Origin of the sequence: Neptunomonas sp. (genome assembly GCF_041601355.1) — a bacterium.
Classification (GTDB): Bacteria; Pseudomonadota; Gammaproteobacteria; order Pseudomonadales; family Balneatricaceae; genus Neptunomonas.
The window spans coordinates 1-57,671 of record NZ_JBFIIH010000008.1; the positions used below are offsets into that span (position 1 = coordinate 1).

Sequence of the window (57,671 nt, forward strand, 5' to 3'; positions counted from 1 at the left end):
GTGCTTGTCTGCTCGCTCCGGGCTTTTTTGATGCCTGTGTTGATACTTGTCTTAATACCAGCAGTGTCGCAATCAGCTGAAAAGAACAGCGTTGGGTTGGAGCAGATGCGCCTGGCGTCTGCTGTTGGGGCACGATGCTCTGGGTTTTATGATGGTGTGTACGCATTACTGCATAATATGGAGAAGGAGGGGGATGAGGCATCCTTAACAGTCATCAACAGTAATTGGCCTGGTCTGAATAAACGGTATGTATTTCGTCAGTCGACATCTGCGATGTTGCTGACAGATATTTTTATCAGACAGATGAACCAGACGTTTGAGCCGAAGCAGTTATTTTCACTGCAGAGCTTTGCAGAGGATTATGTGAATAGTCGAAAAGCGGCAATGGCGTGGACGAATCAGTCGGTTATGATCGATATCCAGAAGCAGCAGCGTGAGCAGTGTGAGCATATACTTCAGATTACCAAACGAAACGGTACTTTGAGGGATGATATGATTAACAATGCTATGCAGAAAAGATCCGTGGCGTTAGGTGTGGATCTTAAAATGATGGAGTAAAAACTGCAGCTAGCGGTTATTATTAGCTGCAGTTATGTATTACGCTAGGCTAAGTGCTTTGTTTCCTGGCGGCGTGCGTGCGATGCGCCAACTCGACAACCATAAACACCTACTTCGCCTTTCCAGCGCATCCACTCTGCAAATTGACCGATAGCACCAAACATTTGTGCGATTGACGAAGCCTGCTTTTCTTCAGGGTTGTCAAATGCGCCCATTGCCTGAAGTTCAGCTTGAATGCGGCGATCGTCATTAGTGATGCCCGTAAATGTCTTGCTCATTAGTTAGCTCCAATAGTCGAAAAACTCAGACTAAAGTTTACGCCCGTATTGTGCGATGCACAATAAAATACTGACAGTTACCTGAGGGCCTCGGCTAGTAAGGCGTGAATGCCTTCAATATCTTTTTCTGAAAGTTTATCTTCAGGTAGTGTAGATTCCAGGCCTTGGGTTAGGCGCTCGTAGAACTGCTGCGGATTTTCTTCCGTATCCGCTATAGCAAGGCTGACGTGACCGAGCAGGTAGCTAGAGTAAAAGCGGCGATCATCGTCACCTGTCAGTTCTTGTTCCAGAAGCCAGTTATATAATGTGTCAGCATTAGTTTTGGACATGTCAGAATGTTTCCATTGATTTCAATTGTAAGGCATAGACTTTGCCATCGCTTTCGATCTGTTTAAGTTTGACAATCATATAATCGAGCGCCGGGGCGTACCAGATATAGGTTTCGCGAGAGGCGTCAGGTCCCCGGTCCATCTCTACTTTGATGGTGTCATACTCGCCTATGGGTGATTGTATTTTTTCATGGCCTATAATGTTGAAGTCGTAATCTTTCATCTGGCCACCATCTGCTATCTTATAGCGCAGAGGGCCTTTCTTATCTGCTTTCAGGTCCATACGCATCTGTAGCTGATAGCTAAGTTTGTCTTGGGTCGATTCAGAAATGTCCATCTTCCATGGTTTGTCATCAACATAATTGTGGACACTCATGGCGGGCCAGTCAAAAGCAAGCCTGACCTCTTTCTTTTTTCCTAATACCAGCTTTTTGTAGTGGTAGTTTTGCGGAACTACCTGAGATTGGTTAAATGTGACAGTGCTTCTTTCCTCTAGGGAGGCAATCATCGCACTGGCGTAAGTACGAAACAGCCATTGTCCGTCAGTGGTGTTGGTAAGTGAGCGTTCCACCTCTCCCTTTAGTGCGATTCCCGCATCCCACTCGGACGTATAAATAGCTTTAAAAGGGGTGATTGGCGGCGTATCGCCGGCGTGGGCTGTTAAGGATAAAAGCAGGGCAGATGTTGCAATACCCTGACACATTAGTCCCTGGAAAAATGATGGCATAGTTGATTTCCTTTAAAGCAGGTTTAAGCCTCGTACCCTAATCTGAAGCCGCAGGCGGGCAAAAGTTCATCATTCAGATAGATGCCACTTGCTTCAAACCGAACCCGGTCAGCACAGATCCATTCGATGGCAAGTGGATAGGCGATATGCTCGCGCGCGTGCACTCTGTTTTGTAAGCTGAGTTCATTATCATTGTCGATAATCGGGACGATAGCTTGTACAAGGAGAGGCCCTCCATCCAGTTCTTCGGTAACAAAATGTACCGTGCATCCGTGTTCACAGTCACCTGCAGCAAGCGCGCGTTGGTGTGTGTGCAGGCCTTTGTATTTAGGGAGTAACGAAGGGTGGATATTCAACATACGGCCAGAATAATGCTCTACAAATGCAGACGAAAGGATGCGCATAAAACCGGCAAGTACTACCAGGTCGGCTTGCTGAGAGTCGATTGTACGACGCATCTCTTCATCAAATTCCTCGCGCGAAGCATAGGCTTTGTGATCAATATGGCAGGTTGGAATGCCGGCATTGGCTGCTCGTACCAGTCCGTATGCATCCGCTTTGTTGCTTATAACCTGAACGATCTGGCCGTGTATGCGGCCAGATTCGATTGCATCGATAATCGCTTGCAGGTTAGAGCCACTTCCCGAAATCAGTACTACAATCCGTTTCAGGGACATTGCTTTACTCCGCGGCGATCAGCTCAACTTGCTCTTCGCCATTTTCTGCTGCGTCGATATGGCCAATAATCGAGGCATTTTCGCCGCTGGCTTGTAGCAGCGATAGTGCTGTATCTGCATGATCAGCAGGGACGCAGATAACCATGCCTACACCGCAGTTGAAAGTGCGGTACATTTCGCGGGATTCAACGTTGCCGGCAGATTGCAGCCACTGAAATACGCCGGGAAGGGTCCAGGAGTTGGTATCGATGACTGCTTTTGCATTCGCTGGCAGGACGCGAGGAATGTTTTCCAGTAAGCCGCCACCTGTGATGTGAGAGAGTGCATTAACCTGGCCGTTTTTGATCAGGTTGAGAACCGATTTCACATAGATGCGGGTAGGTTCAAGCAGTGCGTCTCTGAGCTTGCGTCCTTCAATATCCTGCTCCATGTCCGCAGCGGACACTTCGATGATTTTACGAATCAGCGAGTAGCCGTTTGAGTGTGGGCCGGAAGAGGCCAGGCCAATCAGTTTGTCGCCAACGCTGACTTTGCTGCCGTCAATGATTTCAGATTTCTCAACGATGCCGACGCAGAAACCGGCGAGATCGTAATCGTCGCCTTCATACATACCCGGCATTTCAGCCGTTTCGCCGCCCACCAGTGCTGCACCCGATAACTCGCAGCCCTTGCCGATACCTTCGACAACATCAGCAGCCATATCAATGTTAAGTTTGCCGGTCGCGTAATAGTCAAGAAAGAAGAGGGGCTCAGCACCCGCGACTACCAGATCATTGACGCACATGGCGACTAAATCAATACCAATGGTGTCGTGTTTCTGCAACTCCATTGCAAGACGAAGCTTTGTGCCGACGCCGTCTGTACCAGAAACCAGCACAGGTTGTTTGTATCCTGCCGGGATTTCGCACAGTGCGCCAAAACCGCCCAGACCGCCCATAACCTCAGGGCGTGCTGTGCGTTTGGCAATGCTTTTAATTCGATCAACTAATGCGTTACCCGCATCAATATCAACGCCAGCGTCTTTGTAACTCAGGGATGTTTGGTCAGAACCAGTAGACATGCAATGCAACCTTCCAAGCAGGATGAAATAACAGGTGAAAAAATATGCGCAGCATTCTAACAGGTTGCGCGAGTGGCGGCTATTGTATGTTAATGTTTTCAGTTTGATTTACCCACCGGCTGTGTTTTTGCTTGTGTTATCGGGTGTCTTATCGGGTGTCTTATCGGGTGTATTATTGAGAGTGCTTAACGTTAAATATCTGATGAACTTGTTTATTGTCGTCTGCTCAGTGCTGAGCGCAACGCACTTAAGGGCTGAGTCTGTTGAACATCTTTACCAAAGTGAGCAGTTAGTTGCCAAAAGCTTTGCGCTGCCTGGCCCTGATCTGATTAAATCGGGAATGAAGCAGGTAATGATAAAGGTTAGCGGATCGCCGGAGGCTGCTGCTGTCGTTGATGAGTTATCCTCAGGGGTATCGCGCTACCTACGTGAGTTTCATCTTGAATCTACTCGTGAGGTTGTCACGGATACTCAAAGAAATGACTATCTTGCCCAACGTTTAGTGTTGCAGTTCGAGCCGGAGGCTATTAATTCGCTGTTATTAGGGCATGGAATCAAGCCGTTAGGTAAGTACCGGCCTAAATTGCTGATTTGGCTGCTCGCCGATGTCGATAACGAAACCTTTATCGGTTATAAAAAAGTAATATTGGAACATGCCGCTGCTCTTGCGTTTCCTGCCGATGTTGTATTTGATCAGGGCCGGAAGTCGAAAAAAGGCAATGAAAGGCTCTCGGATCGTATCCGTTACCGCTCACAAGCCTATGGAAAAGCTTGGGTTGTTATTGTATCGATCGATTCAGATAATCGCTTTGTATGGCGTTTGCCTGATCTTGATAAGTCGCCATGGCACTCCGTTAAAGGAAGGTTTGTTGATGAGCTGCCGTCCGTTTTTCAATTGTGGATTGAGTCTTCGGGAATTAAGGTGGTAGCTGAGGGCGCAATCAACCTGAATACTCTGCAGATAACCGTGACAAGTATTAAAAATGTGGCAGACTATGCGGCAATTATGGAGTATGTCCTGTCATTGTCTTCCATTTATCATGTGGAAGTCGTTTCTATGAGTCATGAAGTATTAACTCTATCCTTGCAAAGCCCATTAAAGGTTGCTGCGCTCACGCAGGTCTTGAGCCTGGATAGCAGAATGATGTTGATGCGGCTTTTACAGGATGGGGATGCTATATCTCTACGCTGGCGCTGGATTGGAACACGAGGAAAGTAGCTTTAATGGAAAATGTTATTACTTCGCAGCGTTTGTTTATGCTGCTGATAATTATTGTTGTTGGTGTGTTGCTGTATTTATTAGGGCCTATATTATCACCCTTTCTGGTGGGGGCTCTGTTGGCTTATTTAACAGATCCGCTCGCCGACCGGCTTGAAGTGGCGGGGGTGTCACGAACCTCGGCGGTCGTGATTGTATTCGTTATTCTGACAACTATTGTTACCTTGCTGGTGTTGCTGTTCATACCTAAGCTGAGTCATCAGATTCAAGTAATGATTAAGCAGGTGCCAGCGGTTATTGCTTTGTTTGAGGAAAAGGCTGTCCCTGCCATCCAGGCGTACCTGGGCGATGGCGTTTCCTTCGGTGATTTGCAGTCGTTTAAAAATCTTATCGCCAGTCACTGGGAAAAAACCGGGGACATTATGGCGCAGGTTGCGTCCGGGCTTACGCGCTCAGGCTTAGCGGTAGTCGGGTGGATTGCTAACCTGTTATTGATACCTGTTGTGACATTTTATCTTTTACGGGACTGGGATGTCATGATGGAAAAAATTGCGCATCTGTTGCCGCGTAATGTTGAGCCTATCGTGTCGCGCTGGGCAAAAGAAAGTGATGAAGTCCTGGGCGCTTTTATCAAAGGGCAGTTGCTGGTTATGTTGGCGCTTGGTTGTGTGTATGCCGTTGGATTGTGGTTGGTGGGTCTGGATTTAGCTTTGTTGATAGGAATGTTAGCCGGACTGGCTAGTATTGTTCCTTATATGGGGTTTATTGTTGGGATCTTTGCTGCAGGGGTCGCTGCATATCTTCAGTTTCACGATCCGATAATCCTGATGTGGGTGGCGGCCGTATTTGGTGCGGGCCAGGCTTTGGAAGGTATGGTGTTAACACCATTAATGGTTGGCGATAAAATTGGTTTGCATCCAGTTGCAGTGATTTTTGCTATTATGGCAGGCGGGCAGCTATTTGGCTTTGTTGGCGTGTTAATTGCGCTTCCGGTGGCGGCTGTAATTATGGTATTTTTGCGCCACGTTCATGATGGTTATAAAAACAGTCATTTATATGGTCCTCAGGCGTTGGCAGAGCAAATTGAAGATGAATTACCGCAAGCACAGGATATAGACGTTAATGAAAAGCGCTAATGCGCCACAACAGCTTCCGCTTGGTGTTTCCCTCAGGGATGATGCAAGATTTGAGAATTACCAAATAGGCAGTAATGGTCTTGTTTGTGCGATGCTTCGTCAGGCAGCGGTAAGGGAGGGAGAGTCTTTCCTGTATATTTGGGGGGCGCAAGGTTCCGGATGCTCTCATCTGTTACAGGCGGCGTGTCATGCAGCAGAGCCACGTAAGCTAACGGCGGTCTATCTGCCATTAAATGAGCTGCTAAATTTAAGCCCGGTAATTCTTGAAGGTATGGAGCATCTCGATCTGATATGCGTCGACAACGTGGAGGCGGTTTCCGGAAAGCCTGAATGGGAAGAGGCGTTGTTTCATTTGTATAACCGAATTCGCCAAGAACAGAATACGCTGATTGTGGCAGCAAACTCAGCGCCGAGACAGCTTGAAATTCAGCTACCCGATCTTGTTTCTCGTTTAAGCTGGGGTGCTGTTTTTAACGTAGCGGCGCTGAATGATGATGATAAAGTACAGGCGATACAACTACGTGCAAAAATTCGCGGTATAGATCTGGCTGAAGATGTTGCTAAATATCTGGTACATCATGCCAGCCGCAGTATGAATGATTTGTGCCTTATGCTTGATCGTTTGGATAAGGCGTCCCTGATGGCCAAAAGAAAAGTTACCATTCCTTTTATTAAACAGGAAATGGGCTGGTAGCCCTGTTCATTAACAGGGCGTAAATAGCGTTCCTAATCATCCGGTTACATTTTTTTAATTATAAGTCTCGTTAAGTAATGTGCTTATGAAGCGCCAGGAATAAATAATATGTCTACAGATGATCAAAGAACCGACCGTGATTTTTCCGCACGTGATGAAGAAGAGCAGCAAGCTTTTCTGGATCAAACATGGTGTGATAATTGTCAAGCAGCGGATTTAGGGATGCATACACCGCTTGAGTATCTGCTTGATGGAACTATTTTTGTAGAAGGCACTTGTAACAAGTGTGGTGAGCAGGTCTTTACCGAATTAACGGAAGACGAGCTCTGATATAGTCGTATTGACAGAAGGTTGAATAGTGTCTTCATTTGATAATCGCTTTGGCGGGGCGCGCCGTCTTTATGGTGTCGAAGGCGTAGATCGTTTTCGAGAGTCTCATGTATGCGTGATCGGCATTGGCGGTGTGGGTTCATGGGTGGCAGAGGCATTGGCGCGGTCAGGCATAGGCGAAATTACGCTGATTGATCAGGACGATATCTGTGAAACTAATATTAACCGACAGATTCATGCACTGGATGGCACTATCGGGCAATCTAAAATTGCAGTGATGGCCGAACGCATTCGTTTGATCAATCCGGAGTGTCTTGTGCATGAAGAGCATGCGTTCGTTAATCGAGAGAACATTCCTGAATTGATCCGGGACTGTTTTGATTATGTGGTTGACGCTATCGATAGTGTTAAGGATAAAGCAGCGCTTATTGGATTTTGCAAGCGTTTTAAAATCCCTATAGTGACGGTGGGGGGCGCTGGTGGGCAGTTGGATCCGACATGTGTAAGCGTGATCGACCTCTCTAAAACCTATAATGATCCTTTGGCAGCTAAGGTGCGTTCTGTATTAAGACGCCATTATGGGTTTAATAAAAACGCTAAAAAGTTTGGTATTGAGTGTGTCTACTCCACGGAGCAGCTCCGCTACCCACAACCTGATGGGTCGGTTTGTGCCCGGAAAATAATCGCTGATGGCCAGACCAGGCTGGATTGTGATGCTGGCTTTGGTGCAGCTAGTGTTGTGACGGCAACATTCGGCATGGTTGCAGCGTCGCGGGTGTTGAATAAAATAATGTCCAGAGTTGATGTTGGCTCGGTTTAAACAACTTAACATTGGCTGAATCTGTAGCTATAATGCTACATAAGTCAGTAAATTAAATTCAGCGATTCACTCATGGATAGAGGTGTCGTCAAATGTTGGAGTTACAAGGAAGTGGTTTTGCTCATGTTGATTCTTATCAGCGAACTAAGTGGGGATACTTTGTATGTTAGTGTTGAACCACTGTTATCAAATGCCAATTTTCGCAGATGAAGGTATACAGAAAGGTTTATCGAGCAAAACAAAGACTGTTAGCTTGTTAAATCCTCAAAGCAAAATAAATGACGTTGTTACAGAAGCCGAATTGCGTTTGCTGGCTGAGTGGTCTGTGCCAGATCTGGTGCAGGTGCTTAATTTCCCTGAAGCAAGTATTGATCTTCATGCTGATGACTATGTCATTTTTCATGAGCGTGCCGGGCGTGTTATCGAGGCCTTGTTGGGGAGTATCAAAACTGATCTTATTACGGTGCGATTGGGTGTTGGTGGCGTTGTTACTGACTTGAATGTGACTTTTGAACTCAATGAAGCCTTTCTGACAAACTTGTGGCGTCATGAGCGTCCGATCAGTCACTGGATTAGAAAAGAGAGTGATGATCTGATGGAGGTGGCTATATTAGGGCGCTCTTATGCTTTAGCCGCTGCATCACTTGATGTGCAGCATATGAGTGGTATGGATCGTTTGGAAGCTATTGAAAACCAGTGCTACGATGCTTACCTGCGTCAGATTTATCTGCGTGCATTTAACCTGTACGGGATTTTTCCATTAGCTCATGAAGAGCTGGGTATTCGGGGGATTGATCCCTGGATGCAGGTGGCAGCCGCTAAAGGCATTGTTCCTGCCCGTTGCACTGGCCGTCAATTGGAGCTTTTTGCGCGCAGGCAGTTCAGGGATTTTAAAATTCCTTTCGAAGTGTACTCGATTTTAAAGCACCTGCCTCATCGCCTGAGTATTCCTGCGAGAATGAAGGTCACAGACTGGGCTGCGTTATTACAAAATGAGTTATCTGCTTCCTGGTTGCGCGGCGAGACAGGCCAGTGGCTCGAAAAAGCATTGGACTCTATTACCGATTCTGAAAATTCTGATGCCCAGGGCTATATGCTGGGCGCTTAGCGCTCTGGTTAATAGCTCTCTAGTCGGTCACTTTGCCGCGCATTGCTTTGGTTTTTCCGCGCTTATTCTTACTATCGAGTCTTCTGGTTTTAGACCCTTTTGTTGGTTTAGTCGGCCTACGTATTTTTTGTGGTGTTGTCACGCTTTTGATCAGTTCGAGTAGTCTCTCTAAAGCCGCTTCCTTGTTCTTCTCCTGAGTACGGAACTGCTGGGCTTTAATGACAATAATGCCTTCTTTGTTGATTCTCTGGTCGTTCAGATTGAGTAACTGTTGTTTGTAATAGTCGGGTAAAGAGGAGGCAGTCACATCAAAGCGTAGATGGATAGCGCTGGATACTTTATTGACGTTTTGCCCTCCCGCGCCTTGGGCACGAATGGGTATCATTTCAATTTCTTCATCTTGAATCATGATGTGGGTGGATATTTGTAGCACTGAATAATTAGCCTTATGATTGGATTAATTCTGTCAGATTAGCTAAGCCTGATTTAAATATATCAGGTTTGAGCACTCAGAAAAGCTGGTATGTGCATCCCTGAGTGGGGCGTTGCTTAGCTATTAATTGAAGTCGGCCATTTAGTTGCAGTCGCCCAGACGCTTACCCTTCCATGCCGTATTCATCTCCATCATTAATCCTTGCATAGACATCGCTATCGTTGCTTTTCCTTTTAATTGGGTCTCATTTGCCTGCATCTCACCGTAGCCTGTCATGGGATTGCCTTGCACATTACAGCTCATTTTCCATTTTATATGTTGCCCGGAAGCATTTACATCGGTTGCTGTGCAGTTGCCACGGGTTTGTTTAGCAAAGCGATCTGCGCTGATGGTGTCTTCGTTGATGCACTCGATATTGGTATTGATGATAGGTTGGGGCAACATCGGCATTGTTGCCTGACTGGTAATTTCCCATTTTCCGCCATTAAAGGGAATGCTGTCTGTCGCAAAGGTGTTAACGGATATCGTAGCGATTGATGCGCTGATTAAAACAGCGCAAAGCATCGGTGTTTTCATGTGAAATCTCTTCGCAAGTAATAAAGTACTATAACAGGCGTATCATCTCAGTTGCAGAGATCAGGGTCTAGAGTTAAGGGTTAGAGAGAAGGGTCTGATAGAAATTTATTCATGGGCCGTATGCGCGTCAATCAGCGACAGTTAATCAGGATTTACGTATAATCCCTCGTCGTTTTAGTTTAATTGGGAGAATCATTATGTCTCACACTGTGGTGTGTGCCCTGTATAAGTTTGTTGCTCTGGATGATTATCAGGAGCTGCGTGCGCCCTTGTATGATGTGATGAAGAGCAATGCTGTGCGTGGGACACTGTTATTGGCCCGGGAAGGTATCAATGGCACGGTTTCCGGTACGCGAGAAGCGATTGATGCATTGCTTGCCTGGTTGAAGTCTGATGCGCGTTTGGCAGATATTGATCACAAGGAATCGTTACATGAGCGCCAGCCGTTTAAGCGCACTAAAGTGAAGCTTAAGAAAGAGATTGTAACGCTTGGCGTGGAAGGGATTGACCCTAAAAGAGTGGTGGGCACTTATGTAGAGCCTAAGGACTGGAATGCATTAATTAGTGATCCTGATGTAGTGCTGGTGGATACACGTAATGATTATGAGGTGCAAGTAGGTACTTTTCAGCATGCTGTCAACCCGCAGACAGAAAGCTTTCGGGAGTTTCCTGAGTATGTAAAGCAGCATATGAATCCGGCTAAACAGAAAAAAGTAGCAATGTTTTGTACGGGTGGGATTCGTTGTGAGAAATCAACGGCGTACCTGAAAGAGCAAGGGTTTGATGAGGTATACCATCTTAAAGGCGGAATTCTGAAGTATCTGGAAGAAGTTCCGCAGGAAGCATCGTTGTGGGAAGGTGAGTGTTTTGTTTTTGATGACCGGGTTACGGTGAATCATCAGCTTGAAAAAGGTCAGTACGATCAGTGCAACGCATGTCGTATGCCGATTACCGAAGCAGACAAAAATAGCGAGCAGTACGTTTCAGGCGTTAGCTGTCCTTATTGCTTTGGTAAGCACACCGATGAGCAAATGCAGCGGTTTGCACAGCGAGAAAAACAGATGCAGCTAGCCATGGAGCGTGGTGAGGAGCATATAGGTGAAGCGGCTGTTTTGACCATGCAGGAGCGCCGTGAAGCGAAGCGCCTGGAGCGTCAGCGCCAGTTAGACGAACAGCAGCAAAAGCAGCAAAAGCAAAAGTAACGCAGGAGTTCTGATGCAGGTATATCGTTTATTAGGTACGTTAAATACTCAATTACAACGACAGTTGTTGGTCGGGGCGCTCCTGTCCTGTGGGTGGGAGCTAACGTTTTCTGATGAAGATGACGATGCGCTCAAGCATAAGAATATTCAGCTAAATATTGAAGGTGAGGGCTGCATATTGCTGGATGCCAGTTTTAAAGGGAAACCCGAAGATATTTCATCTCTTTTGGACTGCCTGGATATGCATCCTATCCATTATTCATTAGACCTGTTCGGTGATTCTGCTCGCCTTGTCAGGCGCTTTATTAAGTAATATGCGTGCTGCAGATGTGCTATCAGTCATGCGCAAGTGCCTCTTAACGAATATATATTTAGGTTATTTCACAATTCAGATAATAAGTCGCTTCAGCTGTGCTATAACTTTTAACAAGTAATTACTGTTAGGGAGAGTGACATGACGGACTCTGAAGGACGGCATTTGCGTCGTTTTGAGTGTCTATTAGCGGCTATAGATCAGATAGTCGTGCGTTTTAGCAGTACCGGAGACATAAAAAAAGTGAGTGCCGGCAGTGCCGGTTGGCTGAAGCCCGAAGCAATGATTTCAAGAACCTTTACTGCATTATTCCCTGATGAAGTTGCCGGCCATATTGCTGCCATGACGAAAAAAGCATTGGAAAGCGGGGAGCCGCAAAAGCTAACACTGTCGATGCAACCAGAGCATGCTTTCCACTGGCGTGAACTTGGATTAACCACTGCCCAAACCTGGGATACAACCTTGGTTGCTGTCGATGAAACTGAGCTGATGTGGGTTGCGCGTGATGTGTCAGTTTCCAGGCGTAATCAACAAAAGTTATTTAATCAGGCGCAACGTGATCCATTAACCGGTGCATATAACCGCCGCTCATTACTGACTATTCTTGACCACTCGATTGCTCAGGCACTGCGATATGATGGGGTATGTTCATTTTTGTTGATCGATATTGATAACTTCAGGCAGATCAATGATCAATACGATTGGGATACCGGAGATAAAGTATTACAGCAGTTTGTAAAAGCGATGCATGGCTTTCAGCGTACCGCAGATTTTTTTGCCCGTTTTTCTGATGACCGCTTTGTGATGTTTTTACCGGAAACTAACCGGGAACAGGCGTTGCTGGCGGCAGAGCGTGTGCGTAAATTGGCGGCTGAGCAGCAGGTTTTATGTGGTTCAGATGACGCTGAAGACGGCCTGAGTTTTACTGTCTGTATTGGAGCCGCTACATTGCGTGATGCCAAAGATACACCTGAAAGTATCTTGAAGCGAGCAGAAGAGAACCTGTTTGTCGCTAAACAAAGTGGTGCCAACCGGGTGGAAGGTGAGCCCTGATGTTAATAAGCAGCTAAAAACCTATCAGCTTATCAAGTGCGTATTAAAATAAGTTATCAAACGATACTTTCTGGCGTTCTTCTACGGCGCCAGATTGCCCCTCCTGAAAAGATCAGTAACGAGATCCATATCAGCGAAAATGTCACAAAATCACCTTTATCAAAAGGTTCGCCTAAAATGAGCACGGCGCTTAATAGCTGAAGTGTCGGCGCAAGATAAGTAATAACGCCAAGTAATGTCAGGCTTAACCTATGAGCCGCTGCCGAAAAAGCCAGTAAAGGTAATGCGGTAAGAACACCTGCAAGTATAAGGAGCAGGCCGTCCAAAGTCATGCTGAAGTGCTGCTCACCCTGTATCAATAACCAGACCCAATAAACCGTAGCAAAGGGGAGTAAAAGTATGGTTTCCAGCATCAGGCCGGTGACGGTATCCACTTGTGTTTGTTTACGTATCAGTCCGTAAAGGCCAAAGCTGATCGCCAAAGATAGTGAAATCCATGGGAACTCACCAATCCCTATGATTTTGTAGCCAACACCGCATGTCGCCAGAAAAATTGCTACTTTTTGATAAACGGCCAGTGATTCTTTAAAGACAATAACGCCTAAACAGATCGCAATCAGCGGACTGATAAAGTAGCCGAGGCTGGCTTCTACTGCACGATTAACACTAACCGCCCAGATATACAGGCACCAATTGGCTCCAATAAGTAGAGATGAGCAAAATAAGGCTAATACCAGACGTCGGTTTAGCAGTGCGGATTTTGCGCGGGCCCAGTGGCGGGTCAGTGTCAGGATGATAGCGACAAAAATAAATGACCAGATAATGCGGTGGAGTAGGACTTCAGTAGCAGGGATGTGTTTTAACAGACTGAAAAACACGGCAAAGCTGCCCCATATGGAGTAGGAGAACAGGGCAAGTAGTAAGCCGCGATTAGACTCTGTCACAATTGGCATTCCTGAAATTAAAAAAGAATTTTAACAGTAGTATCTGATACAGCAAGGAAACACATTGTTGTATTAAAAGAGTGTATGAGAAAGGCATCCGTATAGCTGATATGGGCCGAATTGTAGTTGAAAATTCCTCTGAGTTAATGAGGTATGGATGCGCGCCCCGTTTTTTACAAACGAGGCGCGTTTATCACATAGAAATGATATCAGGATGACGCTTCAGGCAATTAATCATTGCATGCATCTCTTCTTCTGTTCCGATAGTAATACGCAAGTGGTTGTCAATGCCCGGGCGGCTAAAATGCCTGACCAGAATCTGATGAGTTCGTAAAAATCCCATTAGCTCAGCCCCTTCAATATAGCGATGTGAGGCAAACACAAAGTTGGTTTTTGATGGGATGATCTTAAAGCCCAGCGTTAATAGCTGCTCGTTTGTCCATTCCCGTGTTTTAATGATCTGCTGTGTGGTTTGCGTAAAATACGCAACGTCTTTAATGGCGGCAGTGGCAGTCACTTGGGCGAGCATATCCAGAGGGTATGAGTTGAAGCTATTTTTGACACGCTCTAAACCATCGATGAGTTCAGCGCTACCGATAGCAAAACCGACCCGCATTCCGGCTAAAGAGCGAGATTTAGACAGTGTTTGGATGACTAATAGGTTTGAGTATTGTTCTACCAGTTTGATGGCTGTTTCTGCACCAAAATCCACATATGCTTCATCCACGACGACAACGGATTCAGTGTTACGTTGCAGCAGGACGTCTATTTGATCCAGTGTTAATGCTCTGCCTGTCGGGGCGTTTGGGTTGGCGAAAATAATACCGCCATTCGCTTCTGAGTAGTCATCCAGCGCAATACAGAAGTCGTCTTGTAAAGGGATGTGCTTGACGTCGATGCCGTACAGGTTGGCGTACACATCATAAAAACTGTAAGAGATGTCGGGCATCAATAGGGGGTCAGGTTGGCGAAAGAAAGCCATAAAAGTATGCGCTAATACTTCGTCAGAACCATTGCCTACAAATACTTGTTCGGTTTTAACATTGAAATGATCAGCCAGTGATTGCTTAAGCGCTGACGAGTCAGGATCAGGATAAAGTCGTAGTCGGTCAGTATCAAACTGATGGATCGCTTCAATCACCATTGGAGAGGGTGGAAACGGATTTTCATTGGTATTCAGTTTAATAATATTGCTCCCCTTTGGCTGTTCACCCGGTACATAAGGGGTCAGACTCTGGATCGCTTCACTCCAGTATTTGCTCATGGCAATCACTCATTTTTAATGCTGGGAAGCCATTTTGGCAGCCCGTTAAACAGGAGAGCGGAGCATAGCAAAAAAGCAGCAAAGTGAACATTGATCCGTTAGGCGTTATTATATTTGCTGTTTTCAGTTTTGTTTCAGTTTCAGTCTTTACAGTAAGCAATATCAGATGTGTTAAACATGTAAACAAAAACAAGAAAGATCTTTTAACCAGGAGCAATAACAATGAAAAAATCAAGTCTGACTACAGCACTACTAATCGGCGCATCAGCTGCAATGCTAAGCACGGGTGCCGTCGCCGGTCCTAACAGTCAACTGACAGTTTCTGAAACAGCATCTGCTGAAGTTCAGGCTACAGTTCAAGGCTGGTTAGCGGGCGATGAAATCCGTGGTCGTAAAGACAAATGTTATGGTATCGCGTTAGCCGGTGAGAACGATTGCAAAGCGGGTGCGGGCACGAGTTGTGAAGGTACATCCACAACCGACTTTCAAGCTAACGCCTGGACATTTGCACCCAAAGGTACATGTGAGTTCATTGTGACGCCAAATGGAACAGGTTCACTTGAAGGTTAATCAATTGCCTCAGCAAACTGTCGTTGCTGGAGATCATCTGGGTGCCGGCCTTGGTTTAAAGGCCGAGCACCTTGACGATATTTTGGCGTTAGCTGGGTCCTCTATGGGAGGCGCTACTTCTATAGGTGATGATCTTTGGTTTGAGGTGCATACCGAAAACTATTTTGTTGCTGGTGGGCCTCGTTTACGTTATCTCAGAGCTGTTCGTCAACACTACGATCTCAGTTTTCATGGTGTCGGAGGGTCTCTGGGTTCTGATCATCAAAGCATGCCTGCGCATATTAAGCAGGTGAGGGCGTTGATTGATGAGTTTCAGCCTGCACTGGTGTCCGAACATGCTGTTTGGTCCAGATCAGGCGGTCAATACTTTGCCGACCTAATGCCGTTACCTCGTACGCATGATGCGCTTCAGTCTTTGATTGATGGCATCGACTGTTATCAGTCAGGCATTGGTCGATCTATTTTAATTGAGAATCCCAGTAATTATCTGGATTTTACCAGTGAGATGGATGAACCTGAGTTTCTGGTTGAAGCGGCAAGGCGCACCGGTTGTGGCTTACTTATCGACATTAATAACTTGTACATCAGTAGTAAAAATACCGGTATTGATGCATTTGCCTACCTATCACAGATTCCTGCCGAGCTGGTTGGTGAGCTACATATCGCAGGACATGATTCTGATCCTGAATTAGGGCAGTCTCTCTTAATTGACAGCCATGCTGCCGCCGTCGATCTTTCGGTATGGGCATTACTTGAGCAGGCATTGGATCTATTTGGTCATCGGCCAGTGTTAGTTGAACGTGACGCTAATATACCACCGTTTGCAGAACTGCTAAGCGAGCGTCAAACTGCGCAACGTTATTTAGACCAGGTGCAGGTAAAAAATTAAATCTGAGCTTCTAAGACGGAGCCTACATGACTGAGCCTGCAAGACTGACCTTATAAGAGGAGCTTCGCTAATGAGTGTGCATCATTATATCGATGCATTTACCCGCTATTTACGTAGCGGTGATGCCAGTGCTATGGGGCGCTTTTGCGAAAATTCAGATCATATAAAGCGCCTGGCTGTGTATCGCAACGGTTTTTACAAAGGCTGCGTTGATGCACTAGCGGCTAATTTCCCCGTGTGCCAAAAATTGCTGGGAAGTGAGAGCTTCAGAAACTTCGCGCGACTCTATGTTGATTACTTTCCACCACAACAAGGTACCTTGGTGGGATATGGGCGGAGCTTTCCTGATTTTCTTGCTGACTACATGACAGAGATGCCGGATACAGCCGAACTGTCGTTACGGTCGTTTAAAGCCAAGGCCTCGAGCTCGCTCAATCTGCCCGATATTGCACGCTTGGATTATGCGTGGTTAACAAGTCTGATGAGTGCTGATGCAGAAAAAACGTTAACGGCAGAGAATGTCACAAGGTTGATGGAGCAAGGTAACGACCTTGAAAAAGTTCGGGTGAAGTTAAATGCCAGTGTGTTGTTGCTTCGCGTGGGCAGCGGATCCTTGTCTGAATGGATTTCACTAAAAATACCTAACAATGAAAGGACTCAGGAAACTGAATCCTCGGCTGCTGGTTTCGTTATGTTCTGGCGTGCTCGGGGCGCAGTACAGGCCCGCGCTTTGTCGAAAGCAGAGGTTGCACTTATGCAGGCTCTGCAGGGCGAGGAGGAGGGCAAAGGTAGGCCACTGGGTGAAGCTTTTGATGCCGCATTAGCGGTGGACGAAAACTTTGAAGTCAGCGATGTTTTCTCTGCATGCTTACAAAATGAATTATTAGACGTTGAAATGCTTGAGTTCCGACAATAAGAAAATAAGGAATAAATATGAATATGCTAGCAAAGTTACGACAATTTTATGTGCAGATTGGCCAGCAGTTGTCGCGGTTTTTAGAACCCCTGGCGCTATTTTTTCTTCGTTTTATGGTGGCCAAAGTCTTTCTTGATTCGGGATTAACTAAGTGGGATGGTTTTTTAAAGTTTAATGTCGAAAAATACGACCTGTTTATGTATGAGTTTTTCTGTCCTGATCCAGTCAGGCCCGGCGCATTGCAGCTTTGCAACCCGGAAACACTTGAGTATGTCGAAGGCTCCTTCGTTGTAAAAATGATCGAATGGCTTGCGGTGTCAGCCGGTGTTGTCGAGGTCTTGCTTCCCATATTACTGATTATCGGTTTGTTTTCTCGCTTCGCTGCGTTAGGGCTTATTGCTATGACTCTGTTTATTCAGTTGGCTGTATTCCCAACATGGGATCATTGGATAAATCCTGCCTCATGGTGGGCGGTTTCCTTATTGGTTATTGTTGCTCGTGGTCCGGGAATCTTGTCGCTCGACAGGTTGCTGGGTTTGGATGCAAAACCCGCGGCCGTTAAATAGCAGATCTAAATGAAAAGAGCACCTGCTATCGGGTGCTCTTGAATGGTTATTTCACATGGGCTTCCATTTCATCGCCAATTCTTTTTCTCATATCCGTGAGGCGCAACGCTGAATCCCTGAGGCGAATGTCGTGCTCGGTAACGGGGATCCATTCAGGGATGTCGGTGGGTTTGCCTGCATCATCGACAGTGGCAATGATGACGATGCAGTGAGTGGTCAGGTGGCGTTCTGGGTTTTTAGGATCACCTGCACGTACATCAATCCCGATGTGAATTGAGGAACGCCGTGTATAGATAACTTTTGCAGCAACTTCAACAATATTGCCTACAAGAATCGGTTTAACAAAGCGGATACCGCCGGCATAAGCGGTGATACAGTAATTGCCACTCCAGCCTGCTGCGCATGCATACGCGGCAAGATCGATCCACTTCATCACGGCACCGCCGTGAACTTAGCCGCCGAAGTTTACATCAGCTGGCTCGGATAAAAATCTTAGCGTTGTTTGTCTGTCTTGGCCTGCCATTAAAACCTCTGAGTTATGCTTTATTGAAAGTATGCTTAGTATGTAGACTAAGGGAGTGTCTGAGAAATGCGTGTTATGAAAAACTAATCAGGGTTAACGAGATGGCTGTTATTAATGAGAAGTTGAAAATAGTCGCGCCCTCGTATCAGCCAAATCCATTGCTGCGTGAGTATCTTTAAATGGTCTTCTTAGCGTTGCCCTGACTGCCCATATTACTGGCCTTAATGTTATCTGTTAAGACGAAGCTGTAGTTCGCTTAGTTTATTATAAGTAGTCTCTAAGCTATTGTTATTTTGTCTATTTAGTATCGATTTTTTCAAGAATAATTATGTCAGTATCTCCTTTAAATACTGTGATATCAGACGGCCTGTGGACGTGGCCGAATAGCTGAAAAATCACTGATCCTGGTTCTGATATTGGGCTGTCCAGGTTACTGATGACACAATTTGGACTCGTGCATACTCTTCAGATACACTGCGACGATAACAATAATAAACATGATGCCTTCAAAGAAAGAAAAGTATGAGTTCTTTTGTGGTCGTCAAATAGGTCAAGGAGTTTCTCCGGTATGACTAGCGAAATCTTACGTGCCTGACATCAGCGGCGCGCTATTAGTCCCCATCCATCTCGACGCTCTCTTTGTCGAGAATGAAGAAGTCGTCCTGCACAGCATGGCAGATTTTTCTAAATTACCTTTTTTTGATGGTCAGCATAATCAAAATTCAGACGTGGCTTATCTCAGCGAAGAAATTGTCTCTAAGCCATTCCGTGATAAAGATTTAAGACTCGGTAAGGGTGCGCATCTGCATTGGGCATTACCTGATGCACTCACTCAAGGCGTTAGCACAAAAGACGGCATAACCTTTCCCGCCGCCCCTGATCGCTGGTTAGTGACACGAACGGATGCGAATGGCAAACAGCAATGGATCGTTGAAAGTGATTATATTTATCCGCTAGATACTGAAATGGAAATAGGCATTTTAGCTAGGCTAAATCAAGTCACCGATCCCGCCAAACGTAAAAGCAGAGAAAAATCTCTCAGAGCCGCATTCGCTAAAGAGCTTGCACAAAAAGTAAATTTCCCAATACCGCCACGGGTAGATTCGGTAAATAAACAGCCTTACCGCTATCTTGGTAGGCATTGGCCAATTAAAGATGGCTTGCCTCCGAGTGACCAAAAGACCGAATACTTAAACGCTCTGGCACACGAGAAAGGCAAAAAAAACGCGTGGCATAAAGTGGTGGAATCGGGCCTCACCGCTATGGGTTACGGCGAACCTGCATTCGCAGCTTTTTACCCTAATTGTCGCAGTGTCTTTGGCTTTTATGATGCGGATATCTCCTTTGAAGACTTTAAAACGTCAACGTACGATGTGATTGGATGGTTTGACCAGCCTGAAACGCGAGACTGCCTGCAAAACGAGGCGGTTAAGCATACCCGTTTGGCGATTGGAGATCGTTTGCGCAATGAATTGTCCTCCAGCGGGTTCAGCGAAGCACAGATCACTAAAAAAATTAATGCGATGGATGTTGAAATCCAAAATGAAGCGATTGAGAATCATTTTGGTTGGAAAATCACGCAAAAGTGGGATGATAGTGAAAAACTATGGCAAGACTTGCCTGCTGCCGAGTTAGTCCCTTTACGTAGCCTGTACCATGCTCAATTGAAGCCTGTAGAAGGAATAAGCCCAAATTTAAACGACGATAGTCTATTAGGAGCGGTCGATGTAGCCATCGGAAACACCGCCAGCGAGGCTTTATCGGCCTATCTTGGAGATAAAATAGCCGCTGATAAATCCCTGATCGAAGAACAACTAGAGGCTTTAGATTTAGGTCAGCGATTTCAACATCGCCAACTTGATTTAGGGCCGAAGTTCCTTGAGGCGCGCCATAATAAGGGGTTTTGTGCAGAACGTTCAGGCATTCTTTGGACAGTGCGCCTGGAGCGCGATCCAGCATACGAAGAAAGCAGTGAAACTATTCACGCAACTACTGAAGTCACACCGCCGATTTATATTGCCCACTTGTTGAATGACCTGAACGAGTTTCAAGCGAAATACGACCGTGCAGAGCATGACATGGATGCATTGCGTTGTGAGATATACCATGATTGGACGTTATATATGCGCGCATTACGTCCGCCTGAAGGTATGTCTGAGGGGTATTCTGATCCAATAGAAATTGCTAAGTTTATTGATCGTGCGGGTTTGACCATGCTTAAACGGCTGCAAGCAGCAAATGGGCGTTTTAATCTTGATGCCCAGCAGCGCGCTGAAATAGATGCACGTAGTTCTCCTATCACATCTAAACCTGCGACTGATTATACCGATTCAAATGCGATCGCTGCGAAAATTGCTGAGAAGATTACTGATATCAACAAAGCTTTTGATATAGCAAACGATATGACTCAATTGTTACAAAAATTTGAGTTAAAAATTAGTCATCTTGATGCTGACATTCGAAAAGAAACGAATCAATATTTTTTAAAATTTCTTGAAGAGTTTAATGCTCTGCCTACCGCACCTTTTAAAGAACTTAGTGCATCGTTTTCCCGAATCAAAGTACGTGCAGACAGCCTGTCAACTATAGCGCAGCTTGAACAGTTTCAGATAAAGCTAGGGCAGCTTTACTGGTTGCTTTTCCCAAGCGAGCATTATGAGGGCGACGAAGGAGGTGATGAGCCACTACAATCTCTGGCCAACCCTGAAAAGGTGAAAATGCGCTATGTATTACGAGAAATCGACGCACCGCGTTATTATCGCCCAACCGATCCTGTCGTTTTATTAGCAGGCGAAAAACTCAAACCCACAGAGCGTCATGGTACCGACGGTAAGGATGACGCCGACGGAAAGCACGCCTGTAGAGTGATCACGAATATCACAAAATCATCATTGATCTCTGATATTGATATCCCTCCGATTACGCAGTGGATTGAAACGACAAGTGACGAACGAGAGCTTTCAAAGGCGTTATTGGAAAAATTGGGTGTGATTAGAGAAGCTGTTTTAAAGGTATTTGATGAGCCTGTTACCGCGGCAAATAGTGAAGAAGACGGTTGTGGTGGTGGCCGGTATTATCCAGAAGAGGATGATCAAATAGGCTTGCGGCGTTGGCGTAAGCAGCCCTGGCACCCATTCATGATGGAATGGCAGGTTGAGATGGCTCCGGTTAGTGCTGGCAGTAATCGTGATGCGTTTCGGGAAGATTATGCTAATGATTTTATACGGCGTAACTTTAATTTACCTGAAAATTCGGTTGATCTATGTAATAACAGTAACACTGATCTTGAACTTAACAGTGCGGATACGGGCTTTTATAGTGGCAGCTGCATTCTGATTGACCAGGCGCCCGACATTCTTCAATATAAATTAGATAAGTATCTGGAAGCCAATAAAAACCCTCTGCCTCACTCTAAACCTCAATCTAAGCCGTTCAAAGAGGATCAAGCTATTAGGCCACAGTCGCTGGCCAAACAGAAAACGCTCGATACTTTGAATCAAGTGAAGGCATTTCTGGAGGCGCGGCCGAAAACATTGTCACAATCGTTAGACGGTTTTCATCAAGGGCTGTTGCAGCGCCATCAGATTTTGCAATTACCTATCACTGACCCCATCGGTTTTAAAGACTTACAACTGTTAACCGATTCAGTTCGTTTGGCGACTCAAGGTAGACATACCAGCTCACCGATGCGCGGGTATGATTTTACTCCGATCCGTTCTGGACAATTAAAACTTCGACAACTACGGCTGATTGACACCTTCGGTAGGGTCAAACGCATTATCGATGCAGACAATCAAACAAAAATTGTACGCAGTGAAACCTTAAGCCTTAAAGATTCAAACGAAGGTATTCATCTGGCGCCACGTTTGGTTCAAGCCGCGCGCTTGAACTTCCGGTGGTTATCCGCAGAGCATGCTTCGGGTAGCAATATGGATGAAGCCGAAACTAACGCGCATCCTGCTTACACGCCAGTATGTGGTTGGTTGATGGCAAATCATGAAGACAATATTCTTGAGGTGTTTAACAACCAGGGTATAGCGCTGGGGGCCATTCGTCAGGAAGGTGATCATGTCGTTTGGCAAAAAGCACCTGGCAGTACTTTACCGCATTGGGAGATAGAAAACCCTGAATCAAGCTTAAACCCCCATTTGCGAAAATGGTTGAATACGATGGTAAATCAGTTGGGTAAACAAGCCAGCTACTTCAAGCATTTTATGGATACTTTGAGTAGTGCCTTGGAAACCATTGCGCCAGAAGATTTCTCGCACCATCAAAGCAAGGCGTTGTTGATAGGTCGGCCAATGGCTATTGTGCGGACGATGGTTGATCTTGAGTTAAAGGGGCGACCAGCAGTCAATCAATCGGACAGTGCGTTTAAGCGAGACATGCAACGCTCGGTTGGACCACAGCAGGGCGATCAGGAAACTATAAAACAAAGACGCGCGCAGTTTCGCCTCGTTAAATCGGAGCAGGCTGAATTTCTACGTGGTTTAGAAACACGTAATCCTAAGGCTATCCGGCATGCATTTATAACGCGACAATTTAGCTTGCCGTATGATAATGAACTCATACAAATAAAACTCAAATCGAGTGAGCGCGATCAACGGCGTTGGCAAATTATATTCCCGACTAAGCATTATCAAGTGCGGGAAAATAATGGTGTGCTGGATGTTTTTCTTGAAACCGATCGAAGCAGTGATGACTTTACTCATGTCCGTTTTCCGATTCGCATTGGTGAATATCAACAGCTCAATGACGGCTTAATAGGCTACTTCATCGAAGAGCCTGATGGCACGGGTTATCATTATCAGGATAATTGCTTTTACGCCCCTCAGGCCGCTTCGCGTCAACCATTACCGTTTACATGTCCCGCTGAAAAAATTGATGATTGGGTGGAGCTATTAAATCAGCGTACTTTACCCGAGGGCATTCTTGAGCAGCTGCCTATTTCGATTCCCGCAGCAGTAACCATAGATAAAACCGGTTATCGCTGGCGTATAGACAGCGATCAGCATGTTTTCAATTTACTCCGTGATAGTGATGGTATGGCTTTATTCGAAGTGCTGGATAGCAAGTCTGAACATATAAAAGTGCATTGGAAGGACCCGGTCAATTTATATCAGTCGGTAGATGATGCGCCACACAAGCTAACGATGTTGATTGATCCGCAAGGCTCCGTGCATGCGGTATCGGGTATTTTACCCACTAAAGCGATCAATATTCCCGTTGATCAATATGTTGAAGCGATCAATAAGCTTGAAATTACTTTCCCGGTCAAACCCGTTGTGAGTGAGCTGGGTAAGGTTCAAATTCCGCTCACCGCTGTGCAAGGTTATCAATGGACATGGCTAAGCAAAAGCGGTGAGCGTTGGACAGAAACAGACCAAATAGATCGAATCGATACGCGCGCCCATTTTAGTCGGCAACAGAGCCTCATCGAAGGCTTTCTGAAACTACAAAAGACGGACAAGTAATATGCAAGAAGCAATCCGGAATATCCAACTCAATCTGAGTTTGACTGAGGTCAATCAAATCTTAACCGCTCTGGGCGAACAACCTTATTCTGCCGTCTATCATTTGATCGCCAAAATTCAGCAGCAAGCTATCACCGAGGTCGATAGCGGCGAGGGTTTAATTAATCCGCCTTCTAGGGACACCGTTGATCACGCTAAAGGCACTGATTAATTAATATGAAGACCACCGGCATTATCCAACTTGATCTGGAGAAGCGGCCATGAATAAGCTATTGACTGGTTCCGCCCTCGGAATGCATCCGAATTTAGTCTTGTATATGAAGTTGGATGCCATCGAAGTGCCGGACAAAACTCATACGCAGGCACGGATTCTAGATGTGTTAGGCAGCGAAAAACCAGTAGCGATTGTTGAGGGGTTTCCCAAAATCGTAGCGGATGAACCGTTTGGCAGCTGTTTGAAGATGAATAATGCGCCCGGTAAGCTCTCAGAGTCTCTCTGCTTGCCAATGAAAAACCACTCTCTGGAGAAGGGTATCACCTTGTCCTGCTGGCTTTATATTGAGTCCGATCCTGCTGTTATCTTAGCTGTGGGTGATACTTTAGTATATGTTCAAAACTCTCAATTGAAATGTTGGTTTAATAACAAAGCTGTATTATCAGAAACTTTCATTACTGAAAAAGAGTGGAGGCACCTCACTATCTGTTTGCACGAAGATGGTGTGGAGTTTTATCTGGATGTGCCTGAAAGACAGCCGGCAAAACTCATGGGGCCTGGTATTGATCTGGTAAATGATAAGCCATGGACGCTAGGTTATTATTCGGAGGGCTGGGCGTTTAATGGTAAATTGGCACAGCTTCGGGTTTACGACAACCCACTTAGTTTCGAAGAAATTAAACAGCAATGGTTACAAGATAATGCCGCTTACTTGCCGCAATCATTTTGCGTTTCTGCGCCACTTGAGTTTGAATTTTGGGACGAAAAGCACCAACCGATTATCTATACGGAAGGCGGTGAAATATCACATAAGTTGAGCATCGCGCTGCGCAATAACGATGCGCAAAACCGACCTTTGCTATTTGCTGATGTAAAGAATAACGACTCGGACATGTTGGTTGAGCAATTTATAATTGATAATCATCATATCGAGCTGCGTTTTCCTAAAGCGACCTTATCAGGCAAATCGATTCAACAGATAAATGAGGCTTATACCCGGCGGCTTCAATATCTTTCTGGCAAAAGCAAGGCCAGTGATGGAGAAACACAAGCCAGTGAACCAGCACTGCGCAAGGATGATTGGTGCGCATTTTATATTGATCACCCTGAGTTAAACGCCGAGTCGGTTTACTTGATGTCGCCAGTTGATCAATCACTCGAGGTCAGCGACGACATGGGTGATGTCAAGGTCATGGAAATTGAGTTACCCCACCTGTGTGTCGATACAGGTGCGTACAGTATTCCGGTTGAAATGCGCCCCGGTCCTTTACTCTCTTATGCAGGCGAGGCTTCCAATTTAGGTAAGCGGATTCGTAATTTGCAGATCCAAACTCAAAAAGGCTATAAGGTTATCCCTTTGCATTTTGATGTTGTCGGCTCCAATACGGTTTTGAATGATGGCAGCAGTACGAAGTTATTGCTCCGTTTAACCAATATTGATCCTGTTAGAACGATTAAGATTAAAGATACGGGCAATATGCAATCGCAGTTTATATTGTCTTGCGAGTTGTCGAATCACGGCGGCCACCATGAATGGTCTTTAACAGACGAAGCGTCGAAGGTGACGGTAGAGGTTTCCAAACCCAATATTTTGCAACCTGAGTGCCAGAATGACAAACATTGGCAATCCGACTCAGTGGAATCTAGCGAAAATGGGGATAAAGTTGAGTGGGTTATTAATGGTTCCCGCCTAGGCGCAGATTCTTTAGCGCCTAATCAATCTATCTATTTGCGATTTACAGTTAAAACAAAATTGCCAACAGGGGCGAGTGATCTACATGTTCATTATCGAAAAATTGAAGGTTACTGGGATGGCAACCGATCGTGGACGCTAGAGAAATCGCCGCTGGTTTTTCATCGTTCGCCTGCTGTTATTGATCGTTTTTTGCTGGCTGATCATGTGGGTATTGGTACAAACAAGCCCGCCAGTAAGTTATCAGTAACGGACGGATTAAGTATAGGCGTCACGTGGTCCAATCGACATCAGGCACCTGCGGGTGGGCTATTAGTTGAAGGTAATGTCGGGTTTGGTATCCCAAAACCTGCAACAAAGTTGCATGTTCATCAAGGGCGCCTGAGGGTGAGTGATACAGCAGCGTCAGCTGTTATCGAACTAAAGAATGACCAACATAATAATGTCTTGTTTACCGATGGCGCAACAGGACATTTAAATATTCGAACCGATTCAAATGCACATCATGTGGCTTTGCAATCAGGCACGGCTCAAGGCAATGTTGGCATCGGCACCGATGCACCCAAGAGCAAGCTGGCGGTGGTTGGTGGAATCACCCTGGGCGATGCCGATTTTGTCAAAACCACTGCAGCCACGCCGGGTAGTCTTCACCTTCAGAATGATGTGAATTTGTCGAAGGATACAAAAATACACTTTGCTGACAATGGCGAAATTTCCAGTTTAGACGACAACCACCGAATTCTTTTTCGCCGCAATGAAAATGTGATGGAGCTGAGGGAGTTCGGCAAAATAGTTTTTTCCCCAGGCGCTACTAGCGGCCAGGCAACGAATAAAGTGACGGTTAGCGCTTCTGGTTTAAGTGTTGATGGCTTTGTTTCGAATAAGAATACGCGGAGATATTACGCACCTCACTTAAACCCCCTTATAAATAATAATGTACGGCGTAATTTAACAACATATGACCAAAGCTTTTCTTTGCGTTGTACTGCCGATGTGCTTTTTCTTGTGCAATTTTCAAAAGTGACAGTACACCATGATGGCGACCTGGAAATTTCGCTTGACCTGTTACACACCGAGCGTGGTGCGCTTAAAGAAAGACTTAAGAGTATCGATTTAATGAGTCGGCAATATAACTCAAAAGACCAATATTCTATGAGCCAAAGTATGTTTCATATCAAGTTTGGTTTGTCCGCACATACTCATTATTTCAGATTAACTGCGCAATGTTCGGGGTCTTATGTGCCAATCGTTGAAGGCTGTACGATATACGTCATTCAACTTTAGGGCAGATATCACTCACTATTAGCGTTAATTAAAGAAGAGAATATCATGCCAAAAGGTAAAAGTAAGGGTAACCAAGTTGCACCGTTAATTGAAGCCTTTGAACATGGTATTCAGGAAGCGCCCGCGTTAGGGCAAGCGATGCACGCCAGTGATGCTATTCCGCCCGTGTCCGGGGAACCACCAGAAATAAAAACCGGGCAAGATTTATTGGATAGTCATGGCTTTCCTGCTGATATTGTCGAAGCCTTTAGTCTGACGGCTAAAGAAACCAATTGCGTGGTGATGAGCCGCGCGCCGGGTGGGGCGGTGCTTGAGTTAGTTAAACATGGGCATGATCTTAAATCTTACCAAATCAAAGCCAAATCTTGTGATTGGGGGCCGATGAGCGGCTTCTTATGTCAGCTGCCCTGCTTTAATAAAAAGGGTAACGCTAAAATTGCTTATAACGATGATAATTACATAAAGTATTTTAAGTTTATTCAATCACAACAAAAACATGATGAGGTTTTCCGACGCGCGATCCAGGCAGGTCAAACCGCATTTATCCCCCTTAAACTCTATGATGAGCGTGTCATTGGCATATTGGACGACCCCAACGCCGGTATCATCGACCATAAAGAGTTAGATAACGGCGATATCGTTGGTATCGCAGCGCATTTTGAAGATCCGAAAAAACGAGTCGGCAAGACGGTTGTGATGGAGTTCATGCTTAAGCGTTGTGGCGAATATGCACCGGGAAAACCTTTATGGCAGGTGTATCACGGGCGGGTCGTGTTTAAGCAAAAGGAGAAACCTAATAAATGGGAAAACTTCTTGGAGAAAAAGATCTCGACCCTGTTAAAACAAGATGGTCGTGATTATGAGTTACTCCAGCGCAAAAACCGTAACGCAAGGACGGTGGGCTCGGTTATTCAAGAGCAGCCCGCACCGCTGGCGAATAAAGACGATACCCAGCCAATTCAAGGTGAGGAAGCGCGAAGAGTCCTAAATACTTATAAAGGCTTTAATTTAGAATTGGGCGGCGCTGGAACCGATATCTTCTATCCCTTATGTGTGGCGCAGAACCCTTACCCACCCTACAAGATGGCGGATCTTGCTGAAGACGCTAGCGCAGAAGCTATCGCAATGGCAAAGAGCGAATTGTATAAAAATGCCGTCACGGGTGATTATGATCTCTTCGCAGTGTGGCCTGTTCGTCCCCCTATCGGTTGGAAAGATTTACTCAGATATGGCGATTTTAAGATGACGTTGGATCAACGTAAAAAAGCTCAGGCGGCTGAAAAATCTTTAAAAGAACGTGATGTCGGGTTTTTTCTGCGGGTTGGGTCGAAACGGTTTGCCTTAGAGACGCGTGCTCGGGATGAAATGATCATCGAGGTTATTCCAGGTTATGACGAACTGGGCATAAAAGAGGATACAGAAATCGGCAACATCAACTCCGCAGTCGCAGAGGTAGTGCAATATTTGAATGCCTTTATATTTTCGGTCATGTTGGAAAAAGTTGGTGGGACAGAAGGGCCGCAGTATGTGGAGTCTGAGGAATATAACCAACACAAGGAAAACGTGCGTAAGCACTTTACCTATCCCAATGCTGCATTTCACAGCGATGAAGGTGGGCGACCCGGCATCGATGAGATTGATTTCCCCGTCGCCGTTTTTTTACCCCCAAGCTTAATCAGCGGTACAGACCGGAATATGAGCAAATATACGGTGTTTGAAGAACATGAATATGCACGGTTTTTGAATGTGTGTCTGGCGTTGCGCAGTAAATGTTTTGTGATGTTTAACCATGTTTGGATCAATCGTCTGTTTGCGTTGGTGGCTAAACCATCAGACCTGAAAAAAGCGCCTAAAAGCGCTGAAAAATATTTCAAAGAAGTCGCCGAGGAGCGGGATTCTTTAACAGACATCGATCTGAAATTCATTCGGGTTTTGCTTTCTCGATTATTTCTGAACGGGCAACTACGCGTTAGATTTGAAGCAAGATCGTTCACTTATTGGGGCGGTGTAGACGAAAGAAATAATCAGAGTGAAGTGGCCATGTCTGAAAAATCCATGGACATTTTAGCCAGGCAAGTGATTCAAAGCACGGGGAAAAAACAGGCCAAAGATATTCGAAATGCCTATTTTCAGGCGAATATCACCATTCCGGATAGAACGCCCACGCCAGATACAGCGGAAACCTTGTGACGAAAACAGAGTTTACTCGCCGATTAAAGTTCGCCCTTCTTAAGGGTATGGAGTGTTAAATGTCTGATAACTGGATTTCATTATCGACGGTCAGCGCGGAGTGTGCGAATGATGTTCGTCTGGCACTTGGCGTGTCTCGCTTACCCGAAAAAGGGGGCGATGGAGAAATGTTGGGTGTTCCTTGCCATATTGAAACCTACGGCATCCATGAACATTCGGATCTGGTTGTGGTGTGTGCTTATCCCGAACAACCATGGAACTTTGGCTATTGTTTTCCGCAGCTTCCCGGGGTCTGGCAACAGGGTAATACTTTCAGGCATTTCAACCTGCGCTTTTTAGGTCTGGATAAAGCATTGTGGGTGTATGTATGGATGAAGGGTGAGCAGTTTGAGAAAATCTGGCCTGCCCTGATCGAAAATGCCGTGTTTATTCATTGGAATCGTGAGCAAGACTCAGCGATAGTGAAATCTATTTTAGGACTCATCCCGGAAGACTTACAACGCGTACCTCGCCCCAGCCAGCAGGTAAGAATAAATGGAAAACCTTTTGGTGGGCGTAAAGAAAACAAAGAGATTGTCAAAGACGGCTTGTTCATGTGGGGCTTTGTTAAAGAGCCGCTAGGCATGTTGAGAAGAAGTATCCATGGCGTCATCGAAGACGATGAGCAGAGCTTACCGTATCAAAGAGAGCGAGATGAGCAGCTACCCGTCATGGATCGTTTATCACATATGCGCGAGTTTCTCGGCGATATGCCGAATAGTATATTTGCTAAGGCTAAAACAACCTATGCAAAACCTGAGATAGGTAATCAGGAAACCAGCCGCTTAGCGCGATATTTACAACTTCAAATGCCACCTCATAGCACTGAGTTTGGCGTGAGTGAATTACATTTTTACAACGCTGCGTTGACTTTTACTGCGCCACTGTATTATTCGCCCCACAATACCCGCATTGGCTTAAAAGCCGATTTTGATCTTCTCGGTAATATGATTGAGATTAATCTCGAATACCCGATCGATGGTGATGTGATTACCGCCAAGGGTAAATATTTAGGCAACCCAACAGATTTATTAGGTGAGTCTGAAACACTGGGTATGCCCAGCTCTCATTCCGAGTTTGGATCCGACACCGAAGTTGATATTGAGTTTGAGTTTTCAAAATCAGAGAAAACACTGACTAAGATCGAATTTGATATAGAGCTGCACAAAAAGCATTGGGAGGTCGTGCCTGCGCCAATCAGTTTGGCTTTAGAGGGCCTCTCGTTTCGGGTAAAAATTTATAATCCGCTACACAAAAAGAGCCGTTTGCTATTCGCGGATATCACCGCAGAAGCTGCATTGGGTGATGCCAGCAAAGGAGATACACCGATCAGGTTGATGTGCGGTGGCTCATATCCCAGCGCGGATTTATTTTTACAAGCCCGAAATCAAATTCCACTTGGCAAGTTACTCGAAAAACTGCTGGGCGAGAGTGAAGGTCTTGATAAGCTGACCTTGGATAATCTGCGGGTTGAATATAATTATCGCAGTGGTCAAATGGGCTTGATGTTTGATGTGCCTGAACAATGGACGATTGTACATAAGTTCGCGCTCAGTGAAATCAGCTTGCATATTCAAGGCAGAAAAGAGTTTAGCGGCGGGATAGCAGCGACACTTGAAATGGGCAGTGTAGCGTTCTATTTGACAGGTTTATATGATCAGGGGTGGCAGATTGAGGGTAGCACTGCGCCTGGGAAAGTCATCCATATTGATGTTTTACTCGAAGCACTCACCCATCAACTCGGCGTGGATGATGCAGGCTGTGCCAGCCTGGAAGGTAAAACACTTAAGAATCTTCATGTGTATTTCAACACTGCCAGTAAAGATTTTATCTTCACGGGTGAAGTTGATTTGTGGATGGAAAAGATATTACTTAAGACGGTCGTATCTATCACCGTTAAGCATTTAAGTGATGGCTCTGTCAGCAAAACGTTCAGCGGCGTCATCCAATTCGAAACGGGCGACGATAATAATAAGGTGCTGCACGAATTTGATGTGGTGTTTGATAAACGGGACATCACATTGGCGAGTGGCAGTGAATCGCTGAGCACCATGATTGCCGCTTACCGAGCTGACCCAAACCATCCGCTGAGTCTAGAGGATCTTGCACCGGGCAAACATCTGCCTAATATTGAATCACACGGCGTTTTTATCGCGCATCAGAAAAGTACAGCGAAAGACGCAGATCCTAAGAAAAAATGGTTATTGGGTATCAGCTTAGATGCAGGTATCGACTTATCCAATGTAAAACTGCCAAACATTCCATTAATGGGTGCTGGTGGGCCGCCTAAATCACTGAAGTTAGATTTACAAATTTTGCTTGCGACGGGACCTGGCGCTTTTGAAGAAGAAGAGCTTGGCGTTATCGGTGACTTAAATATGACGGGCGATATCAGCATTCCTGCTCAGAAGCTTGAGGGCTCGGCAGTGGCCTGCAGTATTTTGATGGATGGTATGACGGTTACGCTTAATCTTCCCGTCAAAACGGGTAACAGCAAGGACGCCGCTTTTGTTCATGATCCTGATATGGACGCAGGACAAAAACCGCATTTACCCATAGCACCGCATGCCGTAGCGGTGACACCGTCGCCCGAGGGTACCAAGTGGATTAAAATTCAAAAGAACTTTGGGCCGATTCATATTGAGCGTATAGGGGTAAAATTTGAGCCTAAGGGTGGCTTACTGTTTATTTATCTGGATGGCGGGCTGACGGTAGGCGCGCTCACTTTATCGCTGCACGGCTTGGGTGTGGATACACCGCTAACTGAATTTGACCCGCATTTTCATATCAGCGGCATTGGTATTGACTATAAAGGCGGCAGCATTGAATTGGGTGGTGCCTTCTTAAAAGGACAAATACCTGATCCAGATCCTAATGTGCATGAAACTATCACCGCCTATTCGGGTGAGGCGGTATTACGAACGGAAGCTTTATCGCTTTCTGCGATCGGCTCATACTTTGAATATAAGGGTGAATCTTCATTATTCATTTATGCCTTGTTGGAGTATCCATTAGGCGGCCCGCCATTTTTCTTTGTCACTGGGCTTGCGGCAGGATTTGGTTATAACCGGCAAGCGATAGTGCCTGGCGTTGAACAAATCCATAACTACCCCTTGGTGACCAAAGCCATCGCTGGGCCGCATCCCAATGCAGCCTCCAAAGACGGAGCCAGAGCCCAAACACCAAATTTAGCGGCGGAATTGGCCAGTCTGGAGGCTTATGTGCCTCCCATGTTGGGCGAGGCATTTCTAGCCATTGGCGTGAAATTTAGCTCGTTTGAGCTGATTGATTCTTTTGCGCTGGTGATTGCCCAATTTGGCGAACAGAACCAATTTGATTTGGTGGGTGTCTCACATTTACAGATTCCCTCAAAAGAAGCAGGCGGGCAGCCCGGTTCTTTATTGGCGGAAGTGTATATGAATTGGAAGGCTTACTTTCGCCCTGTTGAGGGCGTGGTGGGTTTAAAAGCTGAATTAGCCCCGGGGTCATACATCCTAAGCCAGGATTGTCATTTAACCGGAGATTTTGCTTACTTTGCTTGGTTTGGCGGTGACCACGCGGGTGATTTCGTCTACACCCTGGGTGGATATCACCCTGACTTTATCCGGCCAGCGCATTACCCCACGGCCAATCGCCTGGCATTTAACTGGCACTTGGGTGCAGCAAACCTGGACCTGAAGGGAGCGGTTTATTATGCCTTAACTGCACATGCCTTTATGGCGGGGGGGGCGTTGGATGCCACCATGCATGGCGGCTTTGATATTGGTATAGCCGGGATAGATTTTCGGGCTGATCTTCATATCAGTGCTGATTTCATCATTACCTGGCAGCCATTTCATTACGACGGCAAAGTCAAACTTGATCTAAAAATAGATATTTCAGCACATCTACTATTTTGCTCGAAACATTTCTCTTTGGATGTGGGCGCAGATATGCACCTCTGGGGACCTGAGTTTGCGGGTGAGGCAAAAATATATTTAAAAGTCTGGGTGATCAGTCATACGCTGGACGTTAAGTTTGGTCAAGGAGCGCCTAAATTAAGGCCGATTAACTGGCAGAAATTTTATTTGGCATTTCTACCGAAGACCCTAAAAGATCCGGCAAAACCGAAGGCAATCCAAAAGGTGGATGCATCCGCTGTTTGTGGCGTCGCCGTACAGGGAGGCTTGATTCGCTCCAGCGGCGATCGTTGGATTATGATTGCTAAAGATTTTTGTCTAGTGACGGATTCGATGATTCCGATCACCGATGCACAATGCGGCACCAACCCGCCCTTGGTTCATGGTAATCAGTTTGTTGAATTAAATGGCATTGATCATCATCTTGCGAGCAATATTGAAACTGATTTTGGTATCGCCTCAATGGGTGTGAAGCCCGATGGGTTGACGACTCGACATCACATTAAGATATTGCGTAATGGTAGCGATGGTTCGGAATATTTTCGCTGTGAACCGGTGCTTAAACGCTTACCTGCGGCTGTGTGGGAAGCCCCCAGCTTTGTTGATGGTTCTGGAGAGGAATACCTTAATAAACCCGACATAAATCCTAAGCGTAGCTTGATATCTAATTTATTAGCGGGGCTTAAGATTTACCCTGCGGTGTTGCTTAAAGAGCATAAGACACTGCTCATAGAGCGCAGTGAGTTGCAATATGAAGTCACGCCGGTTTATGGCAAAGATCCGCTGCTAGAGTATCAGTGGCAGCAGATTCCGGAGTATATCGCACCATCAAATGATACAGCACAGATCGAGGACTCCTTTGCCGCTAAACGAGCCACTGATTTACGAGATGATATTTTAACAGAGTTAGGGCTGATGGATGTCGTGGGTGTATTCAATCATCCACTTGAATCCACCTTGCAAGCTTCAAGCAAACAGGCGCGGGGCTAATACACCATGGCTATAGTAAGCACACTGAAAGGCCCGACCGGGCAGTTGTTGTTTATCGATCATCATCGTCCTGCCTTACCCGACGGTGATTACAGTATTTCAGTTGAACAATCTATTCATGCGACGCGTCAGATATCAGTCGCCATTCCTGATCAACCTCATAAGTTTCAGGAAGAAACGCTTGAGGTGATCAAGGATCAAACTTTTGTATCGCAAATCCGGAAATTTGCAGTGCAGGGGCCGCGCTTTAGTCTAGATCCACAAGTTATTCATGCTGTTTTTCCTCCTGCCGGTAGTCTGGGGGAGCATTCCAGTGTCTTGCCACATATTAGCTTTAAGCGCAGTACTTTGCCGTGGGAGCGACCCGTTATCGCGCGAGACCACTCACTGCCTGAGGAAGATGACCCCGCCTTAAAAACATCCTGGATGGCGTTGTTGGTGTTTGATCAGTCGGAGTTTGCCACCAAAGAGCAGAATGAAGGTGCCGAACGCGCACGGGGTTCAGACGTCAGCCAAAGCAAAGTTAAGGAGCAGGCGTTTCAGGCAGGCTCGGTATCCAGCCCTAAAAGCACTCGACTTCAACTCCAGGGCAGTGGTCAATCAAAACGCTGGGCGATTGAAAAAACAGCTGATCTTGACGGCCGTGAAGTCAATCTTTTTGCGCCTACATTTGTGCATGAGTCTGGTCAACAAGATGAAGATCCGGTCTCAGTGATAGACATCGACCGCAATTTATTGATTAACGTGCTGCCTAGTAAAAAATCATTGCTCATGTTGGCACATGTGCGTCAATCTGTTGACGGGCATGGCAAGCTAGGTGAGGCGATGGCAACCTTGATAGCCAGCCGGTTGCCCAGCGCGAGTAAAATGAGCGTTGCGCATCTGGTTTCCTTAGAAGGTCAGTACGAAGTAGGATCAAAGAATCTTGATATCTGGGATTTAGCCGAACATTTGTCAACAGCACAAAATCAGGGTAGCCGTAAAGATTTTGTTCGTATGATCAGCCTGAAAAGTTGGCGTTTTAGCTGCATTGGAGAAGAGCATAGTTTTAAAGGTTTAGGTAAGGGTCTGGACCGCTCGCCCAGCACCGTTCGTTTGCCTGATGGTGTCTTCCAAAAGGGCTTGTCCTATATTCAGCAGGGTTGGTTGGGTTTACCACATCACATGATGGAAGGTAATACGACAGGATCCTGGTATCACGGCCCATTGGCGCCGGGAGAGGTGACAGGACATGCCAAGAAGATCTGTGTATATAAGTCTGATCAACTTCGCCATTACAACCCTAAAACCAAACTACTGGATAGCAGTTATGCGGCAGCCTGGGAGCTGGGTCGATTATTAACCCTGCAAAACGAAAAGGTAGCCGTAAGTTTGTTTGATTGGAAACGACGACATCGCCATCAAGCACAAAGAGTTGAGGCGATGCAGGCGCTTGAACATTTGCCTATTGAAGCACAGACCATCAACAGTGATTTGCCGGTGGATGTTATTGATTGGTTTCACGATTTATCATTATTGGAAGGTGTGCCGTTTAACTACTTATTGCCCGACGAGAAAATGCTGCCTCCTGAGTCTCTGAGGTTTTTTTGGGTTGATCCACAATGGGTGCGTAGCCTTCATGATGGTGCGTTCAGTATCGGGCGGGTGCTTCCGTCAGATTTCGATCGCGATAAAGTTAACGATCAGACATTGCTAGCCGCACCACATGCGATCGTAACCGGCGTTTTACTTCGGTCAGAATTAGTATCAGGCTGGCCGGATTTATTAATCGAGGCCTACGATGAAAGGGTAGAACATTCTAATTATGAGCATCCCTTCCGTGAACCTGATAACGCATCAGGTCTCCAGCATAGCGTTGCCGAAGAGGAGGCGATTGAGCAGGCATTGAATGCCGGAATAACTAGCGTGTTAAACCGACATTTTGGTTTTTTGCTGCCAGAAGATGAAGATATTTATATCACCGCGCTCGTGAAGGGAAAGTCCTGGAAAATTAATGTAAACGAAAATGAGGACATCTACATTGTCGAGAAACGGGAAGGGGCGTTTTGGCTGGAAATAGAAAATAAATTACAATTACTTAAAATGAAAAAGCTATCGCCGAACGTTTTGTTGTGCCTGTTTTCAGGTGAAGTTAAATCACTGGATATCCATCAAAAGCCTGAAGCACTCCATTTTGGTTTTAACCGTCCTGATACGACGCCCTCAGAAAGTAATGCTTCACACTATTACTATCGGGAACTCAAAGATAAGCATGGAGGAGAAACTACACTGAGCGTTGAGAACACCGATGTTAAGCCTTGGTTTGAGGCTCACACCCGCGTCATTAATGCTGAGGTCTTGGCAAGTAACATTGATGTAAAGGTGAACGATGATCAACCGGAGTTTACTTCAGCACAATTTGCCTTACAAATGGCAGAAGGGGTGCAAAAGGTACGGTATATGTTAAAGGCAAGCGAGTAATGACGCGTATGTTGACTATCAGTCTTACCAGTATAGAGTCAACAGAAGAGTTGTGGGTTATCAGTCACTCTTCTGTGTGATTTTTAGCGTCTATTGCTGCAATTCGTTCAGTTTTTTTAATACGCCGTGTAATCCTTCGTTATTGAAGGCATTCAAAAATGCTGAACCAACAATAGCGACGTCTGCATGCCCTTTCAACGCTGCGATATCTTCACGAGTATTGATACCAAATCCAACCGCTAGCGGCAGCGAGGTAGATTGTCGGATCGTCTTTAAATAGCCTTGCATATATTGCATCTTAGTGGCTTCCTCACCCGTTGATTGTTGTCCCGTCACACCGGAACGGCTCACACAGTAGAGCATCCCCTGAGCCTGTTCAGTCACCAGGCGGATACGATCTTCGTGCATATCCGGGGTGATTAGCCAGATTGGTGAAATGCCTTTATTGATAAGTGGAGTCAGCATGTCGTGGTGGTCTATTGGCAGATCAGGAATAATCACACCGACAATATCGTCGCCCATTTGCTCTGCTAAGGACTCAAACCCTGGTTGTAGCAGGGGATTAAGATAACTCATCAACAGCATGCGACTGTCTGGGTATTGCCGGGCCAGCTTTTTTATATCTTTAAGGCATTGGCTAAGGGTGGGCTTGTGCTTCAGGGCATGATGACATGCAGTGGTAATGGTTGGGCCGTCCGCTACCGGGTCAGAAAACGGAAATTGTACTTCGAGAATTTCTACACCCTTCTCTAGCATCAGTTGCATGATTTCAAGACTTTTTTCTATATTCGGATAGCCATAAACGACATGGGTCATCATCAAAAGAGGTTTGTTTTCTCGCTGTTTCTGTATGTATGAGGTTAGTTTATTCATTCTGCTGTCTCCTCTTTTAAATATGTATGCAAGAAATCAGTGAACGGTTCGTCATTCAATGCCTTGGCTATATTGAATATATCTTTGTCGCCGCGACCTGAGATATTGATGACAATATATTCATCAGGAGACATGCTGGCGGCTTCTGCTAACCCTCCTGCGACCGCATGGGAGGATTCAAGCGCAGGGATAATACCTTCGTGGCGGGTGAGCATTTTAAAGGCGTCGATGACTTCAACATCGTTGGCGCTGGTCATGCGGACTTTTCCCTTTTCCTCCAGGTCTGCCAATATCGGAGAGACGCCAACGTAATCCAATCCGGCTGATATCGAATGTGTGGGTTGTAATTGGCCTTCGCTATCTTGCAGAAAGCGGGTGGCAAAGCCTTGAGCGATGCCAAAGCGTGCCTGGTCGGTATTAAAGCGCATAGCGTGCTCGCCCGGGGCATTGCTGCGTCCGCCTGCTTCCACACCGACAAGCTCAGTTTGACTATCGACGAAAGGTAAGAATATGCCGCAAGCATTGCTGCCGCCGCCGACGCAGGCATAGATGCGGTCGGGATATTTACCAAACTGCTGGAGTGACTGCTCTTTTACCTCTTCGCCGATTACAGACTGAAAACCTGCGACCATTTCCGGGTAAGGCGCGCAACCGCAACTAGTGCCAATCAGATAGTATGTGTCTTCATAGCTGGAGGACCAGTCTCGTAGCGCTTCATCTAATGCATCCTTGAGAGTGGCTGCACCGGTGGTTACCGGTACAACCGTTGCACCGAGCTGTTTCATCCAGAAAACATTGGGATACTGGCGTTCGATATCATGAGCACCCATATATACGGTGCACTCCAGCCCCAGACGGGCTGCAACCAGCGCGCTGGCGACACCGTGCTGGCCTGCACCGGTTTCGGCGATGATGCGCTTTTTACCCATGCGCTTTGCGAGTAAGCCCTGACCTATGACGTTATTCATCTTGTGGGCACCGCTGTGGTTCAGATCTTCACGTTTCAGATAGATCTGTGCGCCACCGATCATTTTCGTCAGGTTAGCGCAATAAGTCAGTGGGGTAGGGCGTCCTGAAAAATCCTGCATTTCAGATTTGACGAGCTGAACGAAAGAGGTGTCAGCCATGGCTTCACGATAGGCTTTTAGTAGTTGTTGCTGACTACTGTAGAGTATTTCCGGGATAAAGCTCCCGCCGTATTGACCAAAACGTCCTTCATCATTCATGATCGTGCCTATATAACTAATTTATTAACTAAACGGTTCGGTAAAGATAATAAAAATTCTTACTGGCGTCAATGGAGTTTTTATGGCGCGTGGTCGTCCTTCTAAAAAACAAGTGATTCTGGATGCAGCGAGACAGTTGTTTGCGACATCGGGTTATCAGGGCACATCGATTGATTTGGTCGTACAAACGGCAGGGGTGTCTAAGCCCACGGTGTATAATAATTTCCCGACCAAACAGGCATTGTTAATAGCACTCCTGGAGGAGCTTTTGCTGCAGGCGCAAGGCCAAAGACAGGTAATCTTAGATGATGATTCTTTGTCATTGGTAGCAGGGATGGTGGCGATTTTTCGTCAGTTGGCTGGTGTTCCTGAATATTTGGCTGTTTACCGAATGTGTTATGGCGAACGTCACAAACTGGATGAAGTGACCTATCAGCTGTGTGCAGGCTTTGATCAGGCATTGAAGGATGACTGTAGATCCTTACTTCAGAAGCATGGCGGCGAGCACCAGGAGTGTGTAGCGCTGGTGGCAATAGCTATCTGTAGGGAGTCGCTATTAATCCCGGCTTTGTCGGGAGGGGAAGCTACTGCTGAGGACGTTATTGAAGCCGCTTTATCCCGGGTACTAACGTAAAGGTTTTACAGTAAACACTTTCCCCGGTCGTGGTTTGGTTTTTTGGCGAATGATAACCATGGCCGTGAAGGTATGCATCGGGCTTTTCAGAACCGGGAAAGTATCAGTCTAAAAATCCATTTTCATCTCGTCTCTTACTTTCTTTGTGTCTATTTCTAATTGTACCAGTCGTGCTTTATCGGATGAGGTCAGTCCTGATTCACGGTGGGCATAAATAATTTGTTGTAGTGCTTTGTCAATTTGCCCGGTCAGTAAAAAATATTCTACTCTTGCCTGATGAACAGCAACGGTTTTACCCGCCTGGCCCAGAGCTTCTGAAAGGAGATACCACGCATTAGTATCAGTGGGGTAGTCCTTTTTAAGTCGGTTCAATATGCTAATTGCTTTATTGGGTTGCTCTGCTCCCATATAGGCTTTTGCCAGTAGTTGTTCGACCGCATAATGGTCGGGAAAAAGGCTGTTTAACTCTTCTAATTGCTTGCTGGCGGTTAACCATGCTTCAGCCGCGAGTTGCAGCTCTGCTTCGGTGAGTTTGACAAACAGGTGTTGCCTCCACGATGCGGGCAATTTTTTTAAGGCGCTTTCAGCCAGTTTAAATTGGTTCATGCGGATAGCAGCAACAGCCAGCCCGTAATAGTCCAGAGGTTGCTGCGTTGATTTTGTGGCTGATTGGTAATGGTTTAGCACTTTTTGCGGATTACTTGAAAAATGTACCACCATCCGGGTGCGGGTAAGGTCGAAGTCTAAAGATGTTCGGCTGGTTGAAGGTACTGGCAGTTGTGAGGCTCGGTTCAATGAATCAGCGATACGCGACTCTGTGACCGGATGGGTTAATAGAAACTCAGGAGGGCGGGTTCCCTGAAAGCGCTGAGACTGCTGCATTCTGGAGAACATGCGCGGCATCGCATTAGGGTCAATACCAGCCTCTGCCAGATTTTGCATGCCAATCCGATCAGCTTCCTGTTCGTTGAGGCGGCTAAACGCTAAGCTCGATGACTGTTGGGCAGCGATGGACGTAGTGATCGCCGCCATACCCGCCTGTGAGTCAGCGGCAGCAATAAGAATGCTGGCTAGCATAGCAGCCATCGTGAAAGGGCGGTTGCGGCGTGATTCTTCTAATTGTGCTGCAAAATGTCGTTGGCTTAGATGTGCCAGCTCATGGGCAATAACCGAAGCGAGTTCATCCTCTTTTTCCGCAGACAGTAACAGTCCTCCATGTATCCCTACGATACCGCCGGGGACAGCAAAAGCATTCAGTGTCGGGTTGTCCAGTACAATGAGATCGAGACGCTTATCCTGTAGCTGGCTATGTGCGGTTAACTGCCACAGTAGATCATTAAGGTAGGAGTAAGTAACAGGGTCATTTAATAATGGGGCACTGCCTCGCAAAATGCGTGCCCATGCCTGGCCGACCCTATGCTCTTTATCAAGAGATATGATGCCGGAGGTGGTGTCTGCAATAACCGGTAAATTATTGTCCGCAACGCTCAACGGCGACCCGGATAGCATTGCAGCACATAAAATAAAGTGAATTAAGCGCATTCAGTCCTTCCTGTTCTCTTTCATGGTCGTGTGAAGCATGTCATTATCTTACCGCGTTGCTATTACCGGTGCCTGCAAATGGCGATTATTTTTGTAATGTCTTGAAATACGGGCCTTAAATGCAAGAATGTAAAATTGACGAAGTATTAGATGCTAGCGGTTTAAATTGTCCTTTGCCGTTACTTAAGGCAAAGCAGGCTTTAAATAAACTTGCCCGGGGGCAAGTGCTTAAAGTTATTGCTACAGATGTTGGATCGGTCAGGGATTTTAAAGCCTTTACTGATCAGTCTGACCACGAGTTATTGAACTCGTTCATTGGTGAATCCGAATATACTTACCTGATTCGGCGCGGCTAACTTATAACTAACTGGATAGATCAACCATGAGAGCAATTATCTCAAAATGGATAGAGCGGTATTTTTCTGATGAAGAAGCACTGTTTCTGTTTCTGTTAATCGGTGCTTTTTTACTGATTATTCTTACGTTAGGTAAGCCTTTGGCGCCAGTTTTTGCCGGGCTTATTCTGGCCTTTCTGATGCAGGGCGGAGTTGATATCCTTGTAAAAAAGAAAGTCCCGCATATTTTATCTGTGGTCATTGTCTTTTCAGCATTTATAAGCTTCTTGCTGGCACTCTCGCTGGTGGTGTTCCCATTGGCTTGGAAGCAGTTGACGACGTTACTTCAGGAGCTTCCGCGCATGGTGCAGCAGGTTCAGGCGCTATTGCTGGTTTTGCCGCAGGAGTACCCGCAATGGATTTCGGAGTCTCAGATTCGGGATATAATGCAACTCGCTTCCAGTGAGTTGTCCAATGCCGGGCAGTGGGTAGTTACTTTCTCGCTGAACTCGCTGACGGGGATAATGACGCTGCTTGTGTATCTGGTGCTGGTGCCTATATTAGTGTTTTTCTTCCTCAAAGATGGACGCACACTGGTGCGTTGGTGGGTCACTTTTCTGCCTAACAAACGTAAAATGATGACCACCGTATGGCAAGAGATGGATGATCAGATTGCTAACTACATTCGTGGGAAAGTGATTGAGATTCTTATCGTCGGCACCGTGACCTATTTAACTTTCCTCTGGCTTGGAATTAATTATGCTGCCTTGTTAGGGATAATGGTCGGCTTGTCTGTCTTGATTCCCTATATTGGAGCGGCCTTGGTGACATTCCCCATAGCGCTTATTGCATTCTTTCAATGGGGCTGGGGCGGCGAGTTTATGTACCTGATGATCGCTTATGGGATCATTCAGGCATTGGACGGTAATGTGTTAGTGCCGCTGCTGTTTTCTGAAGCGGTTAACCTTCATCCTATTTCTATTATCGTAGCGGTGTTGATTTTCGGTACACTTTGGGGCTTCTGGGGTGTGTTCTTCGCTATTCCGTTAGCGACGCTGGTCAAAGCAATACTGAATGCCTGGCCGGGGCCGATGGATGCTGATGCAAATAAAGAGATAGCGGCATAGTCAGATGAATAACTAATGCTCAGCAGAGTGCTGAGCATTTTTTTGATAGGGCTTTAGCTGCTCAGTGCTTTAACCGTTGCCAGGACTTCGTCGGCGTGACCTTTAACTTTTACTTTTCGCCATTCGTGACGCAGTACACCTTGTGTATCGATAAGAAAAGTACTGCGCTCAATACCCATATACTCTTTTCCATAAAGTTTCTTCAATTTAATCACATCAAAATGTTTACACAGAGTCTCGTCCGGGTCACTGATGAGTTCGAAAGGGAAGCTGTGTTTGGCTTTGTAGTTTTCATGTACACGCAGGCTGTCACGACTGACACCAAGAATTACAGTATTGGCTGCAACAAACTCGTCAAAAAGGTCTCTGAAATTCTGTCCCTCGGTAGTACAGCCCGGCGTATTGTCTTTAGGGTAGAAAAATATGACGAGATTTTTACCCTTGAAATCTGATAAGGAAAGCGTATTTTCGCTGGTGGCTGATGCTGTGAAGTCTGTGACAGATTGTCCTACAACTATGTTTGGCATTATTCTTTCACCTCTATTTACAAAAAAGCGGCGTGGTTACTACGCTTATGGACTTTATTTCGTATAGAATATCGAGCCTTATACGATATCAGATCAGGTTTTGGATGTGTGCAGTTAAATGCAATAATGCCAAGCCTTAGTTAACGGAGAATAAAATGATTACCGGCAGCATCGTAGCGCTTGTAACTCCAATGAAAGAAAACGGAGAGATCGACTGGGTTGGTCTTGATAAAGTTGTCGACTTTCATCTGGAAAACGGCACAGATTCTATCGTTGCAGTAGGCACGACAGGTGAGTCAGCAACACTTAATTGTGAAGAGCATTGCGCGGTAATTAAACGTGTCGTTGAGCGTGTGAATGGCCGTATTCCTGTTATTGCAGGTACCGGTGCGAATTCTACAACGGAAGCGATTCAACTGACGCGTGAAGCGAAAGGGGCTGGCGTTGATGCGTGCCTGTTGGTGACGCCTTATTACAATAAGCCAACACAGGAAGGCTTGTTTCAACATTTTAAAGCGATTGCCGAAGCGGTGGATATTCCACAGATTCTGTATAACGTACCCGGGCGTACAGCATGTGATATGTTGCCTCCAACGGTACTGCGTTTAGCGCAGATCCCAAATATTGTGGGCATTAAAGAAGCAACAGGTGATCTGGAGCGTGCTCGTCTTCTGATTGAGAAAGCGCCTGAAGGTTTTGCCATCTACTCTGGAGACGATGCAACCGCAATCGAGATGATTATTGCAGGTGGTCAGGGTAATATCTCGGTAACAGCCAATGTGGCTCCTGCTGAGATGGCCCGGATGTGCCATTTGGGGCTTGAAGGTAAATCTGAAGAAGCACGTGCGATCCAAACACGTCTGATGCCTTTGCATACCCAGCTTTTTATTGAAGCCAATCCTATCCCGGTAAAATGGGCCATGCATGAAATGGGTTTGATGGATCTGGGTATTCGTCTGCCATTAACAGTGTTATCAGAAGAATGTCGGCCTGTAGTGCGTCAGGCACTTGTTGATTGCAACGTACTTAAGTAGGAAATATTTGATGAACACACGGTTGCTTACCTCAGTAATTCTGGTTGGGCTGGTCACAACCAGCGGTTGTAGTATGATCGGTAAAAATCCGATCTATGGCGAAGATGGGGTTTTAAAAGACCGGAACCAGGAGTACGAGAAGGCAACCGTCGGTAAGGAGTTGTCGATTCCGCCGCATATTCAGGCGAAGTCGACGCAGGATCAGTTTGTTATACCGACAATCGGCGAGACAGCCTCTGTCAGAACAAAAGAGTTTGAAGTGCCTCGCCCTGAGTTCTTTTATGCCGACACGGGTAGCAAATCAGTCAACCTGAAAAAACTGGGTGATCAGAAGATCATTGTAGTCGATGAGCCAATTGCTGCAGTGTGGGAAAAAACCCTGGATTTCATGAAATTTAACGGTGTTGAAATAGCCAGTGCTGATGCTCGTCAGGGTGTGATTGAAAGTGACTGGATTACATTGAATGGCCCCGAACTCAGCTTTGCTGATCGCTGGATTAAGCATCTGACTCTGCAGGATATTCCTGGTGGTTCCCGTAATAAGTTGCAAGTTCGCTTACGTCCGGATCCGGAAAATTATCAGCGTACTGCTATTGAGATGAAGCATGCTCAGTTTCCTGAAAGCCAGGACGTCACAGATATTAACTGGGATACGGCTTCAAAGGATGTTGGCTACCAGTCTGATATGATGTTTGAAATGCTACGCTATATGAGTAAGGCATCTGTAAAGCCTAGCGAGCGTTCATTGCTGGCTATACAGCAACAGCAGAGTGCCCGTCCGTTATTAGGGCGTGATTCCCGTGGTAATCCGGTGATGAAAATTGATGCCCCGATCGATGAATCATGGGATATGCTGAATGCTGCTGTTGATCGTGCGGGCGTTGATGTGGGTACGCGTGATCAGGATATAGGTATGTTGTACATTACTTATACGACATCAACACCGCTGGAAAGCAAAAAAGATATGGGGTTCTTTGAATGGCTGTTCTCTGACCGTGAAGAAATCAAACTGAGCACGAGTACAATCTCTTCTGCACTAGGGATAAAAACTGCGGATGAAATTAGCTATAGCTCTAAAGATGCGGTTGAGGCTCCGGTGCTGGAGGAGGGCGAAGTGCAGGCGTTAGCTGATCCCGGCAATCCGGCTAACCAGAAGGGTTATAAAATATGGCTTGCAGGGCGGGTTATTTATGTCTTCGGTGGTGAAAAAGCGAAGGGAAGCTTTAACGCCGATACCAATGCTTTTGAACACGCTGGAAAATATCAGCTGAAGATGAACCGGGCGCGTTCTGGTGTTTATATTACGGTCAGAAATGATGAAGGGTTAGCTGCACCGGCGATTATTGCAGAAGAGATTCTGTGGTCTATTAAGGATAATATGACAGCAGGTTAAGCCGCTGAATTGAGCCTGTGCTGAGAGGAAGTGCTGGCAGATTTGCTGAGGGAAGTGCTTCTCTGTCTCAGGTGTATAGAAGTGCTTCACTGTATAAACGTCCTCTGCAGCTAAGATGTTAATTTGATATTTAAGGAGCCCGGTGCTCCTTTTTTTATTTCTTACTTTTATTCCTTATTTTTTTATCAGAGTGTACGGAGAACAAAATGAATGCTGTGTTTCTTGATCTTCAGGGGCTGGATGACCTCGATTTGAGTGTTCTTGAAAACTGCTTTGCTACCTTGACCACTTTTCAGGGTACATCAGCGGAGCAGGTGGCAGAGAGAGTTAAAGGTGCAGATGTCATTATCGTTAATAAAGTGCAGTTAACACAGGCTGTCATTGAAAGCGCTTTCCACTTGAAAATGATTTGTGTAGTGGCGACGGGCACTAATAATGTTGACCTGAAATCAGCCACGACTCAGGGGGTGGCTGTGTATAATTGCCAGGCATATGGTATCCCTTCCGTTGTTCAGCATACGTTTTCGCTAATTCTGGCACTCCATACTAATTTGCTTAATTATGACCGGGCGGTACGGGCAGGCGAATGGCAAAAGTCTTCGCAGTTTTGCTTGCTCGATTTTCCCATCAGAGAGTTAAGTGGCCGCAAAATAGGTATCATTGGGTATGGCCACCTGGGTCAAGGCGTTGCAAAGATAGCACAAGCGTTTGGTATGCAAGTACTGGTTGCCGGTCGTTCTGTGACAGATCAGCGCGAAGGACGTATGCCTCTGGAGAAGCTATTGCCTGAGGTAGATGTGCTCTCTATACATTGCCCTTTGACCGCTGAAACAAATAATCTGATTGATGCCAGTGCACTCGCTTTGATGAAAAAAGAGGCTGTATTGATCAATGTTGCCCGTGGTGGTGTGGTTGATGAGCAGGCGCTTGCCGATGCGTTACGTTGCGGTGCGTTGGCTGGAGCAGCCACGGATGTCTTGACTCAAGAGCCACCACGCCAGGGCAATCCGTTGTTATCGCCGGATATCCCTAACCTTATTGTTACCCCGCATAGCGCGTGGGGAAGTAAGGAGGCTCGCCAGCGTATTATCGACCAGACGGTCGATAATATAAAAAATCATGGCAGCCAGAATGTTGTGCGCCGGGTCGTTTGAGTATCTATGACTGGAGCGCCTTTAACCCATGCCTTCAAAAAGGTGCTTCAGCCAAAAACGACAGGGGTTCCTGAGTGTAGGGATGGGTAAACGAAAGCTCTTCTGCGTGCAGCATTAGCCTGTCAGACAGGCTGAGAGCTTTATCATCAGCATAGAATCGGTCGCCGGCAATCGGGTGGCCCATCCACAGCATATGTACGCGCAGTTGGTGGGAACGCCCTGTTTGCGGGTAAAGAAAGACGCGTGTGGAGTCGCGGAGCGTTTCTATTGTTTCCCAGCGGGTAAGGGCATATTTTCCTTTTTCATGGTCGATCATTTGTAGTGGGCGTCGTTCCCAATCACAGCGTAATGGCTGCTCAATTATACCGTTATCTTCAGTAGGTGTGCCGCTAATAATGGCGTGGTATCTTTTGCTCATCTTATGTTCTTGAAACAATCGACTTAGTTGCACCAAAGAGTCAGCAGTCAGGGCAAGGACCATAAGACCGGAAGTGGCGTAATCCAGTCGGTGTACAATGCGGGCAGTAGGATGGCTTTCTGCTTGAATCCTGCGCCCTACACAGTCTTGTTTCTCCGGCCCCTTGCCGGGTACTGAAAGCAAGTCATGCGGCTTATTAATGATAATAAAGTGCTCATCAGCAAACAGTACAGGGATCATTTTTTTGTCCCGCTTTGTTTCTTTTTACTGCTTTTTGTAAAAAGCGCCATCGACTCTACATGACTGGTATGCGGAAACATATCCATCACGTTGAAACGGCTGAGTTGGTAACCTTTTTCTAACAGCAGCTTGCTATCCCTGGCTAATGCAGACGGTTCGCATGAGATATAGAGAATCTCCTGGGCGAGGGGTGATTGTTTTGAGAGTAGTTGCGAGAGTAGTTCATAAGCCCCGCTGCGTGGCGGATCAAGAATGATCTTGTTACAGGTCGAGTTAAGCCAGGCTTGTTGCTGATTATCGGTCGATAGGTCTGCCCGGAAAAAGCTGGCATTATCAATGTCGTTGATAATCGCATTCTGGGTAGCACGTTTAACCATCTCGTCAGAGCCTTCGATCCCGGTGACCTGTTTCACCTGTCTTGCTATGGGGAGTGTGAAATTACCTAAGCCGCAGAAAAGATCCAGTACGATATCTTCTTTGCTTAGCTGTAGCCACTCAATCGCTTGACGGATCATCTGTCTGTTAACGTCTGCATTGACTTGTAAGAAATCACCCGGTTGAAAGTGCAGACTTATTTTTTCAGCTGGCAGGCTATAACTGTTGGTGCTGAGCTCAAGCAGGGTTACCTGCGAAACATCTGTTTTCAGGTACAAATTGAATTGTTTATTTTGTGCAAAGTCAGTGAGCGCTGCGATGTCATCTTGCCTGGGCTTTCTTGTGCAGCGTAAGAGCAAGGACTGAGACTCATCGCCGAACAGTAGCTCGGCATGCGTATACGTTTTACTGTTAGTCAGTTGGTTGAGTGTTTCTTTAAGATCGGTGAAGATTGATTCAGCGCGAAGATCAAGTACCGGACAGTTCGTTATTTGCAGTAACTTATTACTTTTTCTGCGACGAAAGCCAGTGATGGCTTCATCACTTTTTTGTAAGATATTTAAGCCTATGCGTGCAGAGCGACGGTAGTGCCAAGGCTCGGACTGAATCGGCGATTCAATCACGAGGGGCTCCTGTTCGCCAAATCGCTTCAATTGATTGAGTACATTAGCCTGCTTTGCCTGAATCTGCGCGCTGTGCTCTAAATGTTGTAATTGGCAGCCACCACACTCCTCATAATGCTGGCAAACTGGTTTGCTGCGATCTGATGATGGAGTAATGACCTTGACGAGTTTTGCTTCATCATAGCGTTTGTGTTGTACGCTGATTTTCGCTTCAACGTCCTCGCCACTCAAAGCGTCTTCTACAAAAATGGTTTTGCCTTCATGTCGGGCAACACCACGCCCTTCTTGGCTGAGTGACTCAATATGTAGCGTCAGTGCTTCATTAGGAAGCGGTTGTTTTTTGGTAGTTGGGCGACCAAAACGTATCGATTTTCGTTTCATATTACTTTCCAGAATAAGCTGGCCGCATTTTATCATACTGCGTATCAAGGTATCAGGCTCAATCACGCTAGTTTCTATTGTATAGTGTGAACCTGATCTGATTATGGAGTTGTTGTTGTGTCTGAGCATCCGTTCGCGCAGTATGTGCGCATTTTGGGTAAAGGAAAAAAGGGGTCGCGTTCGCTAACGCAAGAGGAAGCTTTTGAGGCAATGAGCATGATTTTGTCGGGCGCTGTCCGGGCAGAGCAGCTGGGTGCTTTTCTTATGTTGTTGCGGGTGAAAGAGGAGTCGCCAGAGGAATTGACGGGGTTTGTTAAAGCCGCTCGATTACATTCGTCAGCGCCAGAATCATTGAAAGTTGACCTTGATTGGTCAACTTATGCTGGAAAAAAACGGCAGTTGCCCTGGTTTTTATTGGCGGCTTTTATCCTCTCTGAAAACAATGTACGTGTCTTCATGCATGGCTCAAAAGGGCATACCCAGGGGCGGGTTTATATAGAGGATATCCTGTCCGTTTTCGGTTTAGCCGCGTCGCAAAATTGGCAGCAGGTCGAAGCTGATTTAGCTCAGCAGCAGTATGCTTATTTCTCCATTGATGAGATGGTGCCTCGCTTGGGTGAAATTATCCAATTGCGTCCTATTTTAGGACTGCGTTCACCTGTGCACACCTTGTGTCGATTGATTAATCCTTTAAATTCAAAGTGTACCGTCGATGGAGTTTTTCATCCGGCTTATGCGCCAATGCATCAGCAGACCAGCCAGCTGTTAGGTGTTCAGCATGGGCTGACTATACGTGGTGATGGTGGTGAGGCTGAAATTAAACCTGACTCGGATTGTGAAGTGCGCTGGATTCGTCAGGGTGAGCTATCCGATGAGCAGTGGCCAAGAATCTTTTCAAAACGGGTTGTTAAAGATGAAGTGCTGGAGCCTTCCTTGTTGCTGGCGTGTTGGCGGGGCGAGGTCGTGCATGAGTATGGCGAAGGTGCAGTGATCAGTACCTTGGCTGCATTACTGCTGTTGCTGGGAAAAGCGGATCAACAAGCGCCTGCTTTGTTGTTAGCACGTTCTTTGTGGAAGCAGCGTAATCGCAGCCGCTTTTAGCCCAAAAATGGCTTAGAAGATTAAGACGAGTGTTATTAATCTCGTCTTAATCTGTCAGAAACCGCGATCGGTGAAGGAAAGTTGAAAATCACAACATAGGTCGACAGTAGAAAGGTAAGAATGGCTGTCGCTTGTATGACGTGTGAGGCCTCCTGGCCTATCATCGCTGCGCTGGCTGCAATATAGGCAATTAGCAATGAAAATTCGCTTATTTGCCCCAGTCGAAAGCCTACTTCCCATGACATCGCGTTGTCTTCTTTGATGGTTTTTAACAGCAGACGGAATATCACCGGTTTTAATCCAACTACAAGAACGGCCAGCAGGGCTGCGGGTAAAATTATCTGCCCGATTAACCCCAGGTTGAAACTTGCGCCAACCGAAAAGAAGAATAAGATCAGGAAAAAGTCACGCAGAGGTCTGAGGTTGGTTGCGATATATTGAGAGATAGGACTGGTCGCTAAGGCTACGCCCGCGACAAACGCGCCCATCTCTGCGGATAGCCCAATGTATTGGGCTCCTTCAGCCATGCCCAGGCACCAGCCAATGGCAAGTAGAAAGATATACTCATGGAAACGGTCAAAGCGATGAATTAATTTTAATATAATGTATTTAACCAGCACTATGCCTACCACGATCAGTAACGGCAAGGCGAGTAGCGGCATGATCAGACTCATCGCGCCGTTGGTTTCATTTTGGCCGCTGTACAAAACCAGCAAGACTATGATGGCAATGACATCCTGCAGTAGTAGTAAACCTACCACCAGTTCGCCCGTATGGCGATGATGGAGGACGGTTGTGGGTAGTAGTTTAATGCCGATGATGGTGCTGGAAAACATCATCGCTGCGCCAATAATTACAGACTCTGTCTGCGTGTATCCGAAAAGCATTGCTGCCAAATAACCGGCAACTAAAAAAATAACAGAGCTCCCAACAGCAACCCAGGTTGCTTTTTTTATCATCTGAATTAAATGTGAAGGCTGCATATCCAGCCCGAGTAAAAACAAAAGGAAGATAATGCCGATATGGGACATGTCTGCAAGAAGCGCCGTATCAGAAATAAATTGAAAACCATAAGGGCCTAATAATGCGCCCAGTACGATGTAAGCTATCAGTAATGGTTGTCGGGTATAGAGTGCCAGAGACGCCAGAATGGCGGCACCGGTAAAGATAAGAAAAAAAGAAAAAACTACTGAATGTTCAGCCATTTAATAAGCTCCCTGTATGCGCAGATACATTGTAACAGAAGCGGAAGTGAGCTGTTTAGCGCGACCTGAAAACTTTACCCGGCGATATTGGAAGGTCTGATGTTGATATTGCTGGCTGGCGTTTACATGCCATAAAATAATAGAGGGTATGACTGAACAGAGAGAAGAGAGTTAAATACAATATTTTTCAGGTATCGTCTCTTCGGTTTTTGCAATCGTATAATATCTGATCAATTTACTCGGAATTAGATTCGGTGTATCCTGATACTTTATTAGTATTGATGTATGTATTCAGGTGTAAAAATGAACATGACGGTTACCGAAGGCGCAGAAACATATCTGGCCGATTTACTCTCTAAGCAAAATGTTGAAGGTATTGCTGTAAGGATGTTTGTCACGCAGCCGGGTACGCCTTATGCTGAAACCTGCCTTGCCTATTGCAGACCGGATGAATTGGTTGAAGACGACGAAGTATTGGAGCTTAGCAAAATACGCTTTTATTTTGAGCGCAACAGCCTACCTTATCTTGAAGAGGCGCTCGTTGATTATTCTCAGGATCGTATGGGTGGGCAGCTGACTATAAAGGCGCCGAATGCCAAAGTACCAAAAGTGTCATCGGATAGCCCGATGAGCGAGCAGATTAATTATATTCTGTATAGCGATATCAACCCTGGATTAGCGTCACATGGTGGTGAAGTTAAGTTGATCGAATTGATTGAAGAAACCGATGGCTATATCGCTGTACTGAAATTCGGCGGAGGTTGCCAGGGATGCAGTGCAGTAGATCTGACATTAAAAGACGGTGTAGAGAAAACCTTAATTGAACGCCTTCCTGGCCTGCTCGGCGTTCGCGATGTGACTGATCACACAGTGACTGATAACTCCTACTACAAGTAAGAAGTACTTTAAAGATAGGTTTCAGGCGTATTTGGTACAACAAATGCGTCTGAAGCATCTCTGAATTTTTCCTTTGTGCTATAAAAAATCCAAAAGCCAGCTATCCTTCATCAAATAATACGAGTTGCGGCCATTTAAGGTTGTTTTCTTGTGAGTAGTCCCCATAGTCTAATTCAGGCACCGTAAAGTCTTTTTCAGACAGTATCGTGTCTGTTTTTTATATCGCACCTGGATGTTATAGGTGCCCTGCAGAGAGGCAATATCCATTATGGATCAGTTTGAAGCTACCGATAATATTAATGTAGAGCTTCCCGTCCTGCCGTTACGTGATGTGGTTGTGTACCCGCACATGGTCATTCCACTGTTTGTCGGTCGAGAAAAGTCAATTGAAGCGCTCGAAGCCGCTATGGATGGTAATAAAGAAATTTTACTGATCGCACAGAAAAATGCTTCTGATGACGAGCCCGTTGCCGGTGATCTGCATGATATTGGTACAGTAGCCAGTGTCTTGCAAATGTTAAAACTGCCAGATGGCACCGTTAAGGTTCTGGTTGAGGGAGACTATCGCGCTAAAATTGATGAGCTGAATGATTCGGGCAATTATTTCACTGCGAAAATCAGTAATTTGCCAGTAGGAACACTGACCGCCGCAGAGAGTGAAGTCTATAAACGTACTGCGTTAGAGCAGTTTGATCGTTTTATTCAGATTAACAAAAAAATTCCTTCCGAAGTCCTTTCGTCGCTGCAGAATATTGATGATATAGGTCGTTTGTCCGATACAATTGCAGCGCACATGTCGCTCAAGCTTGATGAGAAGCAGAGTATTCTTGAAATGCTTGATAGCCGTCTGCGTCTTGAGCATCTGATGTCGCTGATGGAAGCGGAAATCGATCTTGTTGAGGTTGAAAAGCGTATTCGTGGGCGTGTTAAAAAACAGATGGAAAAAAGCCAGCGTGAGTACTATCTGAACGAGCAGATGAAAGCTATTCAGAAAGAGCTGGGAGATCTTGACGAAAACGGTGTGAGCGATATTGATGAGCTGAAGAACCGTATTGATGCAGCGGGTATGCCGAAAGAGGCGTATGACAAAACCATTGCCGAGTTCAACAAGCTTAAAATGATGTCGTCAATGTCAGCTGAAGCAACCGTTGTTCGCGGATATATCGATTGGATGTTGCAGATTCCATGGACTAAGCGCTCTAAAGTGCGTCATGATATGAAGCGTGCCGAAGTGATTCTCGATGAAGATCATTTTGGTTTAACAGAAGTAAAAGAGCGTATCCTCGAGTATCTTGCGGTTCAGCAGCGTGTTAAAAAGCTGAAAGGTCCTATTTTGTGTCTAGTGGGCCCGCCAGGTGTAGGTAAAACGTCTCTGGGTCGGTCAATTGCTCGTGCGACGAATCGTAAATATGTGCGAATGGCTTTGGGTGGCGTGCGTGATGAAGCAGAAATACGAGGTCATCGCCGTACCTATATTGGGTCTATGCCAGGTAAGCTTATTCAGAAAATGGCTAAAATCGGTGTAAAAAACCCACTGTTTTTATTGGATGAAATCGACAAAATGGGCATGGATCAGCGTGGTGATCCGGCTTCTGCTTTACTCGAAGTGCTTGATCCGGAGCAGAATTCGACATTTAACGATCACTATCTGGAAGTGGATTATGACCTGTCCGATGTGATGTTCGTCTGTACGTCAAATTCAATGAATATACCAGGTCCATTGCTTGATCGTATGGAGCTGATTCGTATACCTGGCTACACAGAAGATGAAAAGTTAAATATAGCGCGTAAATATCTGGTTCCTAAGCAAATTAAGCAGAATGGCTTAAAGGAAAAAGAAGCGAAAATCGAAGATTCTGCTATAATTAGTCTGGTTCGTTACTATACTCGTGAAGCGGGTGTGCGTGGGCTGGAACGCGAAATTGCTAAGATCTGTCGTAAAGTGATTAAGGCGGTTGCGTTGGGTGGCCTTGATGAGCAAATTATTGTGACGGATGAAAATCTGGAGCAGTACAGCGGCGTCAAAAAGCACAGTTTTGGCTTGGCGGAAGAGGAAGACTTGGTCGGTCATGTAACCGGACTGGCCTGGACTCAGGTTGGCGGCGATATGCTGAGTATCGAAGCGACGGTTGTGCCTGGTAAAGGGCGGCAGATTACAACGGGTAGCTTGGGTGATGTCATGAAAGAGTCTATCCAGGCAGCATTAACCGTGGTAAGAAGCCGGGCTAAAGCGTTGGGTATATCATCGTCATTTCATGAGAAGCAGGATGTGCATATCCACGTTCCTGAAGGCGCAACACCCAAAGATGGTCCAAGTGCGGGTATCGGTATGTGTACAGCGCTGGTGTCGGCATTAACTCAGATTCCGGTTAAGTCAGATGTTGCGATGACAGGTGAAATAAACCTTCGCGGTCAGGTCATGCCTATTGGCGGTTTAAAGGAAAAATTACTGGCCGCTCACCGTGGTGGTATTAAAACAGTTATCATTCCTGACGAGAATCAGCGTGACCTGAAAGAAATACCTGATAATATAAAGGCTGATCTTGATATCAGACCGGTAAAATGGATTGATGAAGTGCTTGACATTGCTCTGAAATTTCAGCCTAAACCGCTGAAAGATGAGCCTGTTGAGCCTGCATCGACCGAAAAAAAATCGGCTAAATCTGCTTCAGAACAAATAAATACACATTAATGCCAAACACAGGCAGAATCAGGGGTTGAGAACTTGACACCTAATTCTGCCACTTGGTATAAAGTGCGGGATATTTGTGTTGAGCATAGACTACAGAACATAAATAATAAACGACTCGATAAAGGGGAACATCGTGAACAAGTCTGAATTAATCGACGCTATTGCAGCTTCTGCTGATATTCCAAAGGCGGCTGCAGGTCGTGCATTAGACGGTGCGCTGGAAGCAGTCACCTCTTCATTGCAAAAAGGTGAGTCTGTTGCACTCGTCGGTTTTGGTACATTTTCTGTAAAAGAGCGCGCGGCACGTACTGGTCGTAATCCTCAGACAGGGAACCCAATTGAAATTGCTGCTGCAACCTTGCCAAACTTCAAGCCTGGTAAAGCGCTAAAAGACGCAGTAAATAAGTAGGAATTTGATCGAGTCAGATCATAGTCCAGATTAAGGAGCGGTAGTTCAGTTGGTTAGAATACCTGCCTGTCACGCAGGGGGTCGCGGGTTCGAGTCCCGTCCGTTCCGCCACGATAAAAAGCGCATTCAGGCGAATGCGCTTTTTTTTTAATTTTAGGGTTTGTTTTAGGTGAATCATGCTGCAATCCATCAGAGATAGTTCGCAAAGTATTGTTGCTAAAGTTATCGTTGGTTTAATTATTGTTACCTTTGCGTTATTCGGAGTGGAGTCTTTAGTTAGTCTGACCGCAGAGTCAAATGCCCCGGCGACAGTCAATGGTGAAGAGATAACCCAGCAAGAACTTTTTCAGGCAACAGAGTTGCAGAGGCGTCAGCTGCTTTCTCAGATGGGTGAGGATGCCGATCCGGCGCTACTGGATGATGGTTTGATCAGTGCGATGGTACTCGATAGTCTGATTGAACAAAAATCACTGCTATTAGCGGCACAAGATAAAAATATGATTATCTCTGATCGCATGATCGATCAGATGATTATTAATACCCCGGATTTTCAGGTGGAAGGGCAGTTTAATCGCAATCAGTTTGAAGCTGCTTTACGTAACGCCGGTTTTACACCTTTGATGTACAGAGATTTATTGAGAAAAGAACGATTGGTGGAGCAGCAACGTAATGCTTACCAGTTATCAGCGTTTGCCGTTCCATCTGAGTTGGATCGAATTGTTGCACTGGATCGACAAACCCGTGATATCAGTTACTTCATATTGCCTATAGCGTCGGCTGAAAAAAATATTAAGGTTTCAGAAGACGATGTAAGAGCAAAATACGAAGCTGAGAAATCTGCATTAACGACCCTCGAACAGGTTGCCATAGAGTACATTCTATTAGATAAGAACGACTTGCGTGAGAATGTCGAAGTTTCTGATGCAGAATTAAAGGCACAATACGATCAGTTCCTGGCATCTTACCAGGCGGAAGAGCAACGCGCAGTTGCTCATATATTGGTTGAAGTAACCGCTGAGCAGGATGACGAGGCTGCGCTTAAGAAAATTAAGGCTGTACAAGCGCGTATCCAGGCTGGTGAGGCGTTTGATGCCTTGGCTAAGAGTGAGTCTGACGATCTGGGTTCAGCAGCGGCAGGGGGGGATTTAGGGCTTAACGGAAAAGGTGTCTTCTCCGCCCCGTTTGAAGAGTCGATGTTTGCCTTGGCGGTGAATGAAGTATCTGAGCCGGTACGAACTGAATTTGGTTATCACCTGATTAAAGTGACCGGCATATCAGACAAAGAGTTACCTGATTTTGCTGAGATGAAATATAAGCTGACAGATGACATCTTGGATCAGAAAGTTGAAGCTGTTTATGTTGAACGCCTTGAGCTAATGGCGGATATCACTTTCTCTGCAGGTGATCTTATTGAGCCTGCTGAGGTGATGGGGCTGGTCATTCAAGAGAGCGAGCCATTTGATCGCGCCGGAGGTGCGATCGATATTACGCGTAATGCGAAGGTAGTTGCAGCAGCGTTCAGTAACGATCTGATCAGGGAAAGGATTAACAGTACACCTATCGAATTAGATAAAGAGCGGACGGTTGTTGTTCGCGTAAAAACACATTTTGAGCCTCGTGTGCAAGCTTTTGATGAAGTTGCTGCTATGTTAAAGCAAGAGCTGATCGAACAGCTTGCTGGTGATGAGCTTAAGACAAAAGCTCAGCAAGCTGTTAGTGATCTAATCTCCGGAAAGACGATGACAGAAGTCGCTGTTGGCGCTGAGGTTATGCAGCATTTTGCTGTCTCCCGGGCTTCAGGCGATCTTCCTGAATCTGTACGCACATTGGCATTCTCGTTAGCTAAACCTGAGGCAGGCCGCATTGTTGCCTCCACAACAGAGTTGGATGATGGTAGCGTTGCTGTGGTGCTGCTGAATAAAGTCAATCTGCCGGAAGTGGCCTTGACTGATGATGAGAAAAAGTCGATGGCTATATTCCTGGGCACACGTTTTGGCCAGCAGGAGTATCAGTCGTTGCTTACTCAATTGAAGAATGCGGCTGAAATAGAGAAAAAATAGTTAACTGGCTTTATGAAAAACGCACTTTATGAAGTGCGTTTTTTTTTTGCAGGCTGTCGGGCTTTTCCGCCGTAGATCAGTGTTACATCTGACTGCCTGTTGTAATGCTACCTCTTTCTGATTAGCAGGCTACCAATCGAATACCCGGCCCCAAAAGAGCAAATAATACCATAATTTCCGCATTCTAAATCTTCGTGGTTCTGTTGAAACGCAATCAGGGATCCCGCCGAGGCCGTATTTGCATACTTATCAAGTACAATAGGTGCTTCATCAGCGGTTGCATCTCGCCCGAGCAGTTTTCGGGTAATCAATAAGTTCATATTGATATTGGCCTGGTGCAGCCACCAGCGCCTGATGTTTTCAATATGTAGATCATGCTGTCTTATATGCGCTGTAATATGCTCGGCGGCCATGGGGCATACTTCTTTGAAGACTTTGCGGCCATTCTGATGGAACAGCGCGTCCATCGAGAAAGGATCTGTATCGCTTACTCTGGCGGTATAGCCGAAGTTAGATCGAATATTATTTGAAAAAACAGTTGCTGCTTTTGTGCTGATAATTTCATAGCTGTGTTCAGATTGGCACGTTTCTGCGGATTCAATGACTGTGGCCACAGCAACATCGCCAAAAATGAAATGGCTATCTCTATCGCAATAATTCACTTGTGGAGAGGTTAATTCGGGATTGATCACCAATACACCCTGTGCTGTTCCGGCTTTTATCATCTCGTAAGCACGATGTAAGCCAAAGGTTCCTGATGAGCAAGCTACCAGCATATCGAAGCCAAAGCCGTTGATGCCTAACGCATTTTGTACTTCTATTGCAATGGCCGGGTAGGCGCGTTGTGTATAGGAACAGGCGACAATAACCGCATCTATTTGATCGGGCGTTTTATTCGCAGAAAGTAAAGCCTGTTTGGCGGCATGCAATGCTATTTCTGCTTGTACAGATAATGCATCATCAGGCCTGGATGGAATAATCGGGCGCATGCGGGTGG

The 57,671-nt window shown here is 46.0% G+C and carries 48 protein-coding genes, 1 tRNA gene and 1 pseudogene (1 of these 50 running past the window's edge); 32 read left to right on the forward strand and 18 right to left on the reverse strand.

Features of this window, described 5'->3' with window-relative positions:
* A partial coding sequence (locus tag ABY436_RS02420; protein ID WP_372737436.1) for a hypothetical protein occupies nt 1–558 on the forward strand: 558 nt, incomplete at its 5' end.
* 44 nt (nt 559–602) lie between these two features.
* Here the strand turns inward: ABY436_RS02420 and ABY436_RS02425 are convergent.
* The 5 genes from ABY436_RS02425 to purM form a co-directional block, all read right to left on the reverse strand.
* The gene (locus ABY436_RS02425; RefSeq protein WP_372737437.1) at nt 603–836 is read right to left on the reverse strand and encodes a hypothetical protein; all 234 of its coding nucleotides are present in this window, start codon (nt 834–836) and stop codon (nt 603–605) included.
* A 77-nt stretch (nt 837–913) separates the two neighbouring features.
* A complete protein-coding gene (locus ABY436_RS02430) occupies nt 914–1,165 on the reverse strand; it encodes a YfcL family protein (RefSeq protein ID WP_372737438.1) in 252 nt (83 codons plus the stop codon).
* Between the two features lies 1 nt (nt 1,166).
* Nucleotides 1,167–1,892, reverse strand: coding sequence for a DUF3108 domain-containing protein (locus tag ABY436_RS02435; RefSeq protein WP_372737439.1), 726 nt, complete (start codon nt 1,890–1,892; stop codon nt 1,167–1,169).
* Nucleotides 1,893–1,915: 23 nt separating this feature from the next.
* Complete coding sequence (purN, locus tag ABY436_RS02440; RefSeq protein WP_372737440.1) at nt 1,916–2,569, reverse strand: phosphoribosylglycinamide formyltransferase; 654 nt, start codon at nt 2,567–2,569, stop codon at nt 1,916–1,918.
* A 4-nt stretch (nt 2,570–2,573) separates the two neighbouring features.
* A complete protein-coding gene (purM, locus tag ABY436_RS02445) occupies nt 2,574–3,629 on the reverse strand; it encodes a phosphoribosylformylglycinamidine cyclo-ligase (protein WP_372737441.1) in 1,056 nt (351 codons plus the stop codon).
* Between the two features lie 34 nt (nt 3,630–3,663).
* On the opposite strand from purM, the gene ABY436_RS02450 reads away from it, so the two are divergent.
* From ABY436_RS02450 to ABY436_RS02475, 6 genes are all read left to right on the forward strand, one after another.
* Complete coding sequence (locus ABY436_RS02450) at nt 3,664–4,848, forward strand: DUF2066 domain-containing protein (RefSeq protein WP_372737442.1); 1,185 nt, start codon at nt 3,664–3,666, stop codon at nt 4,846–4,848.
* A 5-nt stretch (nt 4,849–4,853) separates the two neighbouring features.
* Complete coding sequence (locus ABY436_RS02455; RefSeq protein ID WP_372737443.1) at nt 4,854–5,984, forward strand: AI-2E family transporter; 1,131 nt, start codon at nt 4,854–4,856, stop codon at nt 5,982–5,984.
* Nucleotides 5,971–6,678: a DnaA regulatory inactivator Hda gene (gene hda / locus ABY436_RS02460; protein WP_090727927.1), complete on the forward strand. Its 708-nt coding sequence runs from the start codon at nt 5,971–5,973 to the stop codon at nt 6,676–6,678. The genes ABY436_RS02455 and hda overlap by 14 nt, the downstream gene beginning before the upstream one ends.
* Before the next feature lie 108 nt (nt 6,679–6,786).
* Nucleotides 6,787–7,008 carry a hypothetical protein gene (locus ABY436_RS02465; protein WP_372737444.1) on the forward strand — a complete coding sequence of 74 codons (222 nt, stop codon included), beginning with the start codon at nt 6,787–6,789 and terminating at the stop codon, nt 7,006–7,008.
* A 28-nt stretch (nt 7,009–7,036) separates the two neighbouring features.
* Nucleotides 7,037–7,828 (forward strand): tRNA cyclic N6-threonylcarbamoyladenosine(37) synthase TcdA, encoded by a 792-nt coding sequence (gene tcdA, locus ABY436_RS02470; protein WP_372737445.1) that lies wholly within the window; start codon nt 7,037–7,039, stop codon nt 7,826–7,828.
* A 163-nt stretch (nt 7,829–7,991) separates the two neighbouring features.
* On the forward strand, nt 7,992–8,936 hold the full coding sequence (locus ABY436_RS02475) for a hypothetical protein (protein WP_372737446.1): 945 nt from the start codon (nt 7,992–7,994) through the stop codon (nt 8,934–8,936).
* Nucleotides 8,937–8,955: 19 nt separating this feature from the next.
* On the opposite strand, the gene arfB is transcribed toward ABY436_RS02475, so the two are convergent.
* A complete protein-coding gene (gene arfB, locus ABY436_RS02480; RefSeq protein WP_372737447.1) occupies nt 8,956–9,369 on the reverse strand; it encodes an alternative ribosome rescue aminoacyl-tRNA hydrolase ArfB in 414 nt (137 codons plus the stop codon).
* A 141-nt stretch (nt 9,370–9,510) separates the two neighbouring features.
* Nucleotides 9,511–9,945, reverse strand: a complete 435-nt coding sequence (locus tag ABY436_RS02485; RefSeq protein ID WP_372737448.1) for a DUF3617 domain-containing protein — start codon at nt 9,943–9,945, stop codon at nt 9,511–9,513.
* Between the two features lie 197 nt (nt 9,946–10,142).
* Here ABY436_RS02485 and ABY436_RS02490 point away from each other — a divergent pair, with 197 nt between their 5' ends.
* From ABY436_RS02490 to ABY436_RS02500, 3 genes are all read left to right on the forward strand, one after another.
* Nucleotides 10,143–11,147 carry a rhodanese-related sulfurtransferase gene (locus tag ABY436_RS02490; RefSeq protein ID WP_372737449.1) on the forward strand — a complete coding sequence of 335 codons (1,005 nt, stop codon included), beginning with the start codon at nt 10,143–10,145 and terminating at the stop codon, nt 11,145–11,147.
* A gap of 13 nt (nt 11,148–11,160) precedes the next feature.
* On the forward strand, nt 11,161–11,460 hold the full coding sequence (locus tag ABY436_RS02495; RefSeq protein WP_372737450.1) for a hypothetical protein: 300 nt from the start codon (nt 11,161–11,163) through the stop codon (nt 11,458–11,460).
* A gap of 141 nt (nt 11,461–11,601) precedes the next feature.
* Nucleotides 11,602–12,513, forward strand: coding sequence for a diguanylate cyclase (locus ABY436_RS02500; RefSeq protein WP_372737451.1), 912 nt, complete (start codon nt 11,602–11,604; stop codon nt 12,511–12,513).
* 56 nt (nt 12,514–12,569) lie between these two features.
* Here the strand turns inward: ABY436_RS02500 and rarD are convergent, their stop codons facing one another.
* Together rarD and hisC are read right to left on the reverse strand one after the other, a co-directional pair.
* Nucleotides 12,570–13,457 (reverse strand): EamA family transporter RarD, encoded by an 888-nt coding sequence (rarD, locus tag ABY436_RS02505; protein WP_372737452.1) that lies wholly within the window; start codon nt 13,455–13,457, stop codon nt 12,570–12,572.
* A 193-nt stretch (nt 13,458–13,650) separates the two neighbouring features.
* Nucleotides 13,651–14,721, reverse strand: a complete 1,071-nt coding sequence (hisC, locus tag ABY436_RS02510; RefSeq protein WP_372737453.1) for a histidinol-phosphate transaminase — start codon at nt 14,719–14,721, stop codon at nt 13,651–13,653.
* Nucleotides 14,722–14,943: 222 nt separating this feature from the next.
* Here hisC and ABY436_RS02515 point away from each other — a divergent pair, with 222 nt between their 5' ends.
* The 4 genes from ABY436_RS02515 to ABY436_RS02530 all read left to right on the forward strand — a co-directional run bounded on the left by ABY436_RS02515 (nt 14,944) and on the right by ABY436_RS02530 (nt 17,662).
* A complete protein-coding gene (locus ABY436_RS02515; protein WP_372737454.1) occupies nt 14,944–15,291 on the forward strand; it encodes a DUF2282 domain-containing protein in 348 nt (115 codons plus the stop codon).
* 4 nt (nt 15,292–15,295) lie between these two features.
* The gene (locus ABY436_RS02520) at nt 15,296–16,180 is read left to right on the forward strand and encodes a DUF692 domain-containing protein (protein ID WP_372737455.1); all 885 of its coding nucleotides are present in this window, start codon (nt 15,296–15,298) and stop codon (nt 16,178–16,180) included.
* 70 nt (nt 16,181–16,250) lie between these two features.
* A complete protein-coding gene (locus ABY436_RS02525) occupies nt 16,251–17,096 on the forward strand; it encodes a putative DNA-binding domain-containing protein (protein ID WP_372737456.1) in 846 nt (281 codons plus the stop codon).
* Nucleotides 17,097–17,113: 17 nt separating this feature from the next.
* A complete protein-coding gene (locus tag ABY436_RS02530) occupies nt 17,114–17,662 on the forward strand; it encodes a DoxX family protein (RefSeq protein ID WP_372737457.1) in 549 nt (182 codons plus the stop codon).
* A gap of 46 nt (nt 17,663–17,708) precedes the next feature.
* Here ABY436_RS02530 and ABY436_RS02535 read toward each other — a convergent pair.
* A pseudogene (locus ABY436_RS02535) lies at nt 17,709–18,101 on the reverse strand (acyl-CoA thioesterase); the annotation flags it as partial.
* Nucleotides 18,102–18,772: 671 nt separating this feature from the next.
* Here ABY436_RS02535 and ABY436_RS02540 point away from each other — a divergent pair.
* Genes ABY436_RS02540 through ABY436_RS02565 form a run of 6 tightly spaced genes read left to right on the forward strand, consistent with a single transcriptional unit; the run spans nt 18,773 to nt 36,428 of the window.
* Nucleotides 18,773–23,659: a hypothetical protein gene (locus ABY436_RS02540; protein WP_372737458.1), complete on the forward strand. Its 4,887-nt coding sequence runs from the start codon at nt 18,773–18,775 to the stop codon at nt 23,657–23,659.
* A 1-nt stretch (nt 23,660) separates the two neighbouring features.
* Complete coding sequence (locus ABY436_RS02545; protein ID WP_372737459.1) at nt 23,661–23,870, forward strand: hypothetical protein; 210 nt, start codon at nt 23,661–23,663, stop codon at nt 23,868–23,870.
* Between the two features lie 49 nt (nt 23,871–23,919).
* Nucleotides 23,920–26,850: a LamG-like jellyroll fold domain-containing protein gene (locus ABY436_RS02550; RefSeq protein ID WP_372737460.1), complete on the forward strand. Its 2,931-nt coding sequence runs from the start codon at nt 23,920–23,922 to the stop codon at nt 26,848–26,850.
* A 45-nt stretch (nt 26,851–26,895) separates the two neighbouring features.
* Nucleotides 26,896–29,040, forward strand: a complete 2,145-nt coding sequence (locus tag ABY436_RS02555) for an anthrax toxin-like adenylyl cyclase domain-containing protein (RefSeq protein ID WP_372737461.1) — start codon at nt 26,896–26,898, stop codon at nt 29,038–29,040.
* A gap of 59 nt (nt 29,041–29,099) precedes the next feature.
* Nucleotides 29,100–33,968, forward strand: a complete 4,869-nt coding sequence (locus ABY436_RS02560; protein ID WP_372737462.1) for a DUF6603 domain-containing protein — start codon at nt 29,100–29,102, stop codon at nt 33,966–33,968.
* Nucleotides 33,969–33,974: 6 nt separating this feature from the next.
* On the forward strand, nt 33,975–36,428 hold the full coding sequence (locus tag ABY436_RS02565) for a hypothetical protein (protein WP_372737463.1): 2,454 nt from the start codon (nt 33,975–33,977) through the stop codon (nt 36,426–36,428).
* Nucleotides 36,429–36,518: 90 nt separating this feature from the next.
* On the opposite strand, the gene trpA is transcribed toward ABY436_RS02565, so the two are convergent.
* Together trpA and trpB are read right to left on the reverse strand one after the other, a co-directional pair.
* Nucleotides 36,519–37,301: a tryptophan synthase subunit alpha gene (trpA, locus tag ABY436_RS02570; RefSeq protein WP_372737464.1), complete on the reverse strand. Its 783-nt coding sequence runs from the start codon at nt 37,299–37,301 to the stop codon at nt 36,519–36,521.
* The gene (trpB, locus tag ABY436_RS02575; protein WP_372737465.1) at nt 37,298–38,527 is read right to left on the reverse strand and encodes a tryptophan synthase subunit beta; all 1,230 of its coding nucleotides are present in this window, start codon (nt 38,525–38,527) and stop codon (nt 37,298–37,300) included. The genes trpA and trpB overlap by 4 nt, the downstream gene beginning before the upstream one ends.
* 82 nt (nt 38,528–38,609) lie before the next feature.
* On the opposite strand from trpB, the gene ABY436_RS02580 reads away from it, so the two are divergent.
* Nucleotides 38,610–39,161, forward strand: a complete 552-nt coding sequence (locus ABY436_RS02580) for a TetR/AcrR family transcriptional regulator (RefSeq protein ID WP_372737466.1) — start codon at nt 38,610–38,612, stop codon at nt 39,159–39,161.
* A 108-nt stretch (nt 39,162–39,269) separates the two neighbouring features.
* On the opposite strand, the gene ABY436_RS02585 is transcribed toward ABY436_RS02580, so the two are convergent.
* Entirely contained in the window at nt 39,270–40,703 is a 1,434-nt protein-coding gene (locus tag ABY436_RS02585) for a M48 family metalloprotease (RefSeq protein WP_372737467.1), read from the reverse strand.
* 119 nt (nt 40,704–40,822) lie between these two features.
* On the opposite strand from ABY436_RS02585, the gene ABY436_RS02590 reads away from it, so the two are divergent.
* Together ABY436_RS02590 and ABY436_RS02595 are read left to right on the forward strand one after the other, a co-directional pair.
* The gene (locus tag ABY436_RS02590) at nt 40,823–41,059 is read left to right on the forward strand and encodes a sulfurtransferase TusA family protein (RefSeq protein ID WP_372737468.1); all 237 of its coding nucleotides are present in this window, start codon (nt 40,823–40,825) and stop codon (nt 41,057–41,059) included.
* Nucleotides 41,060–41,085: 26 nt separating this feature from the next.
* Nucleotides 41,086–42,165, forward strand: coding sequence for an AI-2E family transporter (locus tag ABY436_RS02595; RefSeq protein ID WP_372737469.1), 1,080 nt, complete (start codon nt 41,086–41,088; stop codon nt 42,163–42,165).
* A gap of 53 nt (nt 42,166–42,218) precedes the next feature.
* Here ABY436_RS02595 and ABY436_RS02600 read toward each other — a convergent pair whose 3' ends face one another.
* A complete protein-coding gene (locus tag ABY436_RS02600) occupies nt 42,219–42,692 on the reverse strand; it encodes a peroxiredoxin (RefSeq protein WP_372737470.1) in 474 nt (157 codons plus the stop codon).
* A gap of 155 nt (nt 42,693–42,847) precedes the next feature.
* Here ABY436_RS02600 and dapA point away from each other — a divergent pair, with 155 nt between their 5' ends.
* From dapA to ABY436_RS02615, 3 genes are all read left to right on the forward strand, one after another.
* A complete protein-coding gene (dapA, locus tag ABY436_RS02605) occupies nt 42,848–43,726 on the forward strand; it encodes a 4-hydroxy-tetrahydrodipicolinate synthase (RefSeq protein ID WP_372737471.1) in 879 nt (292 codons plus the stop codon).
* 10 nt (nt 43,727–43,736) lie between these two features.
* Nucleotides 43,737–45,119 (forward strand): outer membrane protein assembly factor BamC, encoded by a 1,383-nt coding sequence (gene bamC / locus ABY436_RS02610; RefSeq protein WP_372737472.1) that lies wholly within the window; start codon nt 43,737–43,739, stop codon nt 45,117–45,119.
* Between the two features lie 206 nt (nt 45,120–45,325).
* Nucleotides 45,326–46,273, forward strand: coding sequence for a 2-hydroxyacid dehydrogenase (locus ABY436_RS02615; RefSeq protein ID WP_372737473.1), 948 nt, complete (start codon nt 45,326–45,328; stop codon nt 46,271–46,273).
* 34 nt (nt 46,274–46,307) lie between these two features.
* Here the strand turns inward: ABY436_RS02615 and ABY436_RS02620 are convergent, their stop codons facing one another.
* Both ABY436_RS02620 and rlmD read right to left on the reverse strand, forming a co-directional pair.
* Nucleotides 46,308–46,931 (reverse strand): RluA family pseudouridine synthase, encoded by a 624-nt coding sequence (locus ABY436_RS02620; protein WP_372737474.1) that lies wholly within the window; start codon nt 46,929–46,931, stop codon nt 46,308–46,310.
* On the reverse strand, nt 46,928–48,310 hold the full coding sequence (rlmD, locus tag ABY436_RS02625) for a 23S rRNA (uracil(1939)-C(5))-methyltransferase RlmD (protein WP_372737475.1): 1,383 nt from the start codon (nt 48,308–48,310) through the stop codon (nt 46,928–46,930). Before rlmD ends, ABY436_RS02620 begins: the two co-directional genes overlap by 4 nt.
* Before the next feature lie 117 nt (nt 48,311–48,427).
* Here rlmD and ABY436_RS02630 point away from each other — a divergent pair, with 117 nt between their 5' ends.
* On the forward strand, nt 48,428–49,411 hold the full coding sequence (locus ABY436_RS02630) for a glycosyl transferase family protein (RefSeq protein ID WP_372737476.1): 984 nt from the start codon (nt 48,428–48,430) through the stop codon (nt 49,409–49,411).
* A gap of 35 nt (nt 49,412–49,446) precedes the next feature.
* Here ABY436_RS02630 and ABY436_RS02635 read toward each other — a convergent pair whose 3' ends face one another.
* Nucleotides 49,447–50,616, reverse strand: coding sequence for a cation:proton antiporter (locus ABY436_RS02635; protein ID WP_372737477.1), 1,170 nt, complete (start codon nt 50,614–50,616; stop codon nt 49,447–49,449).
* Between the two features lie 303 nt (nt 50,617–50,919).
* Here ABY436_RS02635 and nfuA point away from each other — a divergent pair, with 303 nt between their 5' ends.
* The 5 genes from nfuA (at nt 50,920) to ABY436_RS02660 (ending at nt 56,674) form a co-directional block, all read left to right on the forward strand.
* On the forward strand, nt 50,920–51,513 hold the full coding sequence (nfuA, locus tag ABY436_RS02640; protein ID WP_372737478.1) for a Fe-S biogenesis protein NfuA: 594 nt from the start codon (nt 50,920–50,922) through the stop codon (nt 51,511–51,513).
* Nucleotides 51,514–51,781: 268 nt separating this feature from the next.
* Nucleotides 51,782–54,205 (forward strand): endopeptidase La, encoded by a 2,424-nt coding sequence (gene lon, locus ABY436_RS02645; RefSeq protein WP_372737479.1) that lies wholly within the window; start codon nt 51,782–51,784, stop codon nt 54,203–54,205.
* A 133-nt stretch (nt 54,206–54,338) separates the two neighbouring features.
* Nucleotides 54,339–54,614, forward strand: coding sequence for an HU family DNA-binding protein (locus ABY436_RS02650; protein ID WP_090727850.1), 276 nt, complete (start codon nt 54,339–54,341; stop codon nt 54,612–54,614).
* Nucleotides 54,615–54,648: 34 nt separating this feature from the next.
* Nucleotides 54,649–54,725: transfer RNA gene (locus ABY436_RS02655), tRNA-Asp, on the forward strand.
* Between the two features lie 65 nt (nt 54,726–54,790).
* Nucleotides 54,791–56,674, forward strand: coding sequence for a SurA N-terminal domain-containing protein (locus tag ABY436_RS02660; protein WP_372737480.1), 1,884 nt, complete (start codon nt 54,791–54,793; stop codon nt 56,672–56,674).
* Nucleotides 56,675–56,781: 107 nt separating this feature from the next.
* Here ABY436_RS02660 and ABY436_RS02665 read toward each other — a convergent pair whose 3' ends face one another.
* Nucleotides 56,782–57,671 carry the 3' portion of a beta-ketoacyl-ACP synthase III gene (locus ABY436_RS02665; protein ID WP_372737481.1) on the reverse strand. The gene runs 232 nt beyond the window's last position, so only the last 890 of its 1,122 coding nucleotides appear in the window; its start codon lies beyond the right edge, outside the window; its stop codon occupies nt 56,782–56,784.

What these genes read in the sequence shown, in the direction of transcription:
- ABY436_RS02530 (WP_372737457.1), top strand. Translation starts at nt 17,114, where the DNA reads ATGAATATGCTAGCAAAGTTACGACAATTTTATGTGCAGATTGGCCAG.
- ABY436_RS02585 (WP_372737467.1), bottom strand. Translation starts at nt 40,703, where the DNA reads ATGCGCTTAATTCACTTTATTTTATGTGCTGCAATGCTATCCGGGTCG.
- ABY436_RS02485 (WP_372737448.1), bottom strand. Translation starts at nt 9,945, where the DNA reads ATGAAAACACCGATGCTTTGCGCTGTTTTAATCAGCGCATCAATCGCT.
- trpB (WP_372737465.1), bottom strand. Translation starts at nt 38,527, where the DNA reads ATGAATGATGAAGGACGTTTTGGTCAATACGGCGGGAGCTTTATCCCG.
- ABY436_RS02560 (WP_372737462.1), top strand. Translation starts at nt 29,100, where the DNA reads ATGTCTGATAACTGGATTTCATTATCGACGGTCAGCGCGGAGTGTGCG.
- dapA (WP_372737471.1), top strand. Translation starts at nt 42,848, where the DNA reads ATGATTACCGGCAGCATCGTAGCGCTTGTAACTCCAATGAAAGAAAAC.
- ABY436_RS02615 (WP_372737473.1), top strand. Translation starts at nt 45,326, where the DNA reads ATGAATGCTGTGTTTCTTGATCTTCAGGGGCTGGATGACCTCGATTTG.
- nfuA (WP_372737478.1), top strand. Translation starts at nt 50,920, where the DNA reads ATGAACATGACGGTTACCGAAGGCGCAGAAACATATCTGGCCGATTTA.
- ABY436_RS02660 (WP_372737480.1), top strand. Translation starts at nt 54,791, where the DNA reads ATGCTGCAATCCATCAGAGATAGTTCGCAAAGTATTGTTGCTAAAGTT.
- ABY436_RS02620 (WP_372737474.1), bottom strand. Translation starts at nt 46,931, where the DNA reads ATGATCCCTGTACTGTTTGCTGATGAGCACTTTATTATCATTAATAAG.
- ABY436_RS02475 (WP_372737446.1), top strand. Translation starts at nt 7,992, where the DNA reads ATGTTAGTGTTGAACCACTGTTATCAAATGCCAATTTTCGCAGATGAA.
- ABY436_RS02430 (WP_372737438.1), bottom strand. Translation starts at nt 1,165, where the DNA reads ATGTCCAAAACTAATGCTGACACATTATATAACTGGCTTCTGGAACAA.
- ABY436_RS02635 (WP_372737477.1), bottom strand. Translation starts at nt 50,616, where the DNA reads ATGGCTGAACATTCAGTAGTTTTTTCTTTTTTTCTTATCTTTACCGGT.
- ABY436_RS02545 (WP_372737459.1), top strand. Translation starts at nt 23,661, where the DNA reads ATGCAAGAAGCAATCCGGAATATCCAACTCAATCTGAGTTTGACTGAG.
- trpA (WP_372737464.1), bottom strand. Translation starts at nt 37,301, where the DNA reads ATGAATAAACTAACCTCATACATACAGAAACAGCGAGAAAACAAACCT.
- ABY436_RS02555 (WP_372737461.1), top strand. Translation starts at nt 26,896, where the DNA reads ATGCCAAAAGGTAAAAGTAAGGGTAACCAAGTTGCACCGTTAATTGAA.
- bamC (WP_372737472.1), top strand. Translation starts at nt 43,737, where the DNA reads ATGAACACACGGTTGCTTACCTCAGTAATTCTGGTTGGGCTGGTCACA.
- ABY436_RS02435 (WP_372737439.1), bottom strand. Translation starts at nt 1,892, where the DNA reads ATGCCATCATTTTTCCAGGGACTAATGTGTCAGGGTATTGCAACATCT.
- ABY436_RS02590 (WP_372737468.1), top strand. Translation starts at nt 40,823, where the DNA reads ATGCAAGAATGTAAAATTGACGAAGTATTAGATGCTAGCGGTTTAAAT.
- lon (WP_372737479.1), top strand. Translation starts at nt 51,782, where the DNA reads ATGGATCAGTTTGAAGCTACCGATAATATTAATGTAGAGCTTCCCGTC.
- purN (WP_372737440.1), bottom strand. Translation starts at nt 2,569, where the DNA reads ATGTCCCTGAAACGGATTGTAGTACTGATTTCGGGAAGTGGCTCTAAC.
- ABY436_RS02425 (WP_372737437.1), bottom strand. Translation starts at nt 836, where the DNA reads ATGAGCAAGACATTTACGGGCATCACTAATGACGATCGCCGCATTCAA.
- ABY436_RS02550 (WP_372737460.1), top strand. Translation starts at nt 23,920, where the DNA reads ATGAATAAGCTATTGACTGGTTCCGCCCTCGGAATGCATCCGAATTTA.
- ABY436_RS02465 (WP_372737444.1), top strand. Translation starts at nt 6,787, where the DNA reads ATGTCTACAGATGATCAAAGAACCGACCGTGATTTTTCCGCACGTGAT.
- ABY436_RS02455 (WP_372737443.1), top strand. Translation starts at nt 4,854, where the DNA reads ATGGAAAATGTTATTACTTCGCAGCGTTTGTTTATGCTGCTGATAATT.
- ABY436_RS02490 (WP_372737449.1), top strand. Translation starts at nt 10,143, where the DNA reads ATGTCTCACACTGTGGTGTGTGCCCTGTATAAGTTTGTTGCTCTGGAT.
- ABY436_RS02600 (WP_372737470.1), bottom strand. Translation starts at nt 42,692, where the DNA reads ATGCCAAACATAGTTGTAGGACAATCTGTCACAGACTTCACAGCATCA.
- hda (WP_090727927.1), top strand. Translation starts at nt 5,971, where the DNA reads ATGAAAAGCGCTAATGCGCCACAACAGCTTCCGCTTGGTGTTTCCCTC.
- rlmD (WP_372737475.1), bottom strand. Translation starts at nt 48,310, where the DNA reads ATGAAACGAAAATCGATACGTTTTGGTCGCCCAACTACCAAAAAACAA.
- ABY436_RS02500 (WP_372737451.1), top strand. Translation starts at nt 11,602, where the DNA reads ATGACGGACTCTGAAGGACGGCATTTGCGTCGTTTTGAGTGTCTATTA.
- hisC (WP_372737453.1), bottom strand. Translation starts at nt 14,721, where the DNA reads ATGAGCAAATACTGGAGTGAAGCGATCCAGAGTCTGACCCCTTATGTA.
- ABY436_RS02515 (WP_372737454.1), top strand. Translation starts at nt 14,944, where the DNA reads ATGAAAAAATCAAGTCTGACTACAGCACTACTAATCGGCGCATCAGCT.
- ABY436_RS02565 (WP_372737463.1), top strand. Translation starts at nt 33,975, where the DNA reads ATGGCTATAGTAAGCACACTGAAAGGCCCGACCGGGCAGTTGTTGTTT.
- ABY436_RS02595 (WP_372737469.1), top strand. Translation starts at nt 41,086, where the DNA reads ATGAGAGCAATTATCTCAAAATGGATAGAGCGGTATTTTTCTGATGAA.
- ABY436_RS02495 (WP_372737450.1), top strand. Translation starts at nt 11,161, where the DNA reads ATGCAGGTATATCGTTTATTAGGTACGTTAAATACTCAATTACAACGA.
- purM (WP_372737441.1), bottom strand. Translation starts at nt 3,629, where the DNA reads ATGTCTACTGGTTCTGACCAAACATCCCTGAGTTACAAAGACGCTGGC.
- ABY436_RS02525 (WP_372737456.1), top strand. Translation starts at nt 16,251, where the DNA reads ATGAGTGTGCATCATTATATCGATGCATTTACCCGCTATTTACGTAGC.
- ABY436_RS02580 (WP_372737466.1), top strand. Translation starts at nt 38,610, where the DNA reads ATGGCGCGTGGTCGTCCTTCTAAAAAACAAGTGATTCTGGATGCAGCG.